The organism is Flavobacterium solisilvae, from assembly GCF_012911605.1.
GTDB lineage: Bacteria > Bacteroidota > Bacteroidia > Flavobacteriales > Flavobacteriaceae > Flavobacterium > Flavobacterium solisilvae.
Genome location: NZ_JAAMPT010000206.1, coordinates 1 through 57671 on the forward strand (window position 1 = coordinate 1; position 57671 = coordinate 57671).

At 33.5% G+C, this 57671-nt stretch carries 58 protein-coding genes (1 of these 58 running past the window's edge); 34 read left to right on the forward strand and 24 right to left on the reverse strand.

Annotation, left to right across the window (positions count from 1 at the left end; all coding sequences use genetic code 11):
• The first annotated feature begins 130 nt into the window (after positions 1-130).
• From G6042_RS07690 to G6042_RS07705, 4 genes are all read left to right on the forward strand, one after another.
• Positions 131-1108 (forward strand): carbon-nitrogen hydrolase family protein, encoded by a 978-nt coding sequence (locus G6042_RS07690; RefSeq protein WP_169523728.1) that lies wholly within the window; start codon positions 131-133, stop codon positions 1106-1108.
• Positions 1109-1195: 87 nt separating this feature from the next.
• Entirely contained in the window at positions 1196-2302 is a 1107-nt protein-coding gene (locus G6042_RS07695; protein WP_169523729.1) for a cupin domain-containing protein, read from the forward strand.
• 72 nt (positions 2303-2374) lie between these two features.
• Positions 2375-3283 (forward strand): fumarylacetoacetate hydrolase family protein, encoded by a 909-nt coding sequence (locus tag G6042_RS07700; protein ID WP_169523730.1) that lies wholly within the window; start codon positions 2375-2377, stop codon positions 3281-3283.
• A 78-nt stretch (positions 3284-3361) separates the two neighbouring features.
• Positions 3362-4108 (forward strand): maleate cis-trans isomerase family protein, encoded by a 747-nt coding sequence (locus G6042_RS07705; RefSeq protein WP_317168061.1) that lies wholly within the window; start codon positions 3362-3364, stop codon positions 4106-4108.
• Positions 4109-4286: 178 nt separating this feature from the next.
• On the opposite strand, the gene G6042_RS07710 is transcribed toward G6042_RS07705, so the two are convergent.
• Complete coding sequence (locus G6042_RS07710; RefSeq protein WP_169523731.1) at positions 4287-6263, reverse strand: alpha-ketoacid dehydrogenase subunit alpha/beta; 1977 nt, start codon at positions 6261-6263, stop codon at positions 4287-4289.
• Positions 6264-6637: 374 nt separating this feature from the next.
• On the opposite strand from G6042_RS07710, the gene G6042_RS07715 reads away from it, so the two are divergent.
• The 10 genes from G6042_RS07715 to G6042_RS07760 all read left to right on the forward strand — a co-directional run bounded on the left by G6042_RS07715 (position 6638) and on the right by G6042_RS07760 (position 13667).
• Complete coding sequence (locus G6042_RS07715; RefSeq protein ID WP_169523732.1) at positions 6638-7591, forward strand: isopenicillin N synthase family dioxygenase; 954 nt, start codon at positions 6638-6640, stop codon at positions 7589-7591.
• 175 nt (positions 7592-7766) lie between these two features.
• The gene (locus tag G6042_RS07720) at positions 7767-8159 is read left to right on the forward strand and encodes a GxxExxY protein (protein ID WP_169523733.1); all 393 of its coding nucleotides are present in this window, start codon (positions 7767-7769) and stop codon (positions 8157-8159) included.
• Between the two features lie 55 nt (positions 8160-8214).
• On the forward strand, positions 8215-8547 hold the full coding sequence (locus G6042_RS07725) for a translation initiation factor (protein WP_169523734.1): 333 nt from the start codon (positions 8215-8217) through the stop codon (positions 8545-8547).
• Positions 8548-8585: 38 nt separating this feature from the next.
• Positions 8586-9452 carry a nucleoside phosphorylase gene (locus G6042_RS07730; protein ID WP_169523735.1) on the forward strand — a complete coding sequence of 289 codons (867 nt, stop codon included), beginning with the start codon at positions 8586-8588 and terminating at the stop codon, positions 9450-9452.
• 92 nt (positions 9453-9544) lie between these two features.
• Positions 9545-10069: a GNAT family N-acetyltransferase gene (locus G6042_RS07735; protein ID WP_169523736.1), complete on the forward strand. Its 525-nt coding sequence runs from the start codon at positions 9545-9547 to the stop codon at positions 10067-10069.
• Between the two features lie 152 nt (positions 10070-10221).
• The gene (locus tag G6042_RS14200; RefSeq protein ID WP_211161658.1) at positions 10222-10518 is read left to right on the forward strand and encodes a hypothetical protein; all 297 of its coding nucleotides are present in this window, start codon (positions 10222-10224) and stop codon (positions 10516-10518) included.
• Between the two features lie 103 nt (positions 10519-10621).
• Complete coding sequence (locus G6042_RS07745) at positions 10622-11473, forward strand: substrate-binding domain-containing protein (protein ID WP_169523737.1); 852 nt, start codon at positions 10622-10624, stop codon at positions 11471-11473.
• A gap of 21 nt (positions 11474-11494) precedes the next feature.
• Positions 11495-12430, forward strand: coding sequence for a transglutaminase (locus G6042_RS07750; RefSeq protein WP_169523738.1), 936 nt, complete (start codon positions 11495-11497; stop codon positions 12428-12430).
• A gap of 69 nt (positions 12431-12499) precedes the next feature.
• On the forward strand, positions 12500-13066 hold the full coding sequence (locus tag G6042_RS07755; RefSeq protein WP_169523739.1) for a DUF3575 domain-containing protein: 567 nt from the start codon (positions 12500-12502) through the stop codon (positions 13064-13066).
• Positions 13067-13076: 10 nt separating this feature from the next.
• Entirely contained in the window at positions 13077-13667 is a 591-nt protein-coding gene (locus G6042_RS07760) for a hypothetical protein (RefSeq protein ID WP_169523740.1), read from the forward strand.
• 1 nt (position 13668) lies between these two features.
• Here G6042_RS07760 and G6042_RS07765 read toward each other — a convergent pair whose 3' ends face one another.
• A complete protein-coding gene (locus G6042_RS07765; protein ID WP_169523741.1) occupies positions 13669-14337 on the reverse strand; it encodes a uracil-DNA glycosylase in 669 nt (222 codons plus the stop codon).
• Positions 14338-14421: 84 nt separating this feature from the next.
• Between G6042_RS07765 and G6042_RS07770 the strand changes: the two genes are divergently transcribed.
• The 3 genes from G6042_RS07770 (at position 14422) to G6042_RS07780 (ending at position 17232) form a co-directional block, all read left to right on the forward strand.
• Positions 14422-16596 carry an endonuclease MutS2 gene (locus G6042_RS07770; protein WP_169523742.1) on the forward strand — a complete coding sequence of 725 codons (2175 nt, stop codon included), beginning with the start codon at positions 14422-14424 and terminating at the stop codon, positions 16594-16596.
• A 16-nt stretch (positions 16597-16612) separates the two neighbouring features.
• On the forward strand, positions 16613-17029 hold the full coding sequence (locus G6042_RS07775) for a thiol-disulfide oxidoreductase DCC family protein (RefSeq protein ID WP_211161659.1): 417 nt from the start codon (positions 16613-16615) through the stop codon (positions 17027-17029).
• Between the two features lie 65 nt (positions 17030-17094).
• Complete coding sequence (locus tag G6042_RS07780; RefSeq protein ID WP_169523743.1) at positions 17095-17232, forward strand: hypothetical protein; 138 nt, start codon at positions 17095-17097, stop codon at positions 17230-17232.
• 38 nt (positions 17233-17270) lie between these two features.
• Here G6042_RS07780 and G6042_RS07785 read toward each other — a convergent pair whose 3' ends face one another.
• From G6042_RS07785 to aroC, 3 genes are all read right to left on the reverse strand, one after another.
• Positions 17271-18029 (reverse strand): T9SS type A sorting domain-containing protein, encoded by a 759-nt coding sequence (locus G6042_RS07785; protein ID WP_169523744.1) that lies wholly within the window; start codon positions 18027-18029, stop codon positions 17271-17273.
• A gap of 78 nt (positions 18030-18107) precedes the next feature.
• A complete protein-coding gene (locus G6042_RS07790; RefSeq protein ID WP_169523745.1) occupies positions 18108-19373 on the reverse strand; it encodes a dicarboxylate/amino acid:cation symporter in 1266 nt (421 codons plus the stop codon).
• A gap of 95 nt (positions 19374-19468) precedes the next feature.
• Positions 19469-20539, reverse strand: a complete 1071-nt coding sequence (gene aroC / locus G6042_RS07795; protein WP_169523746.1) for a chorismate synthase — start codon at positions 20537-20539, stop codon at positions 19469-19471.
• A 133-nt stretch (positions 20540-20672) separates the two neighbouring features.
• On the opposite strand from aroC, the gene G6042_RS07800 reads away from it, so the two are divergent.
• Both G6042_RS07800 and G6042_RS07805 read left to right on the forward strand, forming a co-directional pair.
• Positions 20673-21500, forward strand: a complete 828-nt coding sequence (locus tag G6042_RS07800) for a UDP-2,3-diacylglucosamine diphosphatase (RefSeq protein ID WP_169523747.1) — start codon at positions 20673-20675, stop codon at positions 21498-21500.
• Between the two features lie 86 nt (positions 21501-21586).
• Positions 21587-22069 (forward strand): hypothetical protein, encoded by a 483-nt coding sequence (locus tag G6042_RS07805; RefSeq protein WP_169523748.1) that lies wholly within the window; start codon positions 21587-21589, stop codon positions 22067-22069.
• 55 nt (positions 22070-22124) lie between these two features.
• On the opposite strand, the gene G6042_RS07810 is transcribed toward G6042_RS07805, so the two are convergent.
• From G6042_RS07810 to G6042_RS07820, 3 genes are all read right to left on the reverse strand, one after another.
• Entirely contained in the window at positions 22125-22556 is a 432-nt protein-coding gene (locus G6042_RS07810; protein WP_169523749.1) for a hypothetical protein, read from the reverse strand.
• 4 nt (positions 22557-22560) lie between these two features.
• Positions 22561-23703: an N-acetyl-alpha-D-glucosaminyl L-malate synthase BshA gene (gene bshA / locus G6042_RS07815; protein ID WP_169523750.1), complete on the reverse strand. Its 1143-nt coding sequence runs from the start codon at positions 23701-23703 to the stop codon at positions 22561-22563.
• Positions 23704-23789: 86 nt separating this feature from the next.
• On the reverse strand, positions 23790-25184 hold the full coding sequence (locus G6042_RS07820; protein WP_169523751.1) for an MATE family efflux transporter: 1395 nt from the start codon (positions 25182-25184) through the stop codon (positions 23790-23792).
• A 166-nt stretch (positions 25185-25350) separates the two neighbouring features.
• Here G6042_RS07820 and G6042_RS07825 point away from each other — a divergent pair, with 166 nt between their 5' ends.
• Both G6042_RS07825 and G6042_RS07830 read left to right on the forward strand, forming a co-directional pair.
• Positions 25351-25764 (forward strand): OsmC family protein, encoded by a 414-nt coding sequence (locus tag G6042_RS07825; RefSeq protein WP_169523752.1) that lies wholly within the window; start codon positions 25351-25353, stop codon positions 25762-25764.
• 131 nt (positions 25765-25895) lie between these two features.
• A complete protein-coding gene (locus tag G6042_RS07830; RefSeq protein ID WP_169523753.1) occupies positions 25896-26450 on the forward strand; it encodes a hypothetical protein in 555 nt (184 codons plus the stop codon).
• Positions 26451-26516: 66 nt separating this feature from the next.
• On the opposite strand, the gene G6042_RS07835 is transcribed toward G6042_RS07830, so the two are convergent.
• From G6042_RS07835 to G6042_RS07850, 4 genes are all read right to left on the reverse strand, one after another.
• Positions 26517-27212: an SIMPL domain-containing protein gene (locus G6042_RS07835; RefSeq protein ID WP_169523754.1), complete on the reverse strand. Its 696-nt coding sequence runs from the start codon at positions 27210-27212 to the stop codon at positions 26517-26519.
• Between the two features lie 48 nt (positions 27213-27260).
• Positions 27261-27902, reverse strand: coding sequence for a rhomboid family intramembrane serine protease (locus G6042_RS07840; RefSeq protein ID WP_169523755.1), 642 nt, complete (start codon positions 27900-27902; stop codon positions 27261-27263).
• A gap of 3 nt (positions 27903-27905) precedes the next feature.
• Positions 27906-29387: an aminotransferase class V-fold PLP-dependent enzyme gene (locus G6042_RS07845; RefSeq protein WP_169523756.1), complete on the reverse strand. Its 1482-nt coding sequence runs from the start codon at positions 29385-29387 to the stop codon at positions 27906-27908.
• 88 nt (positions 29388-29475) lie between these two features.
• On the reverse strand, positions 29476-30204 hold the full coding sequence (locus G6042_RS07850) for a biotin--[acetyl-CoA-carboxylase] ligase (RefSeq protein ID WP_169523757.1): 729 nt from the start codon (positions 30202-30204) through the stop codon (positions 29476-29478).
• A gap of 95 nt (positions 30205-30299) precedes the next feature.
• Here G6042_RS07850 and rsfS point away from each other — a divergent pair, with 95 nt between their 5' ends.
• The 9 genes from rsfS to G6042_RS07895 all read left to right on the forward strand — a co-directional run bounded on the left by rsfS (position 30300) and on the right by G6042_RS07895 (position 36989).
• Complete coding sequence (gene rsfS, locus G6042_RS07855) at positions 30300-30671, forward strand: ribosome silencing factor (RefSeq protein WP_169523960.1); 372 nt, start codon at positions 30300-30302, stop codon at positions 30669-30671.
• 18 nt (positions 30672-30689) lie between these two features.
• Complete coding sequence (gene ftsH / locus G6042_RS07860; RefSeq protein ID WP_169523758.1) at positions 30690-32615, forward strand: ATP-dependent zinc metalloprotease FtsH; 1926 nt, start codon at positions 30690-30692, stop codon at positions 32613-32615.
• Between the two features lie 110 nt (positions 32616-32725).
• Complete coding sequence (locus G6042_RS07865) at positions 32726-33331, forward strand: lactate utilization protein B/C (RefSeq protein ID WP_169523759.1); 606 nt, start codon at positions 32726-32728, stop codon at positions 33329-33331.
• A gap of 1 nt (position 33332) precedes the next feature.
• Positions 33333-34136 (forward strand): phosphatidate cytidylyltransferase, encoded by an 804-nt coding sequence (locus G6042_RS07870; RefSeq protein WP_169523760.1) that lies wholly within the window; start codon positions 33333-33335, stop codon positions 34134-34136.
• Positions 34126-34782 (forward strand): phosphatidylserine decarboxylase family protein, encoded by a 657-nt coding sequence (locus tag G6042_RS07875; protein ID WP_169523761.1) that lies wholly within the window; start codon positions 34126-34128, stop codon positions 34780-34782. Before G6042_RS07870 ends, G6042_RS07875 begins: the two co-directional genes overlap by 11 nt.
• 22 nt (positions 34783-34804) lie before the next feature.
• Entirely contained in the window at positions 34805-35317 is a 513-nt protein-coding gene (locus G6042_RS07880) for a hypothetical protein (protein ID WP_169523762.1), read from the forward strand.
• A gap of 2 nt (positions 35318-35319) precedes the next feature.
• Positions 35320-35886, forward strand: a complete 567-nt coding sequence (locus tag G6042_RS07885; protein WP_169523763.1) for a porin family protein — start codon at positions 35320-35322, stop codon at positions 35884-35886.
• 31 nt (positions 35887-35917) lie between these two features.
• A complete protein-coding gene (locus G6042_RS07890; protein ID WP_169523764.1) occupies positions 35918-36193 on the forward strand; it encodes an acyl-CoA-binding protein in 276 nt (91 codons plus the stop codon).
• A gap of 16 nt (positions 36194-36209) precedes the next feature.
• The gene (locus G6042_RS07895) at positions 36210-36989 is read left to right on the forward strand and encodes a superoxide dismutase (RefSeq protein ID WP_169523765.1); all 780 of its coding nucleotides are present in this window, start codon (positions 36210-36212) and stop codon (positions 36987-36989) included.
• Positions 36990-37087: 98 nt separating this feature from the next.
• On the opposite strand, the gene G6042_RS07900 is transcribed toward G6042_RS07895, so the two are convergent.
• The 9 genes from G6042_RS07900 to G6042_RS07940 form a co-directional block, all read right to left on the reverse strand.
• Positions 37088-39127 carry a M13 family metallopeptidase gene (locus G6042_RS07900; RefSeq protein ID WP_169523766.1) on the reverse strand — a complete coding sequence of 680 codons (2040 nt, stop codon included), beginning with the start codon at positions 39125-39127 and terminating at the stop codon, positions 37088-37090.
• 141 nt (positions 39128-39268) lie between these two features.
• Positions 39269-39457, reverse strand: coding sequence for a YgaP family membrane protein (locus tag G6042_RS07905; protein ID WP_169523767.1), 189 nt, complete (start codon positions 39455-39457; stop codon positions 39269-39271).
• A 27-nt stretch (positions 39458-39484) separates the two neighbouring features.
• Positions 39485-42688, reverse strand: a complete 3204-nt coding sequence (locus G6042_RS07910; protein ID WP_169523768.1) for an efflux RND transporter permease subunit — start codon at positions 42686-42688, stop codon at positions 39485-39487.
• Between the two features lie 72 nt (positions 42689-42760).
• A complete protein-coding gene (locus tag G6042_RS07915) occupies positions 42761-43849 on the reverse strand; it encodes an efflux RND transporter periplasmic adaptor subunit (RefSeq protein ID WP_169523769.1) in 1089 nt (362 codons plus the stop codon).
• 89 nt (positions 43850-43938) lie between these two features.
• The gene (locus tag G6042_RS07920; protein WP_169523770.1) at positions 43939-45252 is read right to left on the reverse strand and encodes a TolC family protein; all 1314 of its coding nucleotides are present in this window, start codon (positions 45250-45252) and stop codon (positions 43939-43941) included.
• A gap of 137 nt (positions 45253-45389) precedes the next feature.
• Positions 45390-45587 (reverse strand): hypothetical protein, encoded by a 198-nt coding sequence (locus tag G6042_RS07925; RefSeq protein ID WP_169523771.1) that lies wholly within the window; start codon positions 45585-45587, stop codon positions 45390-45392.
• Positions 45588-45686: 99 nt separating this feature from the next.
• Entirely contained in the window at positions 45687-47096 is a 1410-nt protein-coding gene (locus G6042_RS07930; protein WP_169523772.1) for an MBL fold metallo-hydrolase, read from the reverse strand.
• Between the two features lie 77 nt (positions 47097-47173).
• Positions 47174-47974, reverse strand: coding sequence for a sulfite exporter TauE/SafE family protein (locus G6042_RS07935; RefSeq protein WP_169523773.1), 801 nt, complete (start codon positions 47972-47974; stop codon positions 47174-47176).
• On the reverse strand, positions 47974-48612 hold the full coding sequence (locus G6042_RS07940) for a Crp/Fnr family transcriptional regulator (protein WP_169523774.1): 639 nt from the start codon (positions 48610-48612) through the stop codon (positions 47974-47976). The genes G6042_RS07935 and G6042_RS07940 overlap by 1 nt, the downstream gene beginning before the upstream one ends.
• A 157-nt stretch (positions 48613-48769) precedes the next feature.
• Between G6042_RS07940 and porX the strand changes: the two genes are divergently transcribed.
• From porX to G6042_RS07960, 4 genes are all read left to right on the forward strand, one after another.
• The gene (porX, locus tag G6042_RS07945) at positions 48770-50323 is read left to right on the forward strand and encodes a T9SS response regulator signal transducer PorX (RefSeq protein WP_169523775.1); all 1554 of its coding nucleotides are present in this window, start codon (positions 48770-48772) and stop codon (positions 50321-50323) included.
• A 112-nt stretch (positions 50324-50435) separates the two neighbouring features.
• Entirely contained in the window at positions 50436-50843 is a 408-nt protein-coding gene (gene tsaE, locus G6042_RS07950) for a tRNA (adenosine(37)-N6)-threonylcarbamoyltransferase complex ATPase subunit type 1 TsaE (RefSeq protein ID WP_169523776.1), read from the forward strand.
• A gap of 90 nt (positions 50844-50933) precedes the next feature.
• Entirely contained in the window at positions 50934-52127 is a 1194-nt protein-coding gene (locus G6042_RS07955) for an alanine dehydrogenase (RefSeq protein ID WP_169523777.1), read from the forward strand.
• 63 nt (positions 52128-52190) lie between these two features.
• Positions 52191-52565: a DUF4258 domain-containing protein gene (locus G6042_RS07960; RefSeq protein ID WP_169523778.1), complete on the forward strand. Its 375-nt coding sequence runs from the start codon at positions 52191-52193 to the stop codon at positions 52563-52565.
• A 105-nt stretch (positions 52566-52670) separates the two neighbouring features.
• Here the strand turns inward: G6042_RS07960 and secDF are convergent, their stop codons facing one another.
• From secDF to gyrB, 3 genes are all read right to left on the reverse strand, one after another.
• Entirely contained in the window at positions 52671-55646 is a 2976-nt protein-coding gene (gene secDF, locus G6042_RS07965; RefSeq protein WP_169523779.1) for a protein translocase subunit SecDF, read from the reverse strand.
• A gap of 230 nt (positions 55647-55876) precedes the next feature.
• Entirely contained in the window at positions 55877-56809 is a 933-nt protein-coding gene (mdh, locus tag G6042_RS07970) for a malate dehydrogenase (protein ID WP_169523780.1), read from the reverse strand.
• Between the two features lie 125 nt (positions 56810-56934).
• On the reverse strand, positions 56935-57671 hold the end of the coding sequence (gene gyrB, locus G6042_RS07975; RefSeq protein WP_169523781.1) for a DNA topoisomerase (ATP-hydrolyzing) subunit B. Its footprint extends 1204 nt past the window's final position; the window shows 737 of its 1941 coding nt (coding positions 1205-1941); the start codon falls outside the window, past its right edge; its stop codon occupies positions 56935-56937.

The window sequence follows — 57671 nt, forward strand, 5'->3', positions numbered from 1 at the left end:
AATAAAATGAGTATTTTAAATGCTATCAGAAATAAAATTATTCATAGAATTTTTGCCTTAATAAATAATGAAACTATTTATCAAAAAGATTTTGTAATATCATAGAAATCGAACTGACGAACCTAAAAATATGGACTTCAAAAAATTCAAAGCCGCAACCGTTCAAACGTCGCCAGTTTTTCTGAATGTAGAAAAAACAGTTGAAAAAGCAATTACTTTTGTTAAAGAAGCTAGTCAAAACGGAGCACAATTAATCGCTTTTCCCGAAGTTTTTATCGCTGGTTATCCGTATTGGAATTGGATTATGACGCCAGTTCAAGGAAGCAAATGGTATGAAAAACTATACAAATGTTCCGTAAAAACTACCGATGAAGCAATGCAAACTTTGTTTCAAGCAGCAAAAGACAATAACATCCATATCGTTATTGGAATTAACGAACGTGGCGACAGTTATGGCGAAATTTACAACACCAATTTAATCATTGACAACAACGGAAATGTAATTGGAAAACATAGAAAATTAGTTCCAACTTGGGCAGAAAAACTAACTTGGACTTCTGGTGACGGTTCATCATTAAAAGTTTATGATACCGAAATTGGTCCTATCGGAACGTTGGCTTGTGGCGAAAACACTAATACGTTGGCACGTTTCACCTTACTTTCTCAAGGCGAATTAATTCATATTGCTAACTACATTTCGCTTCCGGTTGCACCACCAGATTATAATATGGCTGAAGCCATTAAAATTCGTGCTGCTGCACATTCATTCGAAGGAAAATTATTTACAATCGTTTCATGTTCTACTATTTCTCAAGAAATTAAAGACGCTTTGCGTGATGATGTTCCAAATGTTGACGAATTGTTAGACCGAAAAAATTCTGCTTTTTCAGGATTTATTGGTCCAAATGGTGCCGTAATTGGTACACCATTAATTGATGACGAAGGAATAGTTTATGCTGAAATTGATTTAGAAAAATGTATTCAGCCAAAACAAATGCACGACATTCTCGGACATTACAATAGATTTGATATTTTTGATTTACGGGTAAATACTGCTCCAACAAGAAAGATTACTTTTATTGATAATCATGAAGAATTTAATAAATGATAACTCACCATATAAGGCATATAAGTTCATTTAAGATTATCAACTTACATTTTCTTAAATTCCTTAAATGGTTAATAAAATAAATTTATGGAAGATAAATTTTCAGACGATCAAATTGGTCGCGCGCGAGTTCAAGACACGCCAGAACTTGAAGCCTATTATAAAGAACTTGAAGCTCTAGGTGCTGGTGCTTTGTGGACAGTTGCCAACGATATTGAACCATGGGAACCAAAAAGTTCATCGGTTCCAATGCTTTGGAAATATGATGATTTACGGGAATTGGTTTTAAAATCTTCCGAACTCGTAACACCAGAACAAGCAGGAAGACGTGTTGTATATTTGGTAAATGATAAACGTAAAGACGTTTCTGCAGCTGTTGGTTGGTTGTACACCGGAATTCAAGTCACGCGTCCAGGCGAAAGTACTTCGGCACATCGACATAAAGCTTCAGCATTGCGTTTTATTATGGAAGGCGAAAAAGGCTACACTGTTGTTGACGGTAATAAAATAATGCTGGAAGTGAATGATTTTGTCATTACTCCTAATTCCACTTGGCACGAACATGGCGTTGAAGAAGGCGGAAAAACATGTATTTGGCAAGATGGTTTGGATATTCCGTTAGTCAATGCATTGGAAGCCAATGATTATGCAGTTTTTGACGGAAAACAACCTTTGGTTGCACCTTTAAATCAGTTGCCACAAACTTTTGACGGAAATGGTTTAGTTCCGGCAGATTTTGTTTGGGATAAACCCTATTCGCCATTGTTCAAATACTCGTGGAAAAAAGTATATCCTGCATTATTGGAAGCTCAAAAAGTAAATGAACCCAATCCGTTTGATGGAATTTTTATGAGATATTCCAATCCGCTAACTGGTGGACATGTAATGCAAACTATGGGTGCGGCAATCCAATTATTACCAGCAGGTTTTAAAGGCAAAGCGCACAAACACACAGGTTCATTTGTGTATCAATGTGCTAAAGGAAAAGGATATTCCATCATCAACGGAAAACGCATTGATTGGAAAGAGCGAGATATTTTCTGTGTTCCAAGTTGGGCTTGGCACGAACATCACAATTTATCCGAAACTGAAGTTGCTTGCTTGTTTAATTTCAATGATTTACCCGTAATTGAAGGCTTGGGATTGTATCAATCAAGAGAATTTGAAGAAAATAACGGACATCAATTGCAATAACAATCACAAAAATCAATTTCAAAAAACTTAATGAACCTTAATTTCTTAATGGTTTAAAATTAAAAATAACTAATGAAGCTACTTACCTACAAAACACAAGACACCGAACCTCGATTAGGATTTATCCACAACAATCAAGTGATTGATATGGAAGATTTTGGAGATATATCTAATTTTCCATTGCCAAACGATATGCTTGATTTAATTGATATGGGATTTGAAATCATAGCCGAAATTACTGAAATGATTTCTGAAACGCCAGAAAATTTCTTCGAGGAAATCTGTTATGAAATGAACGAAGTAACCATTCTCGCACCAATCGAAAAACCTCGAAAAAACATCATTGGAATTGGTTTGAACTATACCGAACACGTTGCCGAAAGTGCACGAACATTAGACACAACTGGAAAATTACCTCAAAAACCAATCATATTTTCAAAACCGCCAACAACCGTTACGGCAACTAATACCGAAATTATTAAAAACACCAAACTAACCGAACAATTGGATTGGGAAGTGGAATTGGCCGTAGTTATTAGTAAAAAAGGAAAATACGTTGCTAAAGAAGATGCGTTGGATTACGTTTTTGGCTACACAGTTATTAACGATATTTCGGCACGTGATTGCCGTCGTGAAGGTCAATGGATTGTATCCAAAGGACAAGATACGTTTGCGCCAATGGGACCAATTTTAGTCACCAAAGATGAAATCGAAAATCCACACAATTTGAATTTATCGCTAAAAGTAAACGGCGTTGAAAAACAAAACTCAAACACAAAATTCTTGTTGTTCAATATCAACGATTTAATTGAAGATTTAAGTATTGTTTTCACTTTAGAACCAGGCGATATCATTGCAACCGGAACACCAGCTGGCGTTGGCGCAGGAAGAAATCCTCAAGAATGGTTGTATGATGGCGATATTGTAGAAGCAACTGTTGAAGGAATTGGAACGATTGTGAATACGGTAAAAGAGATTTAATTTAAAAAGAACACAGATTTAAGAAATTATAATAATTTTAAAAATTTCTCAAATCTGTGGTTTCATAAAAATATAAAAATGAAATACAGAATAGGACAAATAGTTCCATCAAGCAACGTAACGATGGAAACCGAAATACCAGCCATTTTTCGTTCGCGCGAAACCATTTTACCAGAACGTTTTACATTCCATTCCAGCAGAATGCGAATGAAAAAAGTAACCAAAGAAGAACTCGAAGCTATGGATGCCATGAGTTTGAAATGTGCTCAAGAACTTTCTGATGCACATGTTGATGTTATGGGTTATGCGTGTTTGGTTGCCATTATGAGCATGGGAAGAGGTTATCATTGCGTTTCGGAAGTTAATTTACATCAGGAAACTGTGGCAAACGACTTTCCTACTCCAATTGTAACTTCGGCTGGAGCTTTGATTAATGGTTTGAAAGTTTTGGGTGCAAAACAAATTTCGATTATTACACCTTATATGCGACCATTAACCGACATGGTTGTTGATTATATTGAACATCAAGGCATAAAAGTGAAAGAAAGTATTGCTCTTGAAATTCCAGATAATCTAGAAGTAGCGGCACAAAACCCGATGAATTTGTTGGAAATCTATAAACAATTAGACTTGACCGATGTTGATGTTTTAGTAGTTTCAGCTTGTGTACAAATGCCGTCTTTGGAAGCTGTTGATTTAATTCAGGCTGAATGTGGAATTCCGGTAACATCAGCTGCAGTTTGTACCACTTATGAAATGATGAAAAAGTTAGGAATTGAAGCAAAATCAGCTATTGGTGGTGAATTATTGAGTGGGAAATATTAATGAATAAAAGAATTCAAAATAGGATTGCTTTTGGTCTATTTGCTTTTGGAGGACTTTTTATGCTAAATCTTTTTGGATAGTATTTTGTTATGTGTGTTCCAATACTGATAATTATTTGTATTCTGGTGATCAAATTATTGAAATAAAAAGGAGTTCAAATTGAACTCCTTTTTATTTTCTAATATTTCAACAATTCTAATAATTCCTTTTCAAATCGTTGTTTTGGTAAATATTGATCTTCCAATGTTTTTACAAACGGAATAGCGCTTTCTAAACTTCCTACTCGGCGAACTGGAGCGTCAAGATATTCGAAACAATTTTCCATAATCAATGCTGAAATATCACTTGAAATTCCGCCAAACAAAGTATCTTCTTGAAGAATAATACATTTTGAAGTTTTCTTTACCGAAGCAAAAATTGTTTCAGTATCTAGCGGTTGCAATGTTCTTAAATCAATTACATCTGCTTTGATTTCAGGATTTTTAGATAAAGTATCTAAAACCCAATGAACTCCAGCACCAAAAGAAATAATCGTTACCTCTGAACCTTCTTTTAGAACAACCGCTTTTCCAAACGGAATAGTATAATAATCTTTTGGAACATCTTGATAAACACTTCTGTACAATTGTTTATGCTCAAAAAACATCACTGGATTTGGATCGTTAATTGCTGTATTCAATAAACCTTTAGCATCATAAGGAAAAGCTGGATAAACTACCTTTAAACCTGGTGTTTTAGTAAACCAAGCTTCATTGGTTTGCGAATGAAACGGTCCAGCTTGCGTTCCGCCGCCACAAGGCATTCTTACTACAACATCTGCTTTTTCTCCCCAACGATAATGTTGTTTTGCCAACAAATTCACAATTGGGTTAAAACCTGTCGAAACGAAATCGGCAAATTGCATTTCAACTATTGCTTTATATCCGTTTATAGACAAACCATTTGCCGCAGAAACCACAGCACTTTCACAAATTGGCGTGTTTCGAACTCGTTCTTTGCCAAATTGCTCCACAAAACCTTCGGTAATTTTAAAAGCACCGCCATATTCGGCAATGTCTTGTCCCATGATTACCAGTTTTTCATGGCGTTCCATCGATTGTTTTAATGCTGATGAAATGGCATCGATTACACGAATGTTTTCAGTTTCTGATGATGGATTTATTGCTTCAAATTCATACGGTTCATAAACATCATTCAATTCTTCTTCAAGATTTGCTTCAAAATCTGGTTCGTCTTGTGTAATTGCCCAATTTTTATCAATCTCTTTCTTGATAACCGATTTTAATTCGGCATCTAATTCCTCAGAAAGCACTCCAACATTAATTAGATATTCTTTAAAATTAGAAACCGGATCTTTTTTTGCCCATTCATCCATCAGTTCTTGAGGAACATATTTTGTTCCGCTTGCTTCCTCGTGACCACGCATTCTAAAGGTTTTGAATTCTAGTAAAACTGGTCTTGGATTTTCAGCAAGCGATGCTTTTAATTCTACTATTTTATTATAAACTTCTAGAATATTATTTCCGTCAATAATGTGGCTTTCCATTCCGTAGCCAATTCCTTTATCGGCAAGATTTTCACAACGATATTGCTCGTTTGTTGGTGTGGAAAGTCCATAACCGTTATTTTCTATCACAAATAGAACAGGTAAATCCCAAACCGCAGCAATGTTTAACGCTTCATGAAAATCGCCTTCACTTGTGGCACCTTCGCCAGTGAAAACGGCTGTTACTTTGCCATTTTTTTGTAATTTATTGGCTAACGCAATTCCATCGGCAATACCCATTTGTGGTCCAAGATGAGAAATCATTCCAATGATATTGAATTCTTGCGTTCCAAAATGAAAACTTCTGTCGCGACCTTTTGTAAAGCCAGATTTTTTACCTTGCCATTGCGAAAACAATCGGTGTAATGGAATATCTCTTGAGGTAAAAACTCCAAGATTTCTGTGCATTGGCAAAATATATTCGTCTTTGTCAAGAGCATTTGTAATTCCAACCGAAATTGCCTCTTGACCAATCCCTGAAAACCATTTGGAAACTTTGCCTTGACGAAGAAGAATTAGCATTTTTTCTTCAATCATTCTTGGCATTAAAAGTCGCTTGTACAAGTCTAATAAGCGTATGTTGGAAAGGTCTTTTCTATCGAAGTTCATTGTTTGTCTTAATTTGTGGCTCAAAAGTAATAAATTAAAGAAAACGTTTTAGTCAATAACAAAAACTAATTTTCACTATTCTGCAAAACATTGATTATCTTTACAATTCATTTATCACTTCAATGAAAAACAAATCACAGACAAAAGTCAGACAAAATAGTTCTCCTGTTTGCTACGCAGAAAGCACTGAAATCAGACCTGAATTTAAGGAGATTGAAAAACCTATTGACAACAGAGCAAAACAATTACCTAAAGTAAAAAAATGATTTTAGGAATGTTAATAACTTTGAGTGCAAACAACAATTAATTTCTATACATTTGTAGTTACGCATTGATTTTAACGCGTTTCAAGTTATTAACAAAAATGTTTTAGTATGCAACAAATTCCAAGTGTTGACTTACGTGATTTCCTGTCGGATGATCCGGCACGTAAACAAAAATTTGTAAATGAAATCGGAAAAGCGTACGAAGAAATAGGCTTCGTAGCATTAAAAGGTCATTTTCTTGATGACAAATTGGTGGAAGATTTATACGGAGAAGTTCGTAACTTCTTTTCTCTTCCATTGGAAACCAAAGCAAAATATGAAATTCCAGGAATTGGTGGACAACGTGGCTATGTTTCTTTTGGAAAAGAACATGCAAAAGGTCGTTCGGCTGGTGATTTAAAAGAATTTTGGCATTTTGGGCAATACGTTTCTGAAGGTTCAAAATATGCTGGTGAATATCCAGACAACGTTACCGTTTCTGAATTACCAAATTTTAATACTGTTGGAAAAGAAGCCTATCAAATGCTTGAAAAAACAGGTATTTATGTATTAAGAGCTTTGGCTATTCACATAGGTTTAGACGAGTTTTACTTTGACAATTACATCAAAGACGGAAATTCTATTCTAAGACCAATTCATTATCCACCAATCACAGATGAACCAAAAGATGGAGCTGTTCGTGCTGCAGCACATGGCGACATCAACTTGATTACACTGCTAATGGGTGCGCAAGGTAAAGGTTTACAAGTTCAAAACCACGACGGACAATGGATTGATGCCATGGCTGAACCAGATGAATTGATGATAAATGTTGGCGATATGTTGTCAAGACATACAAACAATAAATTAAAATCTACTATTCATCAAGTAGTAAATCCGCCAAGAGAACTTTGGGGAACATCGCGTTTTTCAATTCCGTTCTTCATGCATCCGGTAAGTGATATGAAATTAAATTGTTTGGAGCAATGTATTGATGCAGACAATCCAAAACTTTATGACGATATCACAGCGGGAGAATTCCTTGACGAACGTCTAGTGGAATTAGGATTAAAGAAAAAATAAAGTTTAGACTATTCATTTTAAAATTCCAAATTCCAATAATTTTGGGGTTTGGTTTTTTTTAGATTTATACAGTATAGATTTTCAGAACACAGATTTAAGAAATTATAAAAATTTCCATAATTTCTTAAATCTGTTATTTAAAAAAATTAATAATAAACGCCAAACAGAAAAAAAAATGAAAATTTTTCCTCATCAAGAATTAACAAAATCTATAATTGGAATTTATTATGATGTTTACAATGAGTTAGGTTATGGCTTTCTAGAAAAAGTGTATCATAACGCTATGATTATAGAACTGAAAAAAAGAGGTTTTGAAATTGAAAATCAAAAAAAGATTAATGTTTTTTACAAAAAGGAAATTGTTGGTGAATATATACCTGACATAATAGTAAACAACAAAGTAATTCTAGAACTAAAAACTGTAGAATACTTACTTGACATTCATGAAAATCAGATACTAAACTATTTAAAAGCGACTGATTGTGAGGTTGGAATAGTTTTAAATTTTGGAAAAGATCCTCAGTTCACTAGAAAAATATTCACAAATGATTTAAAAAAACATAGATAAAATTTTTATAGATTTTTCAAATTTCTTAAATCTGTGTTCAAAAAATATTAAAAAAATGGATTTACAAGACCAACTAAAAAAACTATTTCCCGACCACGAAGTTTCTAATGAACCCGAAAGTATTGAAGAAACTCCACACGAATTATTTGTTCAAAAAGAACCAATACTTTGCAAATACGAAAAGCGAAAAGGAAAACCAACTACCATAATCTCAGGCTATGAAGGTGAAGACGAAGATTTTAAACTTTTAGCCAAAGAAATCAAAAGTAAACTTGCCGTTGGCGGAAGTTTCAAAGATGGAGAAATAATCCTTCAAGGTGATTATCGTGACAAAATCATGAAATTATTACAAGATAAAGGCTTTAAAACAAAACGTGTTGGCGGCTGATTCAATTAAAAATTAAGAATTAATAATTAAAAATTAAAATGATACAATCATCCGAATTAATATTAAACCCAGACGGAAGTGTTTACCACTTAAATCTAAAACCCGAACATATTGCAAACGATATTATTTTCGTAGGCGACCAAAACCGAGTGGAAAAAATCACGCAATTTTTTGAAAAAATAGAATTTTCAACCCAAAAACGTGAATTTAAAACCCAAACCGGATTTTACAAAGGAAAAAGAATGACTGTAATGTCAACCGGAATTGGACCTGACAATATAGACATCGTAATGAACGAACTCGATGCCTTAGTTAATATTGACCTAGAAACACGTCAGCCAAAAGAAAATTTAACTTCGCTAAACATCATCCGAATTGGAACATCTGGTTCGTTGCAAGCTGATATTCCAGTAGATAGTTTCGTAATGAGCAAATACGCCGTTGGATTAGACAACATGCTTCGCTCCTATTTAATTGACGAAATTTCAGAAAAAAATCTCGAAGAAGCATTCATTGCCCAAACCAATTGGGATTTACGTAAAGGACAACCTTATGTAATTTCGTGCTCAGAAACTTTGGAACAAAAAATCGAAAGCGTTCGTTTCCACAAAGGTTTCACCGGAACTGCTGGCGGATTTTACGGACCACAAGGTCGCGTTTTACGACTTGAAATTCAGGACAGCGAACTCAATAGCAAAATGGACGCATTCGAATTTGAAGGCACAAAAATGACCAATCTCGAAATGGAAACCGCAGCCATTTATGGACTAGGAAAACTGCTTGGACACAATTGTTTGTCGTTGAATGCTATTATCGCCAATCGCGCCAATGGAACATTTAGCACCGATCCATACAAAGCTGTAGATGAACTAATTGCTTATACTTTACAAAAACTTTCTGAGTAATTTTTTCAGGAGCTATTTCCCGCTTTCGCCTTTATCTCGCTCCGTAAACTACGCGAGGATATCGGCTCTATCGGGGCTAAAAACCGTAAACCATGAACCTAATTCTCGAAACAGAACGATTGCTACTTCGTCCGTTGGAACTTTCTGATGCCAACGAAATGTTTGCTATGGATAATCAAACTGAAGTACACAAATATCTTTGGCAAAATCCAACACAAACCGTTGAAGAAACCATCAAAATAATTGAAATGGTTCAAAAACAATATCAAGAAAACGGAATTGGTCGATTTGCAACCATTTTAAAAGATAACAACGAATTCATTGGTTGGACAGGAATAAAGTTTGTAAACGACCATGTTGAAAACGGAAACACCAATTTCTATGATTATGGTTATCGATTAAATCCAAAATTCTGGGGAAAAGGTTACGCCACCGAAGCTTCAATCGCTTGGATTGATTATGGTTTCAACCAAATGAATATCCAAGAAATGAACGCTTACACGCATGCTGAAAACGCTGCGTCCAATCGTGTTTTAGAAAAAGTGGGAATGACGCTTATGGAAAATTATCCAGATGAAAGTGGCGTAACTTGGAAATGGTGGCAACTGAAAAAATAGAATTTAGAAATCAGAATTTAGAACATTTAAATGGACTTTGAAGCGTTAATTGAAAAGTAAAAAACATTCCTTACGGTAGAAATTCAAACCGTACTGATTTTTCATTAGTCATTTCAGAAAACAAAGGAACTTGCAGTTCTAAACATGCTTTTTTGAAAGATTTTGCTAATAACAATAATATTCCAAATGTAGATTTAATCATTGGAATTTATAAAATGAACGAAGCAAATACCAAAATTGGTTCCATTTTAAAAGAAAACAATTTGGATTATCTGCCCGAAGCGCATTGTTATTTAAAAATAAACGGAAAAGAAACCGATATCACTAATTCAAACTCTGATTTTGAAAAATTAAGAAATGATATTTTAAAAGAAATTAGTATTGAACCCAATCAAGTAGCCGATTTTAAAATTGATTACCATCAAAAATTTCTAAAAATTGGATTATAGAAAACCAAATTCCTTTTACTTTTGAAGAAATTTTGAAGATTAGAGAAAAATGCGTTCAAAAACTCTCCGAACAATCTTAATACTCCAAACTTAATACTAATAAATGAAAACAATAAAAATAGCTGGCGTTCCAGAACATTTCAATCTACCATGGCAACTTTGCATCGAAAATGGCGAATTTGAAAGCGAAGGTATCGATTTGCAATGGACCGATATCCCAGAAGGAACAGGAAAAATGTGTCAAATGCTTCGCGATGGCGAAACGGATATTGCTGTCATTCTTTCGGAAGGAATTGTAAAAGACATCGTTAGTGGAAATCAAAGTTCTATTGTTCAAGTTTATGTAGAAAGTCCTTTGATTTGGGGAATTCACGTAGCGGCAAATTCAAAATTTGAGAACCTTTCCGATTTAGAAAATACCAAAGCAGCCATTTCTCGTTTGGGTTCGGGTTCACATTTGATGGCTTTTGTGAATGCACAAAACAACAATTGGAACACCGAAAAACTTGAATTTGAAATTGTAAACACAATTGATGGTGCCGTTGAAGCCTTAACTTCTGGCAAAGCCGATTATTTTATGTGGGAACGATTTATGACAAAACCATTAGTTGATAAAGGCATTTTCCGTAGAATAGCGGATTGTCCAACACCTTGGCCGTGTTTTGTTATTGCGGTTAGAAATGAAATTTTAGAAAAACATCCACAAACCATCAGCAGAATTTTGGAAATCATCAACGCTACAACATCTGAATTTAAAGATATTCCAAGCATCAATCGAACATTGGCATCCAAATTTGATCAAAAAATTGAAGATATCAACGAATGGTTATCGCTTACAAAATGGTCGCAGAAACCTTTATCAGAAAAAGTGTTAAACAAAATTCAAAATCAATTATTTGACCTTAAAATTATTGATAAAAAAAGTACATTTGCTGAAATAGTAAAAGCCGTTTAGCATTTTTGCTGTTTTATCAGTATGATACAATTTGGGAAATTAAATTATCAACAACTTCGCGATAAATTTAAAATCAATAGTCCTTGGGATAAAGTCATTATTTTTATCCTTAGCGTACTGTTCACTATTCCTATTTTTCTAATTGGTCATCAAAATTTAATCGATTTCAATTGGCCATTTCAATTGGATAGAATTTTACTTTTCACATTAATCATTATCGCTATTTTCCTGATATTAAAAGCAATAAGACGAATAACTTTAATTAGTATTATTGTTTATATTTTGTTCTTAATTGGCGGAACAGTTTTTGGCGGATATGGTTTCAATAGTGTTTTTGAAGACTATCGTTCGATGATGTATGCTATGTCAGAAAACCCAAATCCACAAGATTTAATCATTTCAAAACTATTGCCTTTTCCTAATAAATATAAGATTTTAAATGCCATTGAATATAAAAATCCAAAAGTTAGAAGTTTTTCTTTAATGGCAACCAACAAGCATTTTAGAGATGTAAAAGAATATAAAAACGAATATTTTACACTAATTCAGTGTTTTGCTGTTTTTAAAGAAATTAATAGTCAATGGAATTATGTTAGCGATCCAAAAGGAAGTGACTACATTGCAACGGCAACAGAATCGTTGGAATATCTTTCTGGCGATTGTGATGATCATTCTATTTTAATGGCAGCTTGCATTCGCTCTATTGGAGGAACTCCGAGATTAATTCATACCAAAGGTCATATTTATCCCGAAATTTATATTGGTAAAAAAAGTGATTTAGAAGCGATAAACTATTTGATAAAAAAAGTGCTTTTCCCCAAAGAAAGTAAAGACAAAACACTTCATTATCACATAGATGAACGCGGCGATATTTGGCTAAACCTTGATTATACCGCTAAATTTCCTGGTGGACCATTTATGTCTGAAGAAATTCTTGGAGCGTTAACATTGCAATAATTGATTAGTTTTATAAATTCATTTATTAAATTTTTAACTATATTCGCTTATTCGTAAAACAAATTTTTAATGAAAAAAATACTAGTCGCTTTATTGCTATTTTATGGAATAGTAAACGCTCAGAATGAAAGTACCATTTCAGATAAAAAAAATGAATTTAGAGTTGATGTACTTTCAGCTATCCTATCATCAAAAATTAGTGTTAGTTATGAAAGATTCTTTACAAATGATTTTTCAGTTGGTTTAAACGTAAATTATTCTGACAGTAAAAAACTAACCGAAGATTTTGAGGAAGGAAACACCAATAATTTAGGCAAATATGAAATCAATCCTTATGTGAGATATGCTTTATCCAAAGGGAAAACAAGCTACTATTTTGCCGAAGTTTTTGCTTCATATAACGGCGGAGATTACAAAGAAATTGCAAGAGAAGAAAATGGCGGAACAGCTATTTATACTACCAAAATTTCAAATTATACCGATATTGCTGCTGGTGGAAGTTTAGGCTATAAAATGTATTTTAACGAAAGTATAGCTGTGGAACTTTTAGTTGGATTTGGCTATAATTTTTTAAATACCGACAAAAGTCCCGACAAAATTTCGAGAGTTGGAATTAATTTAGGTTACAGATTTTAAGACAATTATCATGAAAAAAATAACATATTTAGCCCTATTATTCTCAACTCTGTTTTTCATTAGTTGTGATACAAATGATGATGGATTTTACAATAATAAAATCATAGATGTCAATCCAGGATTGGTAACTTTTACTAATACAACAAATTACAACGTAGGCGATTATCTTTTTGTAGATGCCGATTTTTCACGTTATCAAACCGAAGTTGGACAAACTGGACTTTTGGACATCTATAGAACTACAGGAAATGCTGAAATTTTTGCCTTTTCTTATGTGATAGAAAAGCAAATCAGTGCTACTGAATGGGAAACTATTTTTGTTGATGATTCTCAACTTCAAATAAACAAAGGCGATGCTTCAAACGGAGCTTATGTTTATGGTTTATGCGAATATAATTCAGCAGATGAAACTTATGAATACAACGTTGGTTTTCCGTTACTTTCAACTGGAAATTATCGTTTAAGTTTTGGTTATAATAGCAATTCTACTAAAAATGTAGAATTACGTTCGTTAAACAAACCAAAAGACATAAAGCTAAATTTAAACAGCGCTGTTGCCAACCTTGATAATAGTGGTTATTTTTATTTTAACGTAAACTAATTTACCACTGAATTTCTGGTTTTCCAATGCTTTTTAGATAGTCATTCGTTTGACTAAAATGTTTGTTTTCAAACCATTTTCCTTGATTAGCACTCATTGGCGATGGATGTCCCGATTTTAGAATTTTGTGCTTTGATTGGTCAATTAGTTTTTCTTTTTGAATGGCAAAATTTCCCCAAAGTAAGAAAACAATATTCGAATTTTCATCTGAAATTTTCTTAATCACAGCATCAGTAAACACATTCCATTTCAAATGTTTATGACTATTGGGTAAATCTTTTCTAACCGTTAAACTTGCATTCAACAGAAGAATTCCTTGCTTTGCCCATCGTTCTAAATTGCCCGAAGTTGGTAAAAAAACGGTGTCAAAATCAAGATTTATTTCTTTAAAAATGTTTAATAGCGATGGTGGAATTTTTACATTATCATTAACCGAAAAACACAATCCATTCGCTTCGCCTTCGCCATGATATGGATCTTGGCCGATGATAACTACTTTTAAATCGTTGAAATCAAATTGATTAAAAGCACTAAAAATCAACTCTTTTGGTGGAAAGCAAACATAATTTTGATATTCATCTTCAACTGCTTTCATCAGCAAATTGAAATAGGGTTTTTCAAATTCATCCGAAAGAATATTTTGCCAAGAAGAATGGATTTTAACAAACATCTCATAAAATTTTACCAAAAATACTATTTTCTGTTGCAATATGGATTTTATCCTTTGTAACTTTGAACCAAAGACAATGATTTAATGATCTCGATTACCGATAAAACACTTAAAGACTTAGAATTCAATACTGTTTTGCAAACCATTTCCGAGCGTTGCAATACTGATATTGGAAAACAAAAAGCATTAGAAATCGTTCCTTTCAAAGAAAAGGAAATACTAATGAATAATTTACTACAAACCTCAGAATATCTTTCCTCTTTCACGAATAATAACGCTATTCCAAATCACGGATTTGAAAATGTAACTAACGATATTAAATTCCTGAGTATTGAAGATAGTTTCTTAGAAGTTGGTAGTTTTAGAAAAATAGCAACGCTTTCGGATACCGTAAATACGATGTTACTTTTTTTGAAAAAATTTCATGATTACTATCCGAAATTAAACGAAAAAGCAACCCAGATCGAATATACCAAATTCATCATCCAAAAAATTGATGAAGTAGTCGATAAATATGGTGAAATTAAAGACAACGCTTCACCGGATTTAATCAATATTCGTAGAGACATGAATGTGGTTCGAGGCAAAGTCAACCAAAGTTTTGGTCAAGCTTTAAGCCAATACAATTCGTTAGGTTATTTAGATGAAATTAAAGAAAGTATTGTTGAAAACCGTAGAGTTTTAGCGGTTTTAGCTATGTATCGCAGGAAAGTCAAAGGTTCAATTCTGGGTAATTCCAAAACCGGAAGCATTGCTTATATCGAACCCGAAGCTACGTTGCGTTATTCCAGAGAATTGAATAATCTTGAATATGAAGAACGAGAAGAAATCACTAAGATTTTAAAGAAATTATCCAATGAAATTCGTCCTTATGTTGAACTTTTAAAACAATATCAGGAGTTTTTAAGCGACATTGATGTCATTGCTGCCAAAGCGAAATATGCTCGAAAAATCAATGCTATTTTACCCAATATTATTGAAGAAAAACGATTATTTTTTAGAGATGCATTTCATCCGATTTTGTTTTTAAACAATCTGGAGAAAAAAGAAAAAACGTTTCCACAAACCATTGAACTCAAAAATGAAAGCCGAATTATCGTGATTTCTGGTCCAAATGCTGGTGGAAAAACCATTTCGTTAAAAACAGTTGGGTTACTTCAACTGATGTTGCAATGTGGCATTTTAATTCCGGTTCATGAACGAAGCGAAACCTTTCTTTTTGACCGAATTCTAACGGATATTGGCGACAATCAATCTATTGAAAATCATTTAAGTACGTATAGTTATCGATTAAAAAACATGAATTACTTTTTAAAAAAATGTAACTCAAAAACATTATTTTTAATCGATGAATTTGGAACTGGTTCTGATCCTGAACTTGGCGGTGCATTAGCCGAAACTTTCTTGGAAGAATTTTATCATCGGGAAGCATTTGGAATAATTACAACCCATTATTCTAATCTGAAAATTTTAGCAAATGAACTGCCTTTTGCTTCGAATGCCAATATGCTTTTTGACGAAAAATCGTTGGAACCAATGTACAAGTTGATTTTAGGACAAGCCGGAAGTTCTTTTACCTTTGAAGTTGCCCAAAAAAATGGTATTCCGTTTGGCTTAATAAATCGTGCAAAAAAGAAAATTGAAGGTGGAAAAGTTCGCTTCGACAAAACCATTGCAACCTTACAAAAAGAACGTTCTAAACTTGAAAAAACATCTTTAACCTTAAAAGAAGAAGAAAGTAAAGCTCGTGAAGAAAGCAAAAAGATGGAAAACATCAATGCTAAAATTCAGGAGAAATTAGAACGCTATCAAGAGTTGTATGATGCCAACCAAAGATTGATTTACTTAGGTCAAAAGATTGATGATATTTCGGAGAAATACTTTAATAACAAAGACAAAAAAGTACTTATTGGTGAGTTTTTAAAAATGGTTGAAATCGAAAACTCAAAACGCAAAAAAGTCACTGTAAAAGAGAAAAAAGCCAAAGAAGTTATCGAGAAAAAAGTTATTGAAGAAGTCCAAGTTAAAGTAGAAGAAATCAGAAAAGAAAAAAAGGAGAAAAAAATAAAAGCTCAAAAACAAGAAGCCGAAAAACCAAGAGTTATTTTGAAAGTTGGCGATAGAGTTAGAATGCTCGACGGAAAATCGGTTGGAACAATTGATAAAATTGAGAAAAGTAAAGCAGTGGTTAACTATGGCATTTTTACTTCAAAAGTGAGTTTGGAAGAATTAGAATTTGTTCAAGCAGCACAGAAATAAATTCAACATAACAAAAATGGAAATAACTGATTTACCATCCGATAAAAAAATTGTTCTCTTTGATGGCGTTTGCAATCTTTGTGAAACGTCAGTTCAATTTATAATTCAGCATGATAAAAATGACGTATTTCGATTTGCTTCACTTCAATCGGAAATTGGTCAAAAAATAATCAAACATTTAGGATTAGAAAATCGAGGAATTGATAGCATTATTCTTTATGAACCCAATAAAGCTTATTACTACAAAGCCGAAGCTGCAAAGTTAATTTTAAAGGAACTTTCTACTTGGAAAAGTTTTCTTTATCCGTTAATTCCAACAGGAATGATTGGTAATTCTATCTACGATTATGTTGCCAAAAACAGATACAAATGGTATGGCAAAAAAGAAAGTTGTATGTTACCATCAAAAGAAGTTTTGAGTAAATTTTTATAGCATGATAAATATCAGCTAAATTTCGAGTTAAAGAAATTAGTTTTACAGCATCAAATTTATAAACTATGAAAAACTTATTTCTTCCTTTGTATTCTTGGGATAACGGCGCATTTATTATGGTTGGTGTTTTTGCCTTGGTAATTATTGGTTTGCTTGCCGCTATTTACTTTATGATGAATAGTAAAAACAAAAAAAACGACTAAGAAATCTTAGTCGTTTTTTAATATCTAAAAAAGTAAAATTATTGTTTTACGATTTTTTTGGTAGCTGTACCTTGATCAGTAGAAACTTTAAGCATGTAAACACCAGCAGATAAGTCACTAATTGAAATTTGTGCCTCTGTATTGTTTACATTTTGAGTTTTAACTGTTCTTCCGTTTAAATCAGTAATCTCAACTGTATTTACAACAGCATTCAAAGTATTTGAAATGTTGATAATATCTGTTGATGGGTTAGGATAAACTAATAATTTAGTTGCAGAAAATTCTTTAGTGCTTAAAACTTCATTAATCCCATTAAGAGTTACAGAACCAGTCCAAGTTCCTGACGATGGATTTGCAACTGAACCTGCCCAGCCATTTCCAATCCAAATAGTTAGGGTAGATGGTGATGAAAAACTTAAAGGTGTCGTCAAAGTATATGTCTCAGAACATGTTGTACCTATTACTTCACTATCTCCATCAGCTATCTGACCTCGTTCAGTTGCTCCAAAATTAGAGAATCCACCAACTTGAAGTAACAAAGTACTATTAATCGCATTGGTAGAAGTTACAATAACAGTTAAATCATTTGCAAACGTTTCATTTACTGATGCCGTCAATGCTGTGTTAAATGTGATACTTGTAAGACTTCCTGTAACATCTATAGTACCTTCAGCAACTGTAGAGAATTGAGCTCCAGTAGCTGTAAAACCTGTGGCTGGTAAATTAAGTACAACTTGTGCGTTAGTACTGAAATTTGACATCAAAGTCAAACCAAATAAAAGTAAAAGTTTTTTCATAAAATAGTTTTTTAATTGAAACACAAATATATTAAAGTAATTCAGAAATAATAATTATTTAACTTACTTTTTTAAATTTTAACTTTCTTTTTCCCATTTACCAACCACACTGGTTGCTAAAGCGTTACCTAAAACATTGGTTGCGCTTCTAAACATATCACAAAAATGATCAATTGGAAGGATTAACGCAATGCCTTCTATTGGAATATCAAACATGCCACAAGTTGCTGCTACAACAACTAAACTTGCTCTTGGAACGCCAGCAATTCCTTTACTGGTGAGCATCAAAACCAATAGCATTGTCATTTGTGTTGGTAAATCTAAATGAACGCCATAAGCTTGAGCAATAAAAATACTGGCAAAAGTCATATACATCATGCTTCCGTCTAAGTTAAACGAATATCCTAATGGTAACATGAAAGAAACTATTTTGTCTTTTACTCCAAGTCGTTCTAGTTCTTCAGTTAATTTTGGAAAAACAGCTTCACTACTGGTCGTTCCAAAGGCGATAACTAATGGACCAAAAATGCGTTTCAACAAAGTAGTCATGTGGCCTTTTAAAAACAAATAACCTACTAATAATAAGACTATCCAAAGTGATGAAATTCCGACTAAGAATGAACCAAAAAATTTAGCATACGTGATTAATAATTCTTGCAAATCTCTAATGGCAAAAACTCCTGCAATAGCTCCAAAAACTCCAAGCGGAGCAAACTTCATTACATAATTTACCATTTTTAAAATGATGTGTGATGAAACATCTAATGCTTTCACCACAGGTTTTGCATAATCGCCAATGGATGCTGCTGCTAAACCAAAAAAGATTGAAAAAATTACAATTTGAAGAATTTCGTTGGTTGCCAATGCCTCAAAAACACTTTTTGGAATAATATGTTCAACAAAATTTTGAGCCGAAAAAACTTTAGTCTTATCGGTAACTTCTGAAGCGGTTGCCACATCTACATCGGTTAGATTTAATCCAACTCCGGGTTGCAAAATATTTACCCAAAATAAGCCAATCAATAAAGACACGAATGATGCTGTAAAAAACCAACCCATTGCCTTTCCTCCTATTCGTCCAACGGATTTTATATCGCCAAGTTTTGCAATTCCTACTACTAATGTTGTAATTACTAATGGTGCAATTATCATTTGAACTAACCTGATGAAAATGGTTGCCAACATTTTTATTTTATCACTAAATTCTTTGGCAAACTCGGGTGTGTGATTATTATGAATATAAATTCCCAGGATTGCTCCAAGTAACATGGCAATTATAATTTGGATGGTTAAATTGCTGAGGAATGATTTTTTTGGTTCGTGAAGACTTTCGGTTGTGTTCATATCGATTGTTTTGTGTTAGCCCAGATTGCTTCGCCAGTTCACTTCGTTCGTGTGAAGTGTAAAGCTAAACTTGTAACGAATAGCTGGAATTGCTTCTAATAATTTGGTTTATTGGTTTTGTTTATTAAATAAAAATCTGCCAAAACAATTGCTGCCATGGCTTCAACGATTGGCACTGCTCGCGGCACAACGCATGGATCATGACGACCTTTTCCTTGTTGTTCCACAATAGTATTTTGATTGGTTAAAACTTCTTGTTTTTGAATTAAAGTAGCGACTGGCTTGAAGGCAACTCTGAAATAAATATCCATTCCGTTGGAAATTCCGCCTTGAATTCCGCCAGAAAGATTGGTTTTTGTTGTTCCGTCTTCGTTGTATAAATCGTTGTGTTCACTGCCTTTCATGCGCGCGCCACAAAATCCGCTACCGTATTCAAAACCGTGAACTGCATTGATGGACAACATGGCTTTGCCCAATTCGGCATGGAGTTTATCAAAAACTGGTTCGCCCAATCCGATGGGAACGTTTTGAATGACACAAGTTATCGTTCCGCCAACGGTATCGCCTTGTTTTTTGATTTCCTTGATATAAGCTTCCATTTTTTCTGCCGAAGCCAAATCAGGACAACGAACGGCATTGCTTTCGGTTAATGAAAAGTCTAAATCTTGATAAGGTTTATCAATGAAAATATCGCCTACCGATGAAACGAAGGCATTTATTTTAAAATCAGGGATAATTTGTTTTGCAATTGCTCCGGCAACAACACGAGAAGCGGTCTCGCGAGCCGAGCTTCTTCCGCCACCGCGATAATCGCGAATTCCATATTTTTTTTCATAGACATAATCGGCATGACTTGGGCGATAAGTATCTTTTATATGTGAATAGTCGTCTGACTTTTGATTGGTATTTGGAATGATAAAACCTATTGGTGTTCCGGTTGTTTTTCCTTCAAAAATTCCAGAAAGAAATTGCACTTCGTCTTCTTCTTTTCGTTGGGTAACTATTATGGATTGACCTGGTTTTCTACGTTGCATTTCGTGTTGAATTGCTTCAAAATTGAGTTCAATTCCTGCAGGACAACCATCAATAATTCCGCCAAGTGCTTCGCCATGCGACTCGCCAAAAGTAGTTAATCTAAAAAGTGTTCCATAGCTATTTCCAGCCATAATTATTTTGTTTTGAACAAATATAAACAATGTGAATTGTTATTGAAACTTTATTGATTTAAAACTTAATCTTAGCATAAAGTCCAATTAACATTTGCTTTGCTAATTTGTAAAACTTTAAAATAGAAACCACTTGAAAAAGAGAAAATTAGAACTGGTTGTTATTTCAGATGTGCACCTTGGCACTTATGGTTCACACGCTACAGAACTTTTTCATTATCTAAATTCTATCAAACCAAAAACATTGGTTTTAAATGGCGATATTATTGATATTTGGCAATTTCGAAAATCGTATTTCCCAAAATCACATTTGAGAGTCATCAAAAAAATTATCGATTTGGCTTCCAAAGGAACAAAAGTCTATTATGTAACCGGAAATCATGATGAGTTTTTGAGAAAATTCAGTGATACTTCTATCGGGAATTTTTCGGTGGTAGATAAACTTGTTTTGGAATTGGATTATAAAAAGGCATGGATTTTTCATGGAGATGTTTTTGATGCATCGGTTCAACATTCGAAATGGATTGCAAAATTGGGTGGCATTGGTTATGACTATTTAATATTAACTAACCGATTTGTAAATTGGTGCTTAAAAAAACTTGGAAAAGAACCGTATTCGTTTTCTAAAAAAATAAAAGCAAGTGTAAAAAAAGCGGTGAAACACATTTCCGATTTTGAAAATACGGCTACCGAACTTGCCATTGAAAAAGGATATGACTATGTTATTTGCGGACACATTCATGAACCAAAAATGATTAGAAAAGAAACTAAAAATGGTAATACTATGTATTTGAATTCAGGCGATTGGGTTGAAAACTTAACTTCATTGGAATACAATAAAAAACGTTGGAAAATGTATCGCTACGAAGATCATACCGAAAAAGAAATAGACGAAGATTTATTTGAAATGGAAGATTTTATTCAGCATCAATTAGTTGCTTCCATCATTGTAAAAAAATAAATTTAGGAATATTTTAACTACAAAAATGGACTTTGTTACGATAATTGTTTTAAATTAGCGATAACATTTAACGTTAAATTTAACTTATGAAAAAAATCGTTTTATCTGCTTTTATGCTATTAGGATTAGCATTTAGCGCACAGGCTCAAGACATTTCAAAGAATGCATTAGGATTGCGTTTAGGTGACAACGACGGATTTGGTGGTGAGATTTCATACCAAAGAGGATTAGGAGACAACAACCGTTTGGAATTAGATTTAGGTTGGAGAAACAGTAATGATGTTGATGCGTTCAAATTAGCTGGTTTATACCAATGGGTTTGGAACATTGATGGTGGTTTTAATTGGTACGCTGGTGTTGGTGGTGGACTTGGAAGCTGGAGTTATGATCATGGAGGAAATAAAGATAGCGGAAGTTTCTTTTTTGCTGCAGGTGATATAGGTATTGAATATAACTTTGACATTCCATTGCAATTATCACTTGATATCCGTCCCGAATTATATTTTAATGATGACTACAGAGATGATATTGGTCCAGATATCGCTTTAGGTATCCGTTACCGATGGTAATCAAAAAACTGCTTATAAATAAAAAGTCCCGAAATAAATTATTTCGGGACTTTTTTTATTTGATAACGATTGGTTTTTTCGAATTGATTTTCACAATACTATAAGGATAAAACACGTTTTCATTAGACAAATCGGCTTCCACATTTTTTTGCATATCTTTTATATATACTTCAATGGCATCTTCTTTTTCTAACACTTTTTGAACCGTTGCTCTATTAAAGGTTTCCTTCGTTGGTCCAGCATTTAGAATAATAAAGTTACTTTTTTGAACGTCGTCTTTTTTTACTTTCTTTTTTAGTGTTTCATCGCCCATTAACATCACAATCTCATTGGCTTCGGTCAATATTTCATAAAACTTGATGTTTGCTCCGCCATCATTATTAACAACAAGTACTTCATAAAGTGGTGCTTTTTCTACCGTTTTACTTGTGGAACAACTGTTTAAAAAAAGAGTAACGACAAAGAATAATCCAATTTTTGCTTTCATATTTTTATAATGGCTGATGAGTTTTTTCTATGGCTTCTTGGTATAATTTTTCATACAATGGTAAAATATTTTTTATGTCGAATTGTTTTGCCACATCAAGTGCATTGGCTTTAAATGTTGCCAAAGTAGTTTCATTTTCTAAAATCTTAATCGCATTTTCGGCCATTTCATCAATGTTACCTACATCGCTTAAATAACCCGAAACTCCGTCAAAATTTACTTCGGGCAAACCTCCAGAATTACTCGATATAACCGGAACACTCCAAGCCATGGCTTCAAGCGCAGCTAGTCCAAAACTTTCAGTTTCTGATGGTAATAAAAACAAATCAGAATACGATAAGATTTGATCAATTTCGTTACTATTTCCAAAGAAAATTACTTTGTCTTCAATTCCAAGTTCTGCACATAAATTTTCGGCTTTTACCTTTTCTGGTCCATCGCCAACCATCATTAATTTTGCTGGAATTTGTTGCTGAATTTTATAGAAAATCTTGATAATATCGGGAATTCGTTTTACTTTCCTAAAATTACTGATATGCGTAACAATTCGTTCTTCTTTCTTTGCCATAACTGAACGTTGACAAGAAATAGCACTTTCATTTCGATGTTTATTCAATTCAATAAAGTTAGGAATAACGTGAATTTCCTTCTTGATATTAAAAAGTTTATACGTATCATCTTTCAAGCTTTGTGATACCGAAGTCACAACATCCGATTTATTGATACTAAAACTAACCGCTGGTTTATAAAAGGGATGATTTCCAACCAAAGTGATATCAGTTCCGTGAAGTGTTGTTACCATCGGAATAATAATTCCTTCATCTTTAAGCATTTGCTTTGCCATATAACCTGCATAAGCATGTGGAATGGCGTAATGCACATGAAGTAAGTCGATTTTATACAATTTTACCATATCAACCAATTTGCTCGAAAGTGCCAATTCATAAGGTTGATAATGAAACAAAGGATATTCAGGAACGTTTACTTCGTGATAATGAACATTTGGGCTAAGCAATGCTAAACGCACAGGTTGTCTATAGGTTATGAAATGAATTTCGTGACCGCGATGAGCTAGTTCAAGACCTAACTCTGTGGCTACAACACCGCTTCCTCCAAAAGTAGGATAACATACAATGGCTATTTTCATGATGCTTTTATAATGCTACGAATTTAGGAAATTTATTGGTTTTGGTTGTGCCAAGAATTCGTTAAAAATTTTAATTTGACCAAAAATCAAACCTCAACTTTTTTCCATTTTCCTTTTTTGAAATAATAGTAAGCCAATAAAGCCAATACGGTTTCTGCCGTTGGAATAGCGATAAAAGCGCCAAGCGGTCCAAGTTCAAAGTAAAATGACAACGTTAAAGCTATTGGAATTTGCAATACCCAAAAGCAAAAAATATTGATATAGGTTGGTGTTTTGGTATCACCAGCACCATTTAGTGCTTGTATCATTACCATTCCAATACCATAAAAAATATAACCCAAACCAATTATTTGCAAGGCCTGACTTCCATAAGCTAAAATAATTGGTTCTTCTGTAAAAAATCCGATAATGGTTTTTGAAAAAAACACAAATAATAAGGTTACCAAACTCATAAAAGCAACGTTATATTTGGTTGTAAGCAATACACTTTGCTCTGCTCGTTCGGGCTGTTTTGCTCCTAAATTTTGTCCAACCAAAGTTGCTGCTGCATTACTTAAACCCCAAGCTGGAAGTATAAAGAACACCACATTTCGAATAGCTATCTGATAACCAGCACTGGCTTCGGTACTTCCAGTTTTTGAAACGATGTAAGTTAGTACAATCCAACTTCCGCTTTGAATAAAAAACTGAAACATAGCTGGTAATGAAATACCTAACAACGATTTGACGATTTCCCATTTTGGTTTGAAATAACTTTTTACGATTTTAATTGTTCTGTTTTTCCAAAACAAATGATAACATTGGTACAAAACTCCCGAACATCTTCCAATTGCTGTTGCCACTGCTGCACCAGTTAATCCGAGTGCTGGAAATGGTCCATAGCCATAAATTAATAATGGGCATAAAATAATATTCAGAATACTGGCTAACCAAAGACTTCGCATTGCCATGGCTGCATCGCCAGCACCACGAAAAACTCCATTGATAAGAAACAATAAAATAATTGCTGGACTACTGGCAAAAATAATTTGGGTAAATGATGTTCCTTGTTGTATCACTTCGGGTTGTGCGCCCATCAATCGTAAAATATCTGAAGCAAAAAAATAACCCAAAAAAGCAACAACCAACGATATCGCAAAAGAAATCCAAATGGCTTGCGCTCCTGATTCTGAAGCTGCCACAAAATTCTTTTCGCCTACACGTCTTGAAACCACTGCTGTTGCTCCAACACTAAGTCCAATTCCAAGGGTGTAAACCAATGAAATTACTGCTTCAGTTAAACCAACGGTTGCTACAGCTACATCGGCATTAGGCAAATGTCCAACAAAATAAATATCGACTACAGCAAAAACACTTTCCAAACTCAACTCTAGTATCATCGGGATTGATAGTAATACAATAGCCGATTTTACACTACCTTCAGTATAATCATGCTCGCCACCTTTTAAAGACTGTTTGAGTAACTCGAAAAATCGTTTCACAGTATATAATTTTAGAAGAAACAAATATAGTAGAATATGCTTAACCGCGACAAACGCTTTCGTCTGAAACTTTTTATTAATTTATAGGTTAACAATAAAATAAACAATTCGATTATTACAAACCATTTTGTTTTTGTACATTTAAAATCCATTAAAAAACATAATTATGAAAAGAAACGCAACAGCCGTTTGGAACGGTACAGGTAAAGAAGGCAAAGGACATTTAACTACACAAAGTACTGTTTTGAACCAAACTCAATATTCTTTTGGTTCAAGATTTGAAGACGGAATTGGTACTAATCCCGAAGAATTAATTGCTGCTGCACATGCGGGTTGTTTTTCTATGAAATTAGCTTTTAATCTACAAGCTGCAGGTTTTACGGCAGAAGAATTAAAAACCAACTGTGTTATTGTTTTGGAAGATGGAACAATTACGCAATCCAACTTACAATTAACAGCAAATGTTCCTGATATTACTGAAGAAAAATTTGCTGAATTAGTTAAAGATGCTGAACAAAACTGTCCAGTTTCTAAATTATTAAAAGCAACTGTAAGTGTTAGTTATTCTTTGAATAAATAGTTTTCAGTATTCAAGTATATTGAATAGATTTTTTGAAGAAGAAACTTGGCTAGAAGATGTTAAATGATTAAAAAGGAATTATAGAAATATTTTTTTAATTATATTTGACTTCTTTTAAAAAAATTGAACTTATGAAAATGAACTCATTATATGGCACATTGCTGTTAGCATGCTTAAGCTTGGTATCTTGTAAAAAGGAAGAAGAAGCCGTAACTACTGTTGATCCTAATAAACAAATTATCATCCCAAGAGTTGCGCCAATTCCTAGTGGAACAACTTCGGTACAGCAGCCACAGCAAGTTCAGCAACAGCAAACCATTACGCCAGAACAGTTGCAACAAATGCAGATGCAACAAATGCAACAGCAAAATGCAGCTGCAAACAATAAAGTTGTAGCGACGAAACCTGGAATGAATCCACCACACGGACAACCAGGACATCAATGTGGAATTCCGGTTGGCGCACCATTAAATTCAAAACCTAGCCAAGTTCCAGCTACACCAAAAGTAGGCTCGGCAACAACACAACAGGTTTCTATTACTCCGCCAGCAGAAAGCGGTTCCGCAACTCCTGCGATATTAAATCCTGATACTGCAGCAACAGCTACTGCTCCAGGAATGAATCCACCACACGGACAACCTGGACACGTTTGTGGAACTCCAGTTGGTTCACCATTACCGAAATAATAAAATTATAAGCATAAAAAAAGTCTCCAAATGGAGACTTTTTCATTTTGGTGATAATAACCATTGCTAGTCTAATACAAAACTAACATTTACTGTAGCATTGATTTCAATTTCGCCAATGGCTAATGTTTGTCTTGGAGCACTTTCTGCATCTGCAGCCATTGCCATCATTGCGCCTTTATACATCGGTTGAGGATAATACACTTGTGAGTTATCCGTAATCAAAAGTGCTTTGCCTACTTTTTGTCCTAAAACGGAAACATAATCTTCTGCTTTTTGTTTGGCATTCAACATGGCTTTTTTGCGCGCTTCTCTTTCGTGCTCTTCCATTTTAGAAGATTTAAACTCCACACCTTGAATTGAATTTACCCCAACATCGTTTAATCCCATCATGATTTCATCATATTTTGATAAATCTTTCAATGTAATGCTGATGTTTTGGCTCGCTTGGAAGTTGTATTTCTTCTTTTCGTAGTCGTAGTTTTTATGAAGGCTTACGTTATCGGTTTTATAATCGGTAGCCGCAATGCCACTTTTCTTTAAAAACTTAATTACTTTATCTACAGTTTCGTCGTTGAGAGTTTTTACTTCTTTAGAGTCTTTACCGGTATTCAAAACCCCAACCGAAATAATGGCTCTGTCTGGAACAACTTTAATTTTTCCTTCTCCCGTTACCGAAATTTGAGGAACTTGAGGTTTATGCTCTTGCGCTTGTGTCATAGTCGAAAATACTACTGCTAAAATTAATACTATCTTTTTCATGATATGTTATTTATTGGTTTGTAAAGAATATTTCAAAAGTTGTGCCAATTATAGTTTTCCTGCTTTTGCCATTACAAACAAAATGACAATAGGAATGGCTAATAGAATAACCATCAACAAATTATCTTGCAGCAACGAAGGCATTTTTAACAAAGTAATAACATATCCACCAATAGCACCACCAAAATGAGCCGTATGTCCAATGTTATCGGTTCTGGATTTCATTCCGTAAATGGAATATAGAAGATATAGAATTCCAAAAATATAAGCTGGCATTGGAATAATCCCAAATATACCAATAGTCATATCAGGATACATCAAAATAGCGGAATATAAAACTCCTGTTACAGCTCCAGAAGCACCAACCGCTCGATAGCTATATTCATTTCCATGAAAAACCATAGTCAACAAACTTCCAAATACTAAACTTCCGAGGTAGATAAGTATAAATGAAAAACTACCTAATGTTTGAATTACAATTGGCGCAAAGAAATAAAGCGTAATCATGTTAAACGCCAAGTGAGGTATATCAGCATGGAGAAAACCTGAAGTTAACATTCTGAATTGTTCGCCAGCACGAATGCTACCTACATGAAATTGGTATTTCCTGAAGAACATTTCATCATTAAAACCTTTGAAACTAACCACTGCATTAACAATGATTATAAAAAGCATTATAGTATTTTCCATAAATTATTTGAACCAAGATTTAACCATTTCTTTTTCGGGTAAGGCATCGTTTTTATGATGGAAATTATTGGTTTTTGCATCATAATTATACTCCGAAGCCCATTCTTTATGATTTTCTGCTAAAGCAATAATGTTATTGCAAACGTATTCAATCTCTTCATTAGTAGTCGTTGGATGAATGGACATTCTAATCCATCCTGGTTTTTTTATTAAATCGCCCGAAGTAATTTGACACACTAAATCATGAGATGTTTCTTGGTCAACATGCAAAAGAAAATGCCCATAGGTTCCAGCACAACTGCATCCGCCACGAGTTTGAATTCCAAAACGGTCGTTCAACATCTTTACTCCAAGATTATAATGCAAATCATCAATGTAAAAAGAGATTACTCCTAACCTATCTTTATGTTGATTGGCTAAAATCTTGATATTCGGAATATTTTCCAATCTAGAGAAAACATAGTCAACGATTTCGTGTTCGCGATTTTGAATATTTTCCACGCCCATTTCTTCTTTCAACTGAATAGCCAAAGCGGTTTTAATCACTTGAAGAAAACCTGGCGTTCCACCATCTTCTCTGTCTTCGATATTATCAATATATTTGTGTTCGCCCCAAGGATTTGTCCAACTTACTGTTCCGCCGCCAGGACAATCGGGAACATTATTTTTGTATAAATTTTTATTAAAAAGTAAAACACCAGTTGTTCCTGGTCCGCCAAGAAATTTGTGTGGCGAAAAGAAAATAGCGTCCAAATATCGTTCATCATCAGGATGCATATCAATAGCAACATAAGGTCCAGAACAAGCAAAGTCCACAAAACAAACACCGTTGTTCTCGTGCATTATTTTTGCCACTTCGTGATAAGGTGTTTGAATTCCAGTTACATTGGAACACGAAGTGATGGAAGCAATTTTAAAACTTCTGTCTTTATATTTTTCTAACGTAGTTTTGAATTTCTCCAAACAAAATAATCCTTCTTCATCACATGGAATTACTTCTACATCGGCAATTGTTTCTAGCCAAGACGTTTGATTAGAATGATGTTCCATGTGAGAAATTAGAACAATCGGTTTTAATTCTTTAGGTATCTTAGTAAACTCTTTTAGATTTTCGGTAACACGTAAACCAAGAATACGTTGTAGTTTATTAACAACTCCTGTCATTCCGGTACCGTCGGTAATTAAAACATCATCATCGTTGGCATTTACATGTCGCTTGATAATTTTTCTCGCTTCATGATACGCCATCGTCATTGCAGTTCCAGAAATAGTAGTTTCCGTATGAGTGTTGGCAACAAATGGTCCAAAAACGTTCATCATTTTTTCCTCAATTGGACGGTATAATCTTCCGCTAGCTGTCCAATCGGTGTAGATTATCTTTTGGTTTCCAAAAGGTGATTGAAATTCTTGATTAATTCCGATGATATTTTTTCTGAATTGCTCAAAATAAAGTTCTAGTGTTGTTTTGTTTGCAGTAGCTAACATAGTAAAAAAATATAGTGCTCAAAGATACATTTTTTTGAATTAAATCGTTTTCGTAATTGGATATTAAACTTTCAAAGTAAACAAGTCATTAGTATAACATTTGAATTTCTTTGATGTTAAAAAAAGTAACCGAATCGTCTTCGAGCATTACTTGTAACTTTCCATCATGAGTAACGCCTTGAATAATTCCCATAAAACGGTTGTTGTGAACATCTTCAAATGCTAGAGGTTTATCTTTCTTGAAAAGTTTTTCGTGGTATTTATCCCAAAAAACTTGCATTAATTCATCCAACTGCTGATATTTTTCCTGAATTTTTTTGGTAATTTCTTCTGCTGTTTCAAAAATATCGTAGTCTTTATTAGTCAAACTTTTTAATGAAGTGGCTTTGGGCAAATGTTCAAAATTAGTTTGGTTTAGATTTAACCCAATTCCAACAACCGAATCGAAGCTTTCGCCGCTTTTTAAAACATTTTCAATCAATATGCCACCAACTTTCTTAGAATCTGCCATAATGTCGTTTGGCCATTTGATGGAAACCTTTTGAATTTCATGCCTTTCTAAAACTTCTAAAACCGCTAACGCTACGACAATATTCCAATCGAATAGCTTTTCATTAGCAATCATTACGTTTTTTACCAAAACACTAAAAGTCAAGTTTTTACCAACTTCACTAACCCATTTAGAACCCATTTGTCCGCGACCTTTTGTTTGCTCATTAGCAACAACAATAGTAAAATTATCTAGCTTTTTTTCTCTTGATAATTGCTTCAAATAGTCGTTTGTAGAATCTATGGCACTGAGTTTGATTATTTGCAAGGTAATTAAGGTATAAATTAGTATAATTTTAGTATTTGGTTAGGCAAAAATAAGTACAAAATATAATACCTTTGCAAATCATAGAAATTTTATACATGGCGAAGAAAGAAGCTCAAACCGATGTTTTACTTGCAAACATCATCAAAGGAATAGAAGAAGTTAAAGGAAACGATATTGATATCTTAGACTTAAGAGAAATAGATACAGCAGTTTGTGATTATTTTATCATCTGCAACGGAAATTCAAATACACAGGTTAACGCCATAGTTAACTCCATCCAAAAATTAGTTTCAAAAGAATTAAAAGATAAACCTTGGCATGTTGAAGGAACTGATAATGGCGAATGGGTTTTAATGGATTATGTGAACATAGTGGTTCATGTTTTTCAAAAACAAATTCGTGAGTTTTACAACATCGAAGGACTTTGGGGTGATGCCAAAATAACATCCGTTCAAACCAATTATTAAAAAAACGAAAGCAAAAAAATGGCTAGCGAAAAGAAACCAAGTAATTTCAAAATAGGTCCAATGTGGATTTATGGAATTTTAATCCTGATTTTTATACTGCTGAATGTTTTTGGCGGTTCAAGTTTTCAAGAAGTAGGCAAATTAACCACTTCTAAATTCAACGAATACCTAGAGAAAGGTCAAGTTGAAAAAGTTATTATTTTCAATAAAACAGAAGCCGAAGTTTATCTTACTCCTGCTGCTTTAAAAGATAAAGCACACAAAAATATTTCAAAAGATATTTTAAACCGAGAAAATAAAGGTCCGCATTATAGTTTTGACATTGGTGATACTCAAAACTTTGAAAAAAGATTAGAAGAAGCCAAAAAAGAGAAAAAACTGGTTGATTATAACTTTAGTCAACGAAGCAACTGGGAAGAAATTTTCTTCAGTTTATTACCTATCATCATCATCGTTGGTCTATGGATATTCATCATGAGAAGAATGTCTGGTGGCGGAGCTGGCGGTGGCGGAGGTCAAATTTTTAACATTGGAAAATCGAAAGCAAAACTTTTTGACGAAAAAACAGATGTTAAAATCACATTTAAAGATGTTGCTGGTTTAGAAGGTGCAAAAGAAGAAGTACAAGAAATTGTAGAATTTCTGAAAAATCCAGAAAAATACACCACTCTTGGAGGAAAAATTCCAAAAGGCGCACTTCTTGTTGGTCCGCCAGGAACAGGAAAAACATTGTTAGCAAAAGCGGTTGCTGGCGAAGCAAAAGTTCCTTTTTTCTCATTATCAGGTTCTGATTTTGTGGAAATGTTCGTTGGTGTTGGAGCTTCACGTGTTCGTGATTTATTCAAACAAGCCAAAGACAAATCACCAGCAATTATTTTTATTGACGAAATTGACGCTGTTGGTCGTGCCAGAGGAAAAAACAACTTTTCAGGTTCCAATGACGAACGTGAAAATACCTTAAACCAATTACTAACCGAAATGGATGGTTTTGGAACAAATACTCACGTAATCGTATTAGCAGCAACCAATAGAGCCGATGTTTTAGACAAAGCTTTAATGCGTGCTGGACGTTTTGACCGTCAAATTTATGTGGATTTACCAGACATTAGAGAGCGAAAAGAAATATTTGAAGTTCATTTAAAACCGTTGAAAAAAGTAGATGGTTTAGACATTGACTTTTTAGCAAAACAAACTCCAGGTTTTTCTGGTGCTGATATTGCTAACGTTTGTAACGAAGCAGCATTAATTGCGGCAAGAAATAACAAAACCGCAGTTGATAAACAAGATTTCTTAGACGCTGTTGACAGAATTGTTGGTGGTTTAGAAAAGAAAAACAAAATCGTTACACCAGCCGAAAAACGTGCTATTGCTGTTCACGAAGCTGGACACGCAACGGTAAGTTGGATGCTTGAACACGCTGCACCGTTAGTAAAAGTTACCATCGTTCCAAGAGGTCAAAGTCTTGGTGCTGCATGGTATTTACCAGAAGAACGATTAATTGTTCGACCTGAGCAAATGAAAGACGAAATGTGTGCCACAATGGGCGGAAGAGCTGCTGAGAAAGTAGTTTTTGACAAAATTTCAACGGGTGCTTTGAGCGATTTAGAGAAAGTAACTAAACAAGCTCGCGCTATGGTTACAATATATGGTTTGAATGAAAAACTTGGAAATATCACTTATTATGATTCATCTGGGCAAAGTGAGTACAATTTTTCAAAACCATATTCCGAAGAAACGGCTCAAGTAATCGATAAAGAAATTAATGGTTTAATTGAAAACGAATATCAACGAGCCATTAAAATCCTAGAAGAAAACAAAGACAAATTAATACAACTTGCTGATATTCTGATAGAAAAAGAAGTTATTTTTAAAGATGATTTAGAAACCATTTTTGGAAAAAGACCTTTTGAAAATGACGAAGAAGAAATTGTTTCAGAACAGTAAATAAAAAATTTAACATTTTATTAAAATCTTAATTCAAAAAATGCTTTTGAATTAAGATTTTTTTATCTTTGATGAATTCCTAAGAATAGCCTAGAATACAAAAAACACCAATGAGTTTATTTAGAAAAATATTTGGCAACAGTAATGATAACTCTGATGAAGAGAGCAAAAGTGAGTTTAACAACGCTCCATCAAGTTTTTCATTACTTCCTGTGGATGAAAAATTCACTTATACTTTTAAGAAAAATGGCGGTAAATTTATTTATTGCGAAAATCTAAATGAAGTTAAAGAACAATTTCTAAACATTCTTGAAGAAAACGATTGGTTTGAATGTGAAGCTTTATGTTTTGAGAGTAAATTATTTTCAATGCTTGACGAAAATAAACTTTCATATACCAACCCAACTGAACCAAGATTTTTATTTGCTAGTTGTGAAAACCTAATTGCTGATGAAGGTTCAGTACTTTTTTCTTCCAATCAAATTAAGCAACACAAACCAAATGATTTGCCAAATAACATCATTATTCTAGCAACTACAAGTCAAATTCTTGAAAGTAAAAGCGATGGTCTTCGCGTTATCAAGAAAAAATATGACAAAGAATACCCAACAAATATTACCACAATAAAATATTTCGAAAAAGCAAAAGAAGAGGATTTTCTTCAATATGGAAGCAGTCCAAAAAATTTATACTTATTGCTTTTAGAAGATTTGTAAAATGAATTCTACTCTCACAAGAGCTATTTCGGGAGCAGTATATATTGTACTGTTGATATCGGCAACGTTTTATTCTTCGAATAGTTTTTTACTGTTTTTTGGTATCCTATTACTTATTGCTGTTTCGGAATTTTGCAAATTAGTAAACCTAAAAAATATAGTTCCAATGCTTATTGCTGTTGGACTTTTTATTCTTTGCAATTTATCATACACAATAAAAACCAATGATATTCTAATTCTTTTAGCCACATTATTGGTTAGTATTAAAGCTCTCTTTTTCCTTTTTGACAAAAAAAACAAACCTGTAGATTCATTATCAAAATATGCATATCTGATAGGTTACATCATTTTGCCATTTGTTCTTATTACCAAAATTCCGTTTGTAGAAAATAGTTATAACCCAAATATCATTTTGAGTATTTTCATTCTAATTTGGGTAAATGACACTTTTGCTTTTTTGGTTGGAAAAACTTTTGGAAAACACAAACTTTTTGAAAAAGTTTCACCCAAAAAAACCATCGAAGGATTTGTTGGCGGATTTATTTTTTCTATCGTTGCCGGAATTATTTTGGCTCAGTTTTTAATGCTACAATCCTACATTCATTGGATTTTTATTGCTGTTTTGGCTTCTGTTTTTGGAACATTAGGCGATTTAGTAGAATCTAAATTCAAGCGAATTGCCAATGTAAAAGACAGCGGAACTATAATGCCTGGTCATGGCGGTGTACTAGATAGACTAGATAGTATTATATTTGTAGCACCAATAGTATTTTTGTTTTACCAAATTATTTATTATGTTTCATAAAGAAGGTTATAAAATCATTTTCATTTCATTAGTTAGTTTCGTTGCCGCTATTATTTTAATTGACGAATTTACAGCATCAATTCCTTGGTTACGAATGACATTAATGCTTGTTGTTCTTTTCTTTTTTGTAATGATTTTACAATTTTTTAGAAACCCAAAAAGAACTGTTGCTCTAAACGAAAGCCACATTATTGCTCCAGTTGACGGAAAAGTAGTTGTAATTGAAGAAGTTTTTGAAGCAGAATATTTTAAAGACAAACGTCTTCAGGTGTCTATTTTTATGTCGCCAATCAATGTGCATGTAACTCGTTATGCAATGAGTGGAAAAATTAATTTTAGTAAATACCATCCAGGAAAATACTTGGTAGCTTGGCATCCAAAAGCAAGTACAGAAAACGAGAGAACAACTGTTGTGATTGAAAATAATACTTTCGGCGAAATTCTTTACCGTCAAATTGCTGGTGCTTTGGCTAAACGAATTGTAAACTATGCCCAAGAAGGAATGCAAGTTATTCAAGGTGAAGATGCTGGATTTATAAAATTTGGTTCTAGAGTAGATTTATATTTACCGCTTGGTACCAAAGTAAATGTAAAACTGAACGAAAAAGCGGTTGGTGGAAAAACCATCATTGCAATAAAAGAGTAAAGAATAATTTAAACTTAATTCCATGAAAAAAATAGGGATTTTATTATTTTCAATTTTAATGTTATCTTGTAGTTCAGACGATAATTCTGGTGATTCAAATCTAAATGGTTTTACCTATAATGGAACATTTTACGAAGTAAAAACAGTTTTTATTAATGATGAAAATACCGCTGATAATAATCCTAGTGATATTAGTTTTAATTTAGTTAACAAAACGATTTCAGAAATAAGCAGCGAAAATGATTTGAGTAACATTTCTTCATTATATTTTGATTTTAATGATGTTAATGTTGAAGAGACAACTTATACTAATATTTTAGATTATAATGCAAAAATTAACTCAAATAGAACTAGTGGAAATATTGTTGGTGGAACTGAAATTTTATCAGATAATAATACAGATTTACAAGCAACTAACATAAACATTACCATTAATAGTATAACTTCAACTACTGTAAACTTCAGCTTTTCATTTACAAAAGCTAACGGTCAAATTATTTCTGGACAATTTAACGGCAACTATTTAACACCATAAAAATGAAAAAGATTTATCTCCTAGTCACATTTTTATTTATTTCATATTCAGTATCATCACAAAATAACATAACTTATGGAGTAAAAGCTGGAGTAAATTTAACTGGATTTCACACAGATGGTGGAACAAATTCCGATTTAGTTGGATTCAATCTTGGTGGTGTTGCTAAAATGGATTTGAATAAAACATTTGGCATACAAGGTGAATTAAACTTAAACTCAAAAGGCGGAATTTATCGTTTACCATTAACTTCAAATAATCCTGAAATAAGACTTACTTATATTAATGTACCAGTTTTACTAAAAACTCATATAACACAAAAATTTAACTTTGAAATCGGACCAGAATTTGGTTTTTTGATAAGCAAAAAAGCAAAACTAAATGGTGAAACTTTTGATATTGATGATGTATCTTCATTTGATATGAATTTAAACGCTGGTTTATCATATGAATTTGAAAAGGGAATTTTTATTCAAGGAAGATATGGTTACGGTTTCACTAAACTATTTGAAAATAGAGATTATAAAAATTCTTGTATAAGTATATCTCTAGGATATTTCTTTAACTAAAAAATGTTTGAAAAGCAGAACCTAAAAACTTATGTCTGAAAAAGATTTAGATACTCGATTTCAGGAAGCTGTAGAAGTAGCTTCAAAAATGACACAAGCGTCTTTGCCACAAGATGTGCAATTGCGTTTGTATGCTTATTATAAACAAGCAACAATTGGAACTATAGAACGTCCAAACTCATCAAATTTCGATTTAAGAAATGCTTTTAAAACTAATGCTTGGATGCAAATTAGTCATCTTAGTATTGATGAAGCTAAGGAATTATACATCGAATCGATACTAGCTTTGGCAAACAAAAAATCATAAATAAAATTCCTTTACCATGAAAAAGTTTTTAGTAATTGTAATGACAATTTCGCTTTGTTGCACACTTCCATCATGTAAAAGAAAAAAACTAACCGAAGTTGTTGAAGTTCCGCTTCCATCTGCCGAAGAAAAAATTACGATTGGTCATCCAGATGATGTAACTGCTGATAATGGTCAGTTTAGTTTATTGAAATTACCATATGAGTACAATGAATTATCGCCTGATATTTCTACGTTAACAATGGAAATGCATTATTCAAAACATTATTTGACTTATACCAATAACCTAAATCGATTGGTTGCTGCCGATGCTACTTTGACTGATTTAGCTATCGAAGACATTTTGAAAAAACTAGATCTAAACAATGCTGATTTACGCAATAATGCTGGTGGTTTTTATAATCATGGATTGTTTTTTGAAAGTCTAGCGCCAAAAGCTGGTGGTCAACCCAAAGACACTTTGGCAGCAGCTATTACAAAAGATTTTGGAGGATTTGACTTGTTTAAAACTCAATTTACAGAAGCTGCTGAAAAACAATTTGGCTCAGGTTGGGCTTGGTTAATCGTTGATAAATCAGGAAAATTACAAGTAACAAGTACTCCAAATCAAGACAATCCTTTAATGCCAAAACAAACGATTGCTGGAACGCCAATTTTATGTTTAGACGTTTGGGAACATGCTTATTATCTCGATTATCAATACAAGCGTAAAAAATACATTCAAAACTTTTTTAATATCATCAACTGGAAAAAAGTTGGTGAACGCTATGAAGAAGCCATAAAACAAAAGAAATAGTTTTTTCAAATTCCAAAATTAAAATCCCAAATTCCAATTAGATTAAAACTGAATTGAAATTTGGGATTTTATTATTTGAATTTTTTGGAGTTTTGTTTCTACCAAATAGAAACCAATTCCTTATCAGTTCTTCTCATTTTGCTTCCCGGTTTTATATTGAAAGCTTTATGAAATTCGGGCATGTTTTCCACTACTCCGTTTATTCTATATTTTGCTGGCGCATGAACATCGGTTAATAATTGATTTGCCAATGATTCTGGTTTTATATTCACCATCCAAGCATAAGCATAACCTAAGAAGAAACGTTGCTCTGGAGTTAATCCGCTGATTTTTTCTTTGTTTTTATACTGAGCTGTCTTTTTGAAAGCTTCAAATCCCATAACAACACCGCCTAAATCGGCAATATTTTCTCCTTGAGTAGCATCGCCATTAACAAACTTACCCGGTAACGCTTCGTATTTACTATATTGTTCAACAATAAGCTTCGTTTTTGCCTGAAACTTTTTCAAATCTTCCGCAGTCCACCAATTGTTCAAATTTCCTTTTTCGTCATATTGACTTCCTTGATCGTCAAATCCGTGAGTGATTTCGTGACCAAAAGTTGAACCTCCAATAATTCCATACAAAACAGCATCATCTGGCATTCTTCCTTCAAATCCTGGAACCAAAATATTACATGCCGGAACACAAATTTCGTTATTACTCGGATTATAATAAGCGTTATACGTTTGAGGATACATTCCCCATTCGGTTCTATCAACCGGTTTTCCGTATTTTGAAATCATATCGTTTATTGCCCATTTGTTAGTCGCCATAACATTTGCCAAATAAGTATCTCGATTAATTTCCACACTACTCATATCTTTCCATTTATCAGGATAACCTACTTTCATGACGATTTTGCTCAACTTATTAAGCGCTTTTTTCTTGGTGGCTTCGCTCATCCAATCCAAATTTTTAATTCTTTCGGCATAAACTGTGCTAATGTTGTTTCCAATTTCAAGTAATTTTTCTTTGGAACCTTTTGGCAAATATTCTTTTACATAAATCTGACCGATTAATTCGCCCAAAGCACCATCGGTTTGTTCTACAATTCTTTTCCAGCGTGGTTTTTGCTCTTTTACACCACTCATTACCGTTGAGAAAAAATAAAAATTTTGTTTTTCGATAGACTTATTCAAATAAGAAGCATACGAATCTACTAAATCCCATTCCAAATAAGCTTTCCAATCCTCAATCGAATAACTTTTTATCATTTTGTTTAATGCCACATAAAACTCTGGTTGACCAACAATAAGCGTATCAACATTTTTTAATCCAATAGCCGAAGTTACCGCTTTCCAATCCATATTTGGCGTTGTTTTATTCAACTCCGAAATACTCATTTTATTGTAATTTTTGATTGGATCACGAAGTGCTTCTAATTTTCTGGAATTTTGCGCCAATTCGGTTTCCATTTTCATGATGGTTTGTGCATTTTTCTTTGCAACTTCTTTAGAATATCCAATCAATTCAGCAATAGCTTCCAAGTGTTTTACATATTCATTTCGGATGTGAACCGTTTCTTTATCGGTATTGAAATAATAATCACGATTTCCCATTCCAAGTCCGCCTTGACCAAGGAAAACAGCATATTTTGAACTGTTTTTATCGTCTTGACCTACATAAGCAGAAAAAGCAGGATTTCCGCCAATGGTATGCAAATAAGCAATTGTGTTCAATAAAGATGGAACATCTGAAATGTTTTTAATTTTTTGAATATCCGATTTCAGTGGCGACAAACCTAATTTTTCGATGGATAAAGTATCCATTCCTGAAGCATAGAAATCGCCGATTTTTTGTTCGTTACTTCCTTTTTTGGCATTGGTCATCGCTGCCGATTTTTCGCAAATTTGTTTAATTTGAGAATTGATTGTATCACCTATAGTTCTGAAAATTCCATTGCTTCTTTCGCTCGCCGGAATTGGATTTCGTTTGAACCATCCGCCATTGGCATACATAAAAAAGTCGTCTGAAGGATTAACTGTAGTATCACGATTGGTGATTAACGGATCGACAAAATCCGTTTCTTTTTGATTGCAACTTAAAATGGTTAACGCAGAAACAAGCCCGAAAACCAGCATTTTAGTCTTTTTCATTTTGATTGATGATTGGGTTAAGTAATTTATTTTGAAAATTAGTAGTAAAAGTAATGATAATGTTACTGTTGGAACAAAATTTGTTAACAAAATGATAACTATTTAATGAAACAAAAAATCCACTTTTCAGTGGATTTTTATTTAGTCTTTTACTTTAAAAACTTTACGTAAAATATCTTCCATCAAACACCACTTGGTTATGGATGATTGAAGTAAATTGACACCAACAAAAAGAGTAAACCACAACCAATTTTGATTTACATACATTGCTAGTAAAACGCTTATGATTATAAACGTTCCGGCTATTGCTCTAATTAATCTGTTTATCATATTATTCCTATTTTTAAATCAAAAATCTTATACATTCGTTTTATTCTCCCATTTTTTTCTTTCCGTAATGTAATAAATGATTGGTACAACAATTAAAGTAAGTATTGTTGAAACGATGGCTCCAAATACTAACGAAATTGCTAATCCTTGGAAAATCGGATCGAATAAAATGATTACAGCACCAATTACAACAGCTCCGGTTGTTAACAAAATTGGTGTAGTTCTAACTGCTCCAGCTTCAATAATAGCTTGTTTTAATAGAATTCCGTCATTCAGTCGGATTTCGATAAAGTCGATGAGTAAGACGGAGTTTCGAACCATTACTCCTGCTAAAGCAATCATTCCAATAAAAGATGTTGCGGTAAAATAAGCACCTAACAACCAATGTCCGAATACAATTCCGACTAAAGATAATGGGATGGCTGTCATCATAACTATTGGTGTCTTAAAGTTTTGAAACCAACCCACAATCAACATATAAATAATCACAATTACCACTGCAAATGCTAAACCTAAATCACGGAAAACTTCTAATGTAATTTGCCATTCTCCATCCCATTTCACGGTGAAATCACTTTCGTCGGATGGTTGTTCCATGTATAATTCGTTGACTTTGTAGCCTTTTGGCAATTTCATCTTTTGCAATTCTTCGTTCATTCCCAAAATAGCATATACCGGACTTTCTAATGTTCCTGCCATATCAGCTGTTACATAAACTACGCGTTTTTGGTCTTTTCTGTAAATTGTTTTCTGCAAAGTATCAGCAACCACTTTAACCAAATCAGAAACTGGAACAACATTGCCTTGACTTCCTTTAATTTTTAAATTCTGAATATCTTGCAACGATGTTTTGTCTTTGTCGTCAAGAGACAATACTATTCCAACGCTATTATTAGAATTTTCGTCATACAAATTAGAAACCGGATATTCTTTCAATAAATAAGTCAAGTTTCCAACAACTTGTTGCGGAGCAATTCCGTTAAGCATTGCTTTTTCTTTGTCGACTTCCAATCGATATTCGATTTGATTGTCTTCGGTCATCCAATCGACATCAACAATATCTGAGGTTTTTTCTAAAATACCTTTTACTTGATTGGCAACTGCAATTTGATCTTTATAATTTGGACCATAAATCTCAGCAACCAATGTTGATAATACTGGTGGTCCTGGTGGAACTTCGATAATTTTGACATTCGCACCATATTTTTTTGCAATCTTTTGCACTTCTGGACGAACAATTTTAGCAATATCATGACTTTGTAAATCACGGTCTTCTTTGTGCAATAAATTTACTTGAATATCCGCCATATTGCTTCCGCCACGCAAATCGTAATGACGAACCAAACCATTGAATGTGATAGGTGCAGAAGTTCCGATGTAATTCTGATAATCCACAACTTCTGGAATTGTGGTAAGATATTGAGCAATTTCTTGCGTAACTGCTGCCGTTCTTTCTAATGTAGTTCCTTCGGGCATATCAACTACCACTTGGAATTCGTTTTTGTTATCAAAAGGTAGCATTTTTACCAAAACGGATTTGGTAAAAAACATCAAAACTGAACCTGCTAACAAAACAACCGTAATTCCCAACATCACTCTACGTTTGGTAGAGTTTTCTAAAAACGGACGTTCGAATTTGTTGTAAACTCTATAAATCCAAGAGGTTTCTAATCCTTGTTCGGCTTTGTGTTCTTGATCTTCTTTTTCGTGTAATAAATGATACCCCAAATAAGGCGTAACCGTTAAAGCTACAAACAACGAAAGTAACATCGCAATAGAAGCACCAATAGGCATCGGACTCATATAAGGTCCCATCATTCCTGACACAAAAGCCATTGGAAGAATCGCTGCAATTACTGTAAACGTTGCTAAAATCGTTGGATTTCCTACTTCATTTATCGCAAAAATAGCAGCTTGTTTGAAAGGCAATCGTTTCATTTTGAAATGGCGGTGCATATTTTCGGCTATGATGATACTGTCATCTACCACAATTCCAACCACGAAAACTAAGGCAAAAAGGGTGATTCTGTTCAATGTATATCCTAACATGTAGTAAGCAAATAGTGTCAAGGCAAACGTTAAAGGCACAGAAAAGAACACTACTAATCCACCACGCCAACCCATAGCTAGCATTACTAAAAGGGTTACGGCAACAATAGCAACTCCCAAATGCATTAGTAATTCACCAACTTTATGTGAAGCTGTTTCTCCGTAATTTCTGGAAACCTCAACATGCACATCATTTGTGATTAACGTTTTCTTTAAACCTTCAATTTTTTCAAGGATTTTGTCTGCAATTTTCATCGCGTCTGCTCCTTTTACTTTTCCTACTGAAATCGTAACGGCTGGATATTCTGATTTGTTTTGGGAATATTTTTCATTGGCTTTTCCGTATCCAAAAGACACATAACTTCTTGGAGTTGCTGGTCCATCTTGAATTTTAGCAACTTGTTTTAAATAGACAGGCATATTGGCATTTACACCAACTACCAAATTCTCGACATCTTCTGAAGTGGAAAGAAATTGTCCTGTTGTAAGCAAATATTCTTTATCATTTGAAACAAAACTTCCCGATTGTGAACTACCATTATTGGCTTGAATCATTTGCATAACAACCAAAGCATCCACACCATTTTCGGCCATTTTATCTTTGTCTAAAACTACTTTTAGCTCACGCGTTCTTCCACCAATTTCTTTGGTAATGGCAACATCTTTTACTTTTTCTATTTCAGACGTAACTTCTTCCGCAATTTGACGAATTTCAAAATCGTTTAATGTTTCGCTCCAAAGTGTCAATCCCAACATTGGAACATCATCAATAGAACGTGTTTTCACCATAGGTTTGTAAACGCCTTTTGGGAACATGTTTTCGTTTTTCATTAACTCGTCGTATAATTTTACATACGAGCGTTCGGAATCTTCGTCTACATAAAACTGCACAATAATCATGGCTTGACCATTCATCGCCATACTATGCAAATGTTCCACTCCTTTGATGTTTGATAGTACTTTTTCGAGTGGTTTAATCACTCTACTTTCCACTTCTGCTGGACTTGCTCCTGGATAACCAATCATAACATCGGCCATGGGAACATTGATTTGAGGTTCTTCTTCGCGAGGAATTAAGAACGAACTATATACGCCAATTATCATCAAACCTACCATCAATAAAATGGTTAATTTAGAGTTGATGAAAAAGTGGGCTATTTTTCCTGATATACCTTCTTGCATTTTTTTTTGTTTAAAGTTTAAGGTTTAAAAGTTTAAAGTTGTTTTCTATCTAAACTTAAAAACTGCGACCGATTACTGAATACTTACCAAAGCTCCGTTATACAATTTCCCTTCTGCTGAAACGATGTATTGCTCGTTAGCCGATAATCCTGATAATACTTCTACTTGATTTCCGAATGATTTTCCGGTTCTTATCCATCTTAAAATGGCTGTTTTTTCGCCAGCTATGGTGTAAATTCCTGTTAGTTGTCCTTGTTTTACCAAAGCACTTTCTGGTACCATAACTTTATCTGATTTTATTGTTGTTTCTGTTTTAGGTTTGTTGGCAATTGGAAATTGAACATTAACAAACATTCCTGATAAAATGGCTTTATCGGTTGTATTCAATGTTATTTTTACCAAATATTGTCCGCCTGTATTTTTAGCTGAACCACTTACTTCAGAAACTTTTCCTGCTAGTTCTTTGTTGATTGATTTTACTAAAACTTTAACTGGCATTCCGTTAGTAATTTGAGCAATATCACTTTCAGAAACCATAGCGGTTACTTGCATTCTTGAAACACCTTCCACGCTAACTAAAGGCATTCCTGGATTGGCCATATCGCCTTCTTTAACAAACGTATTGGTAACTTCTCCTGAAAATGGAGCGGTAATATTAGAATAAGAAAACTGTGCCATTACTTCGTTTTTCATTTGTTTGGCGCCTTCTAAACCAGCTTTAGCCATTTCATATCGCGAAATCATATCGTCTAATTCTTTTTGAGAAGCACTTTGCTGATTGAATAAAGCTGTAAATCTTTCGTAATCTTTTTTAGCATTATTGAAAGCTGCAGTTGCTTGTAGAATTAAAGCATCAACTTGTGCTTTTTTGGCTTTTAAGTCGGTGTTGTTTACACTTACTAAAAGTTGTCCTGCTCCTACTTTTTGTCCCACTTTTACGTGAACTTTAGTAACATAACCCATCATTCTAGTCGACACATTGGCACTGTTTTCAGCTTCAATTTTTCCGCTTGCGGTTATAAATGGCGCATTTGAATCGGCTGAAATTCCGCTTACTTGAACTGCAATGGCTGGTTCGTTATTGGTTGCTTCTTTCTTGTCTTTTCCACATGAAAGGAATAAGATAGTTGAAAGGATTAAGATTGCTATTGTTTTTTTCATTTTTATGTTTTTTTTATTTGGAACACAGATTGAAGAAATTATAATAATTTTAAAAATTTCTCTGATTTCCCTAATCTGTGTTGCTTTAATTATTTAGTTAAAAATTGCAAATACTGCTTAGTGAAATTATATTCGAAAACTGATTGTAAATGCTCCAATTCTTTTTGGAACATTTGGGTTTCAGATTGTAGTAAATCGATTGTTTTTTCTAATCCCTGTACGAAACGATTTTGTCGAATTCTATAAGCTTCCTGTGATTGTTCAAAAGCTAATTGTGAAAGATTGACTTTATTTTCAGCATCTTTTAGCTGACGATTAGCTTTATTTAATTCTAACTGGCTTTGTTTTTTATATTGTTCTGTTTCCACTTCAGATTTTTGATAATCGGCTTTGGCTTTTTGAAATTTTCCAATCGATTTATATCCATCAAAAACATTCCATGAAAATTGTGCACCAACTAAATATCCTTTGGCAGAAGTTCCTAAGAAATTTTTATCATATAACTCATAACTTCCAAATGCATTTAATCGTGGTAAAAAAGTCATTTTAGAAGATTGCATCATTTTAGCATAAGCATCAGTAGATTTTTTCATAGCTTGAATGTCTTTTCGGTTATCTGACAAGGCAACTTTCATTTCTTCAACCGAAATTACATTTTCCAATTCTTCAGTAGGTTTGTAGATTTTACCATTAGTATCTTCATTCAATAGAAAAGCTAAATAATCGGAAGCATTTTGCACATTACTTTTAGCATACTGCAATTGATTTTCGATTTCGTTTACACGAACTTGAACGTTCAACAAATCGGTTTTTTGCAACATGCCTTGTGTAAAATAATTCTCAACTAATTTCAAATTGGCATTTCCTGTTGTATTGGCATTTTCTAAAACCTTTACTGCTTTATAAGCCAATTGAAGTTGCATATAAGCCTTAAAAAATTCTAATTCCAAATATTCTTTGGTACGTTCGGTTTGCAATTGAAAAGCTTCCATTTTTGCTTTGGCTGCTTGTCTTCCATACCAACCGTCAACGTTTATCAAAGGCTGCTGTATTTCAACTTTTGTGGCAAAATTTTGAATTGCTTTTGGGTCATTTAATAAGGTCGGATTAAAATCAGCTTGGGTTAAAATTTCCTGATTCAATTTGGAACCAAAAGCCATTAACGGATTAGTTGTAGAAATTCCGGTATGCGACACATTGATATTGGGTAGAAATAAGGCATTAGATTGATTGTAATCTGCCTTTGCCGATTGATATGCTTTCTCGGCAATTTTGATCTGCAAATTCTTTTCGGAAATTCTTTGCATCAAATCACTTTTGGAAATTGACAAAGTATCTTGACTGAAACCAAAAAGCGAAAACAAAAATACTCCTGAAAAAATGATACTACTTATTCTCTTCATAACTGTTTATTCTGAATTATGAAGCAAAAGTAGAAACGTAAAAAGTGCTGTACAGTTACAAATGTTACAGAGAGATTTTTGAGCAAAAAAAACGTCCCGAAAAATTCGAGACGTTTATAATTTTAAGAAGAAATCAATTATGCTTTTTTCTCTTCAGCTTTTTTAGAAGCGCAACAACCTGCTTTTTTCTCTTTGCTACATTCTTTTTTATCTTCTGTAGTAGTTGATTTTTCGGTTTTTGCTTTTTTCTTTTTGTCTTTTGTTGGCTCAGATGCATTAGCATTTACTGAAAACAAGAATGCCGCAATAGCAAACATTGAAACGATTTTTTTCATCTTTTATAATTTTTAGTATTAATAATCAATTTTTTAGTAAATCAAATTTATATTTTATTTTGAATGATTGTTATTATTTAACATTAATTTCTGCTTAATTTATGATTTTAATGTTGAAGGACAAACAAAATTGGTTCTTTTAATTCCTGTATTTTTAATCGCTGCATAACCGCCTTTTACATCAATTACATTATGATAACCTCTTGATTTCAAGATTGATGCTGCAATTACAGAACGATAACCTCCAGCACAATGGATATAAAAATCATCTTCTTTTGGGAATTCCGCTAAATGTTCATTGATAAAATCCAAAGGCGTTGAAGGAACATTTTCAATGTGTTCGGCTTCATATTCACCTGGTTTTCTCACATCAAAAACCAAAGCTTCGTTTTTCATTTTCTCTTCTAATTCTGAAGCTGTTACACTATTTAAAGTATCATATTCCAAACCAGAATTTTTCCAAGCGTCAAATCCGCCAGCCAAAAATCCTAGGGTATTGTCATATCCAACCCGCGATAAACGAGTTATTGTTTCTTCTTCGCGACCTTCGGGAGTTACTAAAAGAATAGGTTGTTTATAATCTAAAATCAAAGCACCAACCCAAGGTGCAAATTGTCCGTCAATGCCAATAAAAATAGATTTCGGGATATGTCCTTTTGAAAAATCATCTTGATGACGAACATCTAAAATTAAAGCATCGGTTTCATTGGCAACGGCTTCGAAAGTTTTGGCATCAAATGCTTTGGCTTCCGAAATAATATCTTCTACATTTTGATAACCTTCTTTATTCAACTTCACATTCATCGGAAAATAAGCTGGCGGTGGCAATAATCCATCGGTAACTTCTTTGATGAATTCTTCTCGTGTCATATCAGCTCGCAAAGCATAATTGGTTGCTTTTTGGTCGCCAATACTTCCAACGGTTTCTTTGCTTAGATTTTTTCCACAAGCACTTCCTGCACCATGCGCTGGATAAACGATAACATCATCTGCCAAAGTCATTACTTTGGAACGCAAGCTGTCAAACAGAATTCCAGCCAATTGTTCTTGAGTCATGTCGGCCGCTTTTTGAGCCAAATCTGGACGACCAACATCGCCTAAAAACAACGTATCACCACTAAACAAAGCGAAATCTTTTCCTTCTTTATCTTTTAACAAATAGCAAGAACTTTCCATGGTATGTCCAGGTGTATGAAGACAAGTGATGGTAATTTCTCCCAATTGAAAAACTTCGCCATCTTTTGCAATATATGCTTCAAATGACGGATTAGCATTTGGACCATAAATAATTGTTGCACCAGTTTTTTCCGCTAATGTCACATGTCCCGAAACAAAATCGGCGTGAAAATGGGTTTCAAAAATGTATTTGATTTTGCTGTTGTTTGCCGTTGCTTTATCCACATATTGTTGTACTTCACGCAGCGGATCGATGATTGCCACTTCGCCATTGCTTTCAATATAATAAGCACCTTGCGCTAAACAACCGGTATATATTTGTTCGATTTTCATAATTATCTTAATTTATAAAACAAAGTTAACTCAATTTGAATTGTCAAAATGTGACAAATGTTACTTTTAGTATTTTTTTAGGAAAAAAATAATTCTTTAGAGATAATGTAAATTCCCATCAATAGCACAAACCAACCAAAAGAAGTTTTCAATTTTTCTCCGGAAACTTTTTTGGAAAGAAATCCGCCAATCAAAACTCCAATAATTGAACAAGCTGTGAATATCAAAATGAGTTTCCAATCTAATTTTTGTGTTCCAATATCACCTAAAAAACCTAATAACGATTGAATAGCTACAATAAAAAGCGACGTTCCAACTGCTATTTTCATTGGTGTTTTTGCCATAAAAAGTAATGCCGGAATAATTAAAAATCCGCCACCAGCACCAACAAATCCGGCAACTAACCCAATAAAAAGTCCTTGAAGAAATATTCCAAGATAGTTTAATTTATCATCGTCAGTAGTGATTTTTTCTTTTACTGGTTTTATCATTCTTATGGATGCGAACATCATTACAATAGCAAAAACCACCATAATTAAAACCGATTTTTTCAGCGTAAAAAAAGAAGTCGAAAAAATGATTTCAGGAATATTTGGCACGATAAATTTTCGGGTAATAAAAACTGCTAAAACCGTTGGAACACCAAATAAAACCACCTTTTTAAAATCAACTAATTTTTCTTTTGCTTTTTGAATTCCACCAAACAAAGCAGATGTTCCAACCACAAATAAAGAATAAGCAGTTGCCAAAATAGGTTCGATTTTCATTACATAAACCAATATCGGAACGGACAAAATAGAACCACCGCTTCCAATTAAACCTAAAGTAATTCCAACAAAAACCGCTAAAATGTATCCAATGATTTGATTGATTTCCATTAGTATTTTGTATTTATCAATTCAATCGTTGCACGGTGAAGTTTAATTTTTCCTTCATTTTCGGCAGCTTTTAGCAATCTTGAAATTACTACTCGCGAAGTATGTAAATCATAAGCAATTTCCTGATGCGTTGCATTGATTTCTTTGGTATTATTGATTTTAGCTTTTTCTACAAGATAATTCAGCAATCGTTCATCCATATTCATAAATGCCAAATTATCTATTGCCGAAAGCATTTCTTTCAATCGGTTGTTATAACTATTGAAAACATAATTTCGCCACGATTTGTATTTTCCAAGCCATTCTTCCATGTTTTCCACCGGAATCATAATCACTTGTCCGTTGGTTTCGGCAACAGCTCGAATTTCACTTTTAGTATTTCCAAGGCAACACGCCATTGTCATAGCACAAGTATCGCCTTTTTCTATAAAATACAACAACAACTCGCCTTCATCAAAATCCTCTCTCAAAATTTTTATCGCACCAGAAATCAGCAAAGGCATTTTCTTTATATAATCACCAAAATCAATCAAAACATCGTGTTCTTTGAAATCTTTCAGCAATGAAACTCTGACGATATCATCAATTAATTTTTCCTCAAAAATGTATCCGTAAGTTTGTTGAAGCAGTTCTTTCATCTAAAAAAATTTTCGAAATGTAAATTTCTGTAAAAAAGTACAAAGAATGATTATTGATTGCTTAAAAAGAAAATATATTTTCAACTTTTTATAATAATTTTAATATTCGCAACGTTTATATTGTAGTAAATTGCACGCTAAATAGATATTAGAAACTATGGATAATATAAAAATACTTTGGGTTGATGATGAAATTGATTTGTTAAAACCACACATACTTTTTTTGGAGAAAAAAAACTATGAAGTTACAACTTGCAACAACGGTCGTGATGCTATTGATATTTTTGCCGAAAATAATTTTGACATCGTTTTTCTTGACGAAAACATGCCTGGAATGAGTGGTTTAGAAACTTTATCTGAAATGAAAGAGAAAAAATCGTCCACGCCGGTGATTATGATTACCAAAAGTGAGGAAGAATATATCATGGAAGAAGCCATTGGTTCTAAAATTGCCGATTATCTTATCAAACCAGTAAATCCGAACCAAATTTTGTTGAGTCTAAAGAAAAACTTAGACCATTCGAGATTAGTTTCAGAAAAAACAACCTTGGATTACCAAAAAGAATTCCGAAAAATTGCAATGGATATGACGATGGTTCGAACCTATGAAGATTGGGTTGAATTGTACAAAAAATTACTTTTTTGGGAATTGGAACTCGAAAACATCAACGATCAAAGCATGTTTGAAATTTTGGAAAGCCAAAAAGTAGAAGCCAATTTTCAATTTGGAAAATTCATCGAACGAAACTACGAAGATTGGTTCAATGCAAAAGCAGAGAAACCAATACAATCACATACTTTATTTAGAGAATTAGTTGTTCCTGAATTGGTTAAAAAAGACAAACCGGTACTCTTTGTAGTCATCGACAATCTCCGTTACGACCAATGGAAAGCCATGGAAAGTGTTGTTGCCAATCATTATAAACTGGAAAAAGAAGTTCCCTATTTTGCTATTTTGCCAACTGCAACACAATATGCACGAAACGCCATTTTTTCGGGATTATTACCTGCCGATATGGAAAAACAATTCCCGCAATATTGGAAAAATGACGTGGAAGAAGGCGGAAAAAATCTTTATGAAGCCGAATTTTTAACAGCTCATTTAAAACGTTTGGGCTTAAACATTAAGCAAGATTACTTTAAAATTACTAATCTATCCAGCGGAAAAAAATTAGCCGAAAACTTCAAAGGGCTAAAAGACAACAATTTAGTTACAGTAGTTTACAATTTTGTTGATATGCTTTCTCATGCTAAAACTGAAATGGATGTTGTAAAAGAATTAGCTTCAGATGATAAAGCATATCGTTCTTTGACTTTAAGTTGGTTTAAAAATTCTCCGCTTTTGGAAATTATTCAACAAGCGCAAAAATTGGGTTTCAAACTAATTATAACAACCGATCACGGAACAATTAACGTTAAAAATCCATCAAAAGTAATTGGAGACAAAAACACCAGCTTAAATTTACGCTACAAAACTGGAAGAAGTTTGACTTATGAAGACAAAGATGTTTATGCAGTAAAAGATCCAAAAAAAATCGGTTTACCAGCAATAAACATGAGTAGTTCTTATATTTTTGCAAAAAATGACTTGTTTTTGGCTTATGTCAACAACTATAACCATTATGTAAGTTACTATCGAAATACGTATCAACACGGCGGAATTTCATTGGAAGAAATGATAGTACCGTTTTTAGTTTTTAATCCGAAATAAAAAGTGATTAGTGAAGAGTGAAAAGTAAATAGTATATAGCAAAAAAAAGTTTTTACTTTTCACTATTTACTTTTCACTCTTCACTCTTCACTATTTACTAATTACTTAAAATATGGAAATAACATTTTCATTAGACGAAATACAACAAGTTGCGCAAAAAATAATTGCTGAAAATCCGCAAAAAGTTATTCTTTTTCACGGACAAATGGGCGCAGGAAAAACTACTTTAATCAAAGCTTTAGCAAAAGAACTTGGCGTTACCGATGCAACAAGTAGTCCAACTTTTTCTTTAGTCAATGAATACAAAACCGCTAATGGCGATTTGTTATATCATTTTGATGTGTATCGTTTAAAAAGTGAAAGCGAAGCTTTGGATTTTGGCATTGACGAATATTTATATTCTGGAAATTGGTGTTTTATTGAATGGTCAGAAAAAATTCCGAACTTATTACCTGATGATTATTCTGAAATCACCATAAAAATATCCGATAACGGCAATCGACACTTGATTTTTCAATAGTAAGATTGCGGTTGATTTTTGATTTTGACATTGAAATTGAAATTGAAATTGTTTTTTTCGTAATTTGTGCCATAATTGATTACAACAACAATGGCAAAAACACCTTTTACCAAAGAACAATTACTTCCACAGGAAGAAAAACTAGAAATCTATCGTCATAAAAGTGAGCTATTTATAGGAATTCCAAAAGAAACTTCCTATCAAGAAAGAAGAATTTGCTTGACTCCAGATGCTGTAAATTCTTTGGTTTCTCATGGTCATAAAGTAATGATTGAAGCTGGTGCAGGATTAAGTTCTAGTTATACTGATAAAGAATATAGCGATGCTGGTGCAGCAATTACTAATGATACCAAGAAAGTTTTTAGTTGCCCAATTATTCTAAAAGTTGAACCATTAACCATTGCAGAAATTGAAATGGTTGCTCAAAATGCCATTGTAATTTCGGCTATTCAATTAAAAACTCGTAAAAAAGAATACTTCGAATTATTATCCAAGAAAAAAGTTACCGCTTTGGCATTTGAATACATCAAAGACGAAGATGGTTCATATCCTGCGGTAAAATCGTTGAGCGAAATTGCCGGAACAGCTTCTATTTTAATTGCTGCTGAATTGATGATTAATAACGAATTTGGAAAAGGATTGCTATTAGGAAATATTACTGGCGTTCCACCTACTGATGTTGTTATTCTTGGCGCTGGAACGGTTGGCGAATTTGCTGCTAAAACCGCGCTTGGACTTGGCGCACATGTTAAAGTTTTTGATAATTCGATTACCAAATTAAGACGACTACAAAATAATTTGAACCAACGTATTTTCACTTCAACCATTCAACCAAAGTCACTTCTCAAAGCTTTACGAAGATGTGATGTTGCTATTGGTGCGATGCGCGGCAAAGATCGTTGTCCAGTTGTAGTTACTGAAACGATGGTGGAACACATGAAAAAAGGTGCTGTAATTGTTGATGTTAGTATCGATACTGGTGGATGTTTTGAAACTTCGGAAGTTACTACTCATGAATCGCCAACGTTTATAAAAAATAACGTAATTCATTATTGCGTTCCAAACATTCCTTCAAGATATTCTAAAACAGCTTCGCTTTCTATAAGCAATATCATTACGCCATATTTATTACAAATTGCCGAAGATGGCGGATTAGAAAGTGCTATTCGTTGCAACAAAGGTTTGAAAAATGGCGTTTATCTTTATCACGGAATTTTGACTAACAAAGCCATTGGCGATTGGTTCAATTTGCCAGATAACGATATTAATTTGATTGTTTTCTAATAATTCATTTCTTTTCACTCCGATTTCGATTTTTACTTATACTTTTGCAAAAAAAATAATTGTATGAGATTAAGATATCGTTTTGGTTATTATTTGGTAGGCTTTTTTATGGGTATGTTTGTCGTTGCTATTATTTGGAGCGGAAAAGATACACGTTGTAATTATTTTCCAAATGCCCGAGTTTTAAATGACCTTAGAAACAAACCTTTTCACTATGACATTGAAGCATCAAGACGACTTTCAGAAGATTGGGTTGATTCTACAGATGTTAAAAACACGCTAACTCACGGTGATGTAGATTTTGATAAAAGTAATATCAAAACCGATGGCGGAAAGTTGTATATCATTTATGGAAAGAATAAGAAAAATGAAGATATAACGTTAGAAGTTATCAACTACGAAAAGAAAGCTGTTTTAAGAAACATTATTAAAGAATAATTCATTCACTTTATTTTCAAAATAGATTAAGATTAAATTTTCATTATTAGATATAAAAAAAGGTTGCCAAAATTGGCAACCTTTTTTTGTATGATTTTAAAAGACTTATGCTTGTTCTCCTGCGTGTCTTTTTTCGATTTCTTCGATATCCTTTTTGCTAACTGAATCTACTAAGATTGGCGTTGCAATAAACAATGATGAATAGGTACCAACGAAAATACCAATCAACATAGCAAAGATAAATCCTCTAATTGATTCTCCACCAAAGATAAACATGATTAACAATACTAAAATCATCGTTAATGATGTATTGATTGTTCTTGACAATGTTGTATTAATCGAAGCGTTTACCACATCTTTGAAACTTCCTTTCAAGTTACCAGCAAGGAATTCACGAACACGGTCAAATACAATTACGGTATCATTCATCGAGTAACCAATAACGGTTAAGATTGCCGCAATGAAGTGTTGATCCATTTCCATGTGGAAAGGCATGTATTTGTATAACAATGAATAAATTCCTAATACAAAAATAACGTCGTGCAAAATAGCTGCTGTTGCACCTAATGCATATTGCCATTTACGGAACGAGAATGCAAGATATAAACCTACAACTGCCATTGCTCCAATAACTGCCCAGAACGAGTTAGTTTTAATATCCGCAGAAATAGCTGCACCAACTTTTGACGATTGTAAAATACCTGTTGTTTTACCGTCATACGTATTTATAAAATTTTCATAAGTTAAATTATCTGAAAAATATTTTTTCAAAGATGAATAAAGCTTTTCATTTACTTCTTTATCTACCTCAACACCTTCTTCTTTAATTTTATATTTAGTAGTGATTTTTAACTGATCATCTTCACCAAATACTTTTGCTTCAACCGCTACACCAAAAACCGCAGATAATTCTTCTGAAACTTGAGTTGGCTCTACTGGTTTTTCAAATTTTACTTGGAAAGTTCTTCCTCCTACGAAATCAACACCTTCGTCTAATCCGTTAACAAAGAATGAAACACAACTTACAATTACAACTACTGCTGAAATACCATAAGACCATTTTTTTATACCGATGAAATCGTAGTGGAAGTTAGTAAACCAATTTTTAGTTGTTGGTGTAGCAAACATCAAACTTCTATTAGCAGCAATATCTCTATCGATAAATATTCTAGCAATAAAGATTGAAGTAAATAACGAAGTGAAAATACCAATTAATAACGTTGTAGCAAAACCTTGAATTGGTCCAGTTCCAAAGATAAATAAAATTGCTCCTGTTAATACGTGAGTAACGTTAGCATCAATAATGGCACGCATTGCTCCTTTCCATCCATAAGCAGCTTCTACAGCTTCTGATAAAGACTTACCTTCGCGAAGTTCTTCTTTTGCTCTTTCATATATAATAATGTTAGCATCAACCGCAGTACCTAATGTTAACACGATACCAGCAATACCAGGTAAAGTTAATACAGCACCTAAACTTGCTAAAATTCCAAATAAGAAAAGTAAGTTTACTAATAACGCAGCATTAGCATACCAACCTGCTCTACCATAATAGAACACCATCCATAAACATACTAATAGAAAACCAGCAACCGATGAAATCATACCTGCGTCAATTGCTTTTTGTCCTAATGATGGACCAACAACTTCCGATTGAACAATTTCTGCTGCAGCAGGTAATTTACCAGCTCTTAAAACGTTAGCTAAATCTTTAGATTCAGCTACTGTAAAGTTTCCTGAAATTTCAGAACGTCCACCAGCAATTGGTCCAGAAGAAACACCTGGAGCAGAATAAACCACATCATCAAGTGCAATAGCGATGAAACTTTTTTGAGTAAAAGCTCTACCTGTTAATTCTTCCCAAACTCTTCCACCTTGACCGTTCATTTGCATAGAAACTGATGGTTTACCCATTTGATCAAAACTATCTTTAGCATCAACTATAACGCCACCACTTAGTGGTGCAACATCATCTCTGTTACCTTTTAATGCATATAAATCAACCGTTTCTGTAGATTTTTTTGTTTTAGCATCAACAATTGAAACTGGTTTTCCCCAAACAAATTTTACATTCTTTTTGTCTGCCGGAATTAAAGCACGAATTTCTGGTCTTTTGAAATAACCGTTGATTGCCGCAGTATCTTTTACATTGAAAACCGCTAAAACTGGTCCGCCACCTTGACCAACTAATTTGTCAAACAATGGATTATTTCCTGTTTTTGTTGCAGCAGTATCAGCATCTTTATCTGTCAATAACTTTGTTAATGAGTCTTGTGGTTTTGCAACTTCTTTAACTTCTGATTTTACAGTAGCTTTCAAAGCTTCGTTTGCACCACCAAGAAATTGACCAAATTCTTCTGCTTTATAGGTTTCCCAAAACTCTAATTCAGCTTTGCTAGAAACTAATTTTTTAATACGATCTACATCTTTTGCACCCGGCAACTCGATTAAAATTCTACCGGTTTGACCAAGTTTAGCAATATTAGGTTGTGTTACACCAAATTTATCGATACGACTTCTTAAAACTCCAAAAGCAGATTCTACCGATTCGTCAACTTTTCTTCTAAGAACCTTTTTTACTTGGTCGTCAGACATATTGAAGTTAATCTCATCTGATAAGTTTTTGTTAGCAAAAATATCTGGAGAAGCTAATTTTGCAGTTCCTTTATTGGCATCAAATGCTTCAAAGAAAGCATCTAAATAACTTTGATTACCTCTTTGGTTAGCTGTTGCATCTTCTAACGCTTTATTGAAAGCTGGGTTTTTAGAATTATTAGACAAACCTTTCAATACATCTTTAACCGAAATTTGAAGAATTACGTTAATTCCTCCTTCAAGGTCAAGACCTTTATTAATTTGTTTATCTTTTACTTCATTGTAAGTAAAATTAGTAAACCCTAAATTGAATACTTCTTCTTTCCCAATTGAATCAAGATATTTGATTTCCTTGTCAGGATTTCCACCTGCGAAAGCTTTTGCATCATTTTTTACTTTGTTTGCCACAAAAGTGAAAGAAAGTTGGTAGATACTCACCAATGCAAATAGAATTGCGAAAAATTTAACTAGTCCTTTATTCTGCATTATTACTAAAAATTAATTATTCTCTTGGTTATTGTTTTGAGCTTCAAAAGAAACAAACCATTGACATTCAAATCTTTACAAATCAAAGAAATAAAATTACAATTGTTCCCTTTTTTTGAAACGTGCAAATATATAATTCTAAGTGTGATTAACCAATATTTTGTTAATTAATATCAAAAAAAAAGACTGCAAAATTTGCAGTCTTTTATCAATTACCTTAATATAAAGTATTACAAATGCGATTTCAAATCATTATTCATGTTTCTAACGGCATCAGCACTTTTTGCAAACAATGCTTTTTCAGCATCATTTAAGTTGATGTCAACGATTTTTTCCACACCGTTTTTACCGATGATACATGGAACACCGATACAAATATCGCTTTGACCATATTCACCTTCTAAATAAACTGAACAAGGAATCATTTTCTTTTGGTCATTCAAAATAGCATCAACCAAATAAGAAACACTTGCACCTGGTGCATACCAAGCCGAAGTTCCTAATAAACCTGTTAAAGTTGCACCGCCAACCATAGTATCAGCAGCAACTTTTGCTAATTCTTCTTCTGATAAAAATTGAGAAACCGGAACACCATTATAAGAAGCCAATCTAGTTAAAGGAATCATTGTTGTATCACCATGACCACCAATTACCATTCCTTGAATATCGTTAGCCGGTTTATCCAATGCCAATGATAAATAGGTTTTAAAACGAGAACTATCAAGCGTTCCACCCATTCCGATAATACGGTTTTTAGGTAAACCTAATGATTTGAATGCTAAATAAGTCATCGTATCCATTGGGTTAGATACAATCACAAAAATAGCGTTTGGTGAATGTTTTAATAAATTTTCAGCCACACCTTTTACAATTCCGGCGTTGATACCAATCAATTCTTCACGAGTCATTCCTGGTTTTCTTGGAACTCCCGATGTAATTACCACTACATCACTTCCAGCAGTTTTTGCGTAATCATTTGTACTACCAACTACTTTAGTATTAAAACCTAAAGTCGTTTGCGTTTGCGTAATATCTAACGCTTTTCCTTCTGCAAAACCTTCTCTAATATCAACCAACACAATTTCGCTGGCAATTCTTCTGTAAGCAATAGCATCAGCACATGTTGCGCCAACGTTTCCTGCTCCTACAATCGTAACTTTCATTTTTGTATATTAATTTGTTGTTGTTTCTTTTCTTTTTGGGCAGCAATTCACGCTATCCGCTATATCTTTTTTAAAATTGCAAAAAAAGCAATTTTAAAAAAGGATGCCGCTTCTATCGTGGCTGCTTAGGCGTCGATTTTAGCATAAACGGCGTTCTTCTCAATAAACTCTCTACGTGGCGGAACCTCATCGCCCATCAACATCGAGAAAATTCTATCGGCTTCAGCCAAACTATCAATCGTTACCTGACGCAGCGTTCTAAATTCAGGATTCATGGTTGTTTCCCATAACTGTTCTGCGTTCATTTCTCCCAAACCTTTATAACGTTGAATAGTTGCGCTTCCACCCATTTTTTCGTTAGCTAAATCACGTTGGTCATCATTCCACGCATATTCTTTTTTGTTTCCTTTTTTCACCAAATACAATGGCGGCGTCGCAATATAAACGTGTCCGTTTTCAATCAACTCTTTCATAAATCGGAAAAAGAAAGTTAAAATCAACGTAGCAATATGACTACCATCAACGTCGGCATCGCACATGATAACTACTTTGTGGTATCTTAATTTCTCAATATTCAATGCTTTGCTATCTTCTTCTGTTCCAATAGTTACACCCAATGCTGTAAAAATATTTCGGATTTCCTCGTTTTCAAAAACTTTATGATGCATTGCTTTTTCTACGTTTAAAATCTTTCCACGCAAAGGCATAATCGCTTGAAAATTACGGTCACGACCTTGTTTTGCCGTTCCACCCGCCGAATCTCCCTCGACGAAGAAAATTTCACATCTTGCTGGATCTTGTTCCGAACAATCAGATAATTTCCCAGGTAAACCACCACCGCCAAGAACGGTTTTACGTTGTA

What these genes read in the sequence shown, in the direction of transcription:
- G6042_RS07690 (WP_169523728.1), top strand. Translation starts at nt 131, where the DNA reads ATGGACTTCAAAAAATTCAAAGCCGCAACCGTTCAAACGTCGCCAGTT.
- G6042_RS07695 (WP_169523729.1), top strand. Translation starts at nt 1,196, where the DNA reads ATGGAAGATAAATTTTCAGACGATCAAATTGGTCGCGCGCGAGTTCAA.
- G6042_RS07700 (WP_169523730.1), top strand. Translation starts at nt 2,375, where the DNA reads ATGAAGCTACTTACCTACAAAACACAAGACACCGAACCTCGATTAGGA.
- G6042_RS07705 (WP_317168061.1), top strand. Translation starts at nt 3,362, where the DNA reads ATGAAATACAGAATAGGACAAATAGTTCCATCAAGCAACGTAACGATG.
- G6042_RS07710 (WP_169523731.1), bottom strand. Translation starts at nt 6,263, where the DNA reads ATGAACTTCGATAGAAAAGACCTTTCCAACATACGCTTATTAGACTTG.
- G6042_RS07715 (WP_169523732.1), top strand. Translation starts at nt 6,638, where the DNA reads ATGCAACAAATTCCAAGTGTTGACTTACGTGATTTCCTGTCGGATGAT.
- G6042_RS07720 (WP_169523733.1), top strand. Translation starts at nt 7,767, where the DNA reads ATGAAAATTTTTCCTCATCAAGAATTAACAAAATCTATAATTGGAATT.
- G6042_RS07725 (WP_169523734.1), top strand. Translation starts at nt 8,215, where the DNA reads ATGGATTTACAAGACCAACTAAAAAAACTATTTCCCGACCACGAAGTT.
- G6042_RS07730 (WP_169523735.1), top strand. Translation starts at nt 8,586, where the DNA reads ATGATACAATCATCCGAATTAATATTAAACCCAGACGGAAGTGTTTAC.
- G6042_RS07735 (WP_169523736.1), top strand. Translation starts at nt 9,545, where the DNA reads ATGAACCTAATTCTCGAAACAGAACGATTGCTACTTCGTCCGTTGGAA.
- G6042_RS07745 (WP_169523737.1), top strand. Translation starts at nt 10,622, where the DNA reads ATGAAAACAATAAAAATAGCTGGCGTTCCAGAACATTTCAATCTACCA.
- G6042_RS07750 (WP_169523738.1), top strand. Translation starts at nt 11,495, where the DNA reads ATGATACAATTTGGGAAATTAAATTATCAACAACTTCGCGATAAATTT.
- G6042_RS07755 (WP_169523739.1), top strand. Translation starts at nt 12,500, where the DNA reads ATGAAAAAAATACTAGTCGCTTTATTGCTATTTTATGGAATAGTAAAC.
- G6042_RS07760 (WP_169523740.1), top strand. Translation starts at nt 13,077, where the DNA reads ATGAAAAAAATAACATATTTAGCCCTATTATTCTCAACTCTGTTTTTC.
- G6042_RS07765 (WP_169523741.1), bottom strand. Translation starts at nt 14,337, where the DNA reads ATGTTTGTTAAAATCCATTCTTCTTGGCAAAATATTCTTTCGGATGAA.
- G6042_RS07770 (WP_169523742.1), top strand. Translation starts at nt 14,422, where the DNA reads ATGATCTCGATTACCGATAAAACACTTAAAGACTTAGAATTCAATACT.
- G6042_RS07775 (WP_211161659.1), top strand. Translation starts at nt 16,613, where the DNA reads ATGGAAATAACTGATTTACCATCCGATAAAAAAATTGTTCTCTTTGAT.
- G6042_RS07780 (WP_169523743.1), top strand. Translation starts at nt 17,095, where the DNA reads ATGAAAAACTTATTTCTTCCTTTGTATTCTTGGGATAACGGCGCATTT.
- G6042_RS07785 (WP_169523744.1), bottom strand. Translation starts at nt 18,029, where the DNA reads ATGAAAAAACTTTTACTTTTATTTGGTTTGACTTTGATGTCAAATTTC.
- G6042_RS07790 (WP_169523745.1), bottom strand. Translation starts at nt 19,373, where the DNA reads ATGAACACAACCGAAAGTCTTCACGAACCAAAAAAATCATTCCTCAGC.
- aroC (WP_169523746.1), bottom strand. Translation starts at nt 20,539, where the DNA reads ATGGCTGGAAATAGCTATGGAACACTTTTTAGATTAACTACTTTTGGC.
- G6042_RS07805 (WP_169523748.1), top strand. Translation starts at nt 21,587, where the DNA reads ATGAAAAAAATCGTTTTATCTGCTTTTATGCTATTAGGATTAGCATTT.
- G6042_RS07810 (WP_169523749.1), bottom strand. Translation starts at nt 22,556, where the DNA reads ATGAAAGCAAAAATTGGATTATTCTTTGTCGTTACTCTTTTTTTAAAC.
- bshA (WP_169523750.1), bottom strand. Translation starts at nt 23,703, where the DNA reads ATGAAAATAGCCATTGTATGTTATCCTACTTTTGGAGGAAGCGGTGTT.
- G6042_RS07825 (WP_169523752.1), top strand. Translation starts at nt 25,351, where the DNA reads ATGAAAAGAAACGCAACAGCCGTTTGGAACGGTACAGGTAAAGAAGGC.
- G6042_RS07830 (WP_169523753.1), top strand. Translation starts at nt 25,896, where the DNA reads ATGAAAATGAACTCATTATATGGCACATTGCTGTTAGCATGCTTAAGC.
- G6042_RS07835 (WP_169523754.1), bottom strand. Translation starts at nt 27,212, where the DNA reads ATGAAAAAGATAGTATTAATTTTAGCAGTAGTATTTTCGACTATGACA.
- G6042_RS07840 (WP_169523755.1), bottom strand. Translation starts at nt 27,902, where the DNA reads ATGGAAAATACTATAATGCTTTTTATAATCATTGTTAATGCAGTGGTT.
- G6042_RS07845 (WP_169523756.1), bottom strand. Translation starts at nt 29,387, where the DNA reads ATGTTAGCTACTGCAAACAAAACAACACTAGAACTTTATTTTGAGCAA.
- rsfS (WP_169523960.1), top strand. Translation starts at nt 30,300, where the DNA reads ATGGCGAAGAAAGAAGCTCAAACCGATGTTTTACTTGCAAACATCATC.
- ftsH (WP_169523758.1), top strand. Translation starts at nt 30,690, where the DNA reads ATGGCTAGCGAAAAGAAACCAAGTAATTTCAAAATAGGTCCAATGTGG.
- G6042_RS07865 (WP_169523759.1), top strand. Translation starts at nt 32,726, where the DNA reads ATGAGTTTATTTAGAAAAATATTTGGCAACAGTAATGATAACTCTGAT.
- G6042_RS07870 (WP_169523760.1), top strand. Translation starts at nt 33,333, where the DNA reads ATGAATTCTACTCTCACAAGAGCTATTTCGGGAGCAGTATATATTGTA.
- G6042_RS07875 (WP_169523761.1), top strand. Translation starts at nt 34,126, where the DNA reads ATGTTTCATAAAGAAGGTTATAAAATCATTTTCATTTCATTAGTTAGT.
- G6042_RS07880 (WP_169523762.1), top strand. Translation starts at nt 34,805, where the DNA reads ATGAAAAAAATAGGGATTTTATTATTTTCAATTTTAATGTTATCTTGT.
- G6042_RS07885 (WP_169523763.1), top strand. Translation starts at nt 35,320, where the DNA reads ATGAAAAAGATTTATCTCCTAGTCACATTTTTATTTATTTCATATTCA.
- G6042_RS07890 (WP_169523764.1), top strand. Translation starts at nt 35,918, where the DNA reads ATGTCTGAAAAAGATTTAGATACTCGATTTCAGGAAGCTGTAGAAGTA.
- G6042_RS07895 (WP_169523765.1), top strand. Translation starts at nt 36,210, where the DNA reads ATGAAAAAGTTTTTAGTAATTGTAATGACAATTTCGCTTTGTTGCACA.
- G6042_RS07900 (WP_169523766.1), bottom strand. Translation starts at nt 39,127, where the DNA reads ATGAAAAAGACTAAAATGCTGGTTTTCGGGCTTGTTTCTGCGTTAACC.
- G6042_RS07905 (WP_169523767.1), bottom strand. Translation starts at nt 39,457, where the DNA reads ATGATAAACAGATTAATTAGAGCAATAGCCGGAACGTTTATAATCATA.
- G6042_RS07910 (WP_169523768.1), bottom strand. Translation starts at nt 42,688, where the DNA reads ATGCAAGAAGGTATATCAGGAAAAATAGCCCACTTTTTCATCAACTCT.
- G6042_RS07915 (WP_169523769.1), bottom strand. Translation starts at nt 43,849, where the DNA reads ATGAAAAAAACAATAGCAATCTTAATCCTTTCAACTATCTTATTCCTT.
- G6042_RS07920 (WP_169523770.1), bottom strand. Translation starts at nt 45,252, where the DNA reads ATGAAGAGAATAAGTAGTATCATTTTTTCAGGAGTATTTTTGTTTTCG.
- G6042_RS07925 (WP_169523771.1), bottom strand. Translation starts at nt 45,587, where the DNA reads ATGAAAAAAATCGTTTCAATGTTTGCTATTGCGGCATTCTTGTTTTCA.
- G6042_RS07930 (WP_169523772.1), bottom strand. Translation starts at nt 47,096, where the DNA reads ATGAAAATCGAACAAATATATACCGGTTGTTTAGCGCAAGGTGCTTAT.
- G6042_RS07935 (WP_169523773.1), bottom strand. Translation starts at nt 47,974, where the DNA reads ATGGAAATCAATCAAATCATTGGATACATTTTAGCGGTTTTTGTTGGA.
- G6042_RS07940 (WP_169523774.1), bottom strand. Translation starts at nt 48,612, where the DNA reads ATGAAAGAACTGCTTCAACAAACTTACGGATACATTTTTGAGGAAAAA.
- porX (WP_169523775.1), top strand. Translation starts at nt 48,770, where the DNA reads ATGGATAATATAAAAATACTTTGGGTTGATGATGAAATTGATTTGTTA.
- tsaE (WP_169523776.1), top strand. Translation starts at nt 50,436, where the DNA reads ATGGAAATAACATTTTCATTAGACGAAATACAACAAGTTGCGCAAAAA.
- G6042_RS07955 (WP_169523777.1), top strand. Translation starts at nt 50,934, where the DNA reads ATGGCAAAAACACCTTTTACCAAAGAACAATTACTTCCACAGGAAGAA.
- G6042_RS07960 (WP_169523778.1), top strand. Translation starts at nt 52,191, where the DNA reads ATGAGATTAAGATATCGTTTTGGTTATTATTTGGTAGGCTTTTTTATG.
- secDF (WP_169523779.1), bottom strand. Translation starts at nt 55,646, where the DNA reads ATGCAGAATAAAGGACTAGTTAAATTTTTCGCAATTCTATTTGCATTG.
- mdh (WP_169523780.1), bottom strand. Translation starts at nt 56,809, where the DNA reads ATGAAAGTTACGATTGTAGGAGCAGGAAACGTTGGCGCAACATGTGCT.